Annotated in this window: 29 protein-coding genes (2 of these 29 running past the window's edge); 22 read left to right on the plus strand and 7 right to left on the minus strand. The window is 74.5% G+C overall.

Going from position 1 to position 57,671, the window contains the following annotated elements; all coding sequences use genetic code 11:
- From BFV98_RS00755 to BFV98_RS00780, 6 genes are all read left to right on the plus strand, one after another.
- Positions 1 to 18,450, plus strand: the 3' portion of a protein-coding gene (locus BFV98_RS00755) for an SDR family NAD(P)-dependent oxidoreductase (protein ID WP_071098702.1). The gene continues 1,845 nt to the left of window position 1, outside the view; only the last 18,450 of its 20,295 coding nucleotides appear in the window; its start codon lies off the left edge, out of view; the stop codon is at positions 18,448 to 18,450.
- Complete coding sequence (locus BFV98_RS00760) at positions 18,447 to 19,382, plus strand: LnmK family bifunctional acyltransferase/decarboxylase (RefSeq protein ID WP_030268226.1); 936 nt, start codon at positions 18,447 to 18,449, stop codon at positions 19,380 to 19,382. The genes BFV98_RS00755 and BFV98_RS00760 overlap by 4 nt, the downstream gene beginning before the upstream one ends.
- Positions 19,379 to 19,627, plus strand: a complete 249-nt coding sequence (locus BFV98_RS00765) for an acyl carrier protein (RefSeq protein WP_013287041.1) — start codon at positions 19,379 to 19,381, stop codon at positions 19,625 to 19,627. The genes BFV98_RS00760 and BFV98_RS00765 overlap by 4 nt, the downstream gene beginning before the upstream one ends.
- Entirely contained in the window at positions 19,624 to 20,859 is a 1,236-nt protein-coding gene (locus tag BFV98_RS00770; protein ID WP_071094400.1) for a hydroxymethylglutaryl-CoA synthase family protein, read from the plus strand. The genes BFV98_RS00765 and BFV98_RS00770 overlap by 4 nt, the downstream gene beginning before the upstream one ends.
- Positions 20,856 to 22,049 (plus strand): alpha/beta fold hydrolase, encoded by a 1,194-nt coding sequence (locus tag BFV98_RS00775; RefSeq protein WP_071094402.1) that lies wholly within the window; start codon positions 20,856 to 20,858, stop codon positions 22,047 to 22,049. The genes BFV98_RS00770 and BFV98_RS00775 overlap by 4 nt, the downstream gene beginning before the upstream one ends.
- Before the next feature lie 179 nt (positions 22,050 to 22,228).
- Positions 22,229 to 23,482 (plus strand): hypothetical protein, encoded by a 1,254-nt coding sequence (locus BFV98_RS00780; protein WP_071094404.1) that lies wholly within the window; start codon positions 22,229 to 22,231, stop codon positions 23,480 to 23,482.
- Between the two features lie 67 nt (positions 23,483 to 23,549).
- Here the strand turns inward: BFV98_RS00780 and BFV98_RS00785 are convergent, their stop codons facing one another.
- From BFV98_RS00785 to BFV98_RS00795, 3 genes are all read right to left on the minus strand, one after another.
- The gene (locus BFV98_RS00785; protein WP_071094406.1) at positions 23,550 to 24,350 is read right to left on the minus strand and encodes an ABC transporter permease; all 801 of its coding nucleotides are present in this window, start codon (positions 24,348 to 24,350) and stop codon (positions 23,550 to 23,552) included.
- Positions 24,347 to 25,333, minus strand: a complete 987-nt coding sequence (locus BFV98_RS00790; protein ID WP_071094409.1) for an ATP-binding cassette domain-containing protein — start codon at positions 25,331 to 25,333, stop codon at positions 24,347 to 24,349. The genes BFV98_RS00785 and BFV98_RS00790 overlap by 4 nt, the downstream gene beginning before the upstream one ends.
- Before the next feature lie 83 nt (positions 25,334 to 25,416).
- Positions 25,417 to 26,655: a cytochrome P450 gene (locus BFV98_RS00795; RefSeq protein ID WP_013287034.1), complete on the minus strand. Its 1,239-nt coding sequence runs from the start codon at positions 26,653 to 26,655 to the stop codon at positions 25,417 to 25,419.
- Between the two features lie 195 nt (positions 26,656 to 26,850).
- Here BFV98_RS00795 and bioA point away from each other — a divergent pair, with 195 nt between their 5' ends.
- A complete protein-coding gene (gene bioA / locus BFV98_RS00800; protein ID WP_013287033.1) occupies positions 26,851 to 28,212 on the plus strand; it encodes an adenosylmethionine--8-amino-7-oxononanoate transaminase in 1,362 nt (453 codons plus the stop codon).
- A gap of 74 nt (positions 28,213 to 28,286) precedes the next feature.
- On the opposite strand, the gene BFV98_RS00805 is transcribed toward bioA, so the two are convergent.
- Together BFV98_RS00805 and BFV98_RS00810 are read right to left on the minus strand one after the other, a co-directional pair.
- A complete protein-coding gene (locus BFV98_RS00805) occupies positions 28,287 to 29,027 on the minus strand; it encodes a thioesterase II family protein (protein WP_071094410.1) in 741 nt (246 codons plus the stop codon).
- Positions 29,024 to 35,572, minus strand: coding sequence for a non-ribosomal peptide synthetase (locus tag BFV98_RS00810; RefSeq protein WP_071094412.1), 6,549 nt, complete (start codon positions 35,570 to 35,572; stop codon positions 29,024 to 29,026). Before BFV98_RS00810 ends, BFV98_RS00805 begins: the two co-directional genes overlap by 4 nt.
- Before the next feature lie 111 nt (positions 35,573 to 35,683).
- Between BFV98_RS00810 and fabD the strand changes: the two genes are divergently transcribed.
- From fabD to BFV98_RS00865, 11 genes are all read left to right on the plus strand, one after another.
- Positions 35,684 to 37,933, plus strand: coding sequence for an ACP S-malonyltransferase (gene fabD / locus BFV98_RS00815; RefSeq protein WP_255367947.1), 2,250 nt, complete (start codon positions 35,684 to 35,686; stop codon positions 37,931 to 37,933).
- A gap of 45 nt (positions 37,934 to 37,978) precedes the next feature.
- A complete protein-coding gene (locus BFV98_RS00820) occupies positions 37,979 to 38,920 on the plus strand; it encodes a DUF6039 family protein (protein ID WP_013476308.1) in 942 nt (313 codons plus the stop codon).
- A gap of 3 nt (positions 38,921 to 38,923) precedes the next feature.
- Positions 38,924 to 40,798 carry a non-ribosomal peptide synthetase gene (locus tag BFV98_RS00825; protein WP_071094414.1) on the plus strand — a complete coding sequence of 625 codons (1,875 nt, stop codon included), beginning with the start codon at positions 38,924 to 38,926 and terminating at the stop codon, positions 40,796 to 40,798.
- Between the two features lies 1 nt (position 40,799).
- Positions 40,800 to 41,765, plus strand: coding sequence for a chlorinating enzyme (locus BFV98_RS00830; protein WP_071094416.1), 966 nt, complete (start codon positions 40,800 to 40,802; stop codon positions 41,763 to 41,765).
- On the plus strand, positions 41,762 to 41,992 hold the full coding sequence (locus tag BFV98_RS00835) for a phosphopantetheine-binding protein (RefSeq protein ID WP_013287026.1): 231 nt from the start codon (positions 41,762 to 41,764) through the stop codon (positions 41,990 to 41,992). The genes BFV98_RS00830 and BFV98_RS00835 overlap by 4 nt, the downstream gene beginning before the upstream one ends.
- Entirely contained in the window at positions 41,989 to 43,227 is a 1,239-nt protein-coding gene (locus BFV98_RS00840) for a beta-ketoacyl synthase N-terminal-like domain-containing protein (RefSeq protein WP_047890694.1), read from the plus strand. The genes BFV98_RS00835 and BFV98_RS00840 overlap by 4 nt, the downstream gene beginning before the upstream one ends.
- A 6-nt stretch (positions 43,228 to 43,233) precedes the next feature.
- Positions 43,234 to 44,418 carry an NAD(P)/FAD-dependent oxidoreductase gene (locus BFV98_RS00845; RefSeq protein ID WP_013287024.1) on the plus strand — a complete coding sequence of 395 codons (1,185 nt, stop codon included), beginning with the start codon at positions 43,234 to 43,236 and terminating at the stop codon, positions 44,416 to 44,418.
- Positions 44,419 to 44,522: 104 nt separating this feature from the next.
- A complete protein-coding gene (locus BFV98_RS00850) occupies positions 44,523 to 46,082 on the plus strand; it encodes an ABC transporter substrate-binding protein (RefSeq protein ID WP_013476312.1) in 1,560 nt (519 codons plus the stop codon).
- Positions 46,079 to 47,035, plus strand: coding sequence for an ABC transporter permease (locus BFV98_RS00855; protein ID WP_013287022.1), 957 nt, complete (start codon positions 46,079 to 46,081; stop codon positions 47,033 to 47,035). Before BFV98_RS00850 ends, BFV98_RS00855 begins: the two co-directional genes overlap by 4 nt.
- Positions 47,032 to 47,823, plus strand: coding sequence for an ABC transporter permease (locus tag BFV98_RS00860; RefSeq protein WP_013287021.1), 792 nt, complete (start codon positions 47,032 to 47,034; stop codon positions 47,821 to 47,823). The genes BFV98_RS00855 and BFV98_RS00860 overlap by 4 nt, the downstream gene beginning before the upstream one ends.
- Complete coding sequence (locus BFV98_RS00865) at positions 47,820 to 49,376, plus strand: ABC transporter ATP-binding protein (RefSeq protein ID WP_071094418.1); 1,557 nt, start codon at positions 47,820 to 47,822, stop codon at positions 49,374 to 49,376. Before BFV98_RS00860 ends, BFV98_RS00865 begins: the two co-directional genes overlap by 4 nt.
- A gap of 64 nt (positions 49,377 to 49,440) precedes the next feature.
- Here the strand turns inward: BFV98_RS00865 and BFV98_RS00870 are convergent, their stop codons facing one another.
- Together BFV98_RS00870 and BFV98_RS00875 are read right to left on the minus strand one after the other, a co-directional pair.
- Positions 49,441 to 49,851, minus strand: coding sequence for a DUF3224 domain-containing protein (locus BFV98_RS00870; RefSeq protein ID WP_013287019.1), 411 nt, complete (start codon positions 49,849 to 49,851; stop codon positions 49,441 to 49,443).
- 28 nt (positions 49,852 to 49,879) lie between these two features.
- Positions 49,880 to 50,245 (minus strand): VOC family protein, encoded by a 366-nt coding sequence (locus BFV98_RS00875; protein ID WP_013287018.1) that lies wholly within the window; start codon positions 50,243 to 50,245, stop codon positions 49,880 to 49,882.
- Between the two features lie 289 nt (positions 50,246 to 50,534).
- Here BFV98_RS00875 and BFV98_RS00880 point away from each other — a divergent pair, with 289 nt between their 5' ends.
- The 4 genes from BFV98_RS00880 to BFV98_RS00895 form a co-directional block, all read left to right on the plus strand.
- Positions 50,535 to 51,272, plus strand: a complete 738-nt coding sequence (locus BFV98_RS00880; protein WP_013287017.1) for a class I SAM-dependent methyltransferase — start codon at positions 50,535 to 50,537, stop codon at positions 51,270 to 51,272.
- Between the two features lie 12 nt (positions 51,273 to 51,284).
- Entirely contained in the window at positions 51,285 to 53,219 is a 1,935-nt protein-coding gene (locus BFV98_RS00885) for a KedN5 family methylcobalamin-dependent radical SAM C-methyltransferase (RefSeq protein WP_030268246.1), read from the plus strand.
- A gap of 64 nt (positions 53,220 to 53,283) precedes the next feature.
- Positions 53,284 to 56,382, plus strand: a complete 3,099-nt coding sequence (locus tag BFV98_RS00890) for a BTAD domain-containing putative transcriptional regulator (protein WP_255367948.1) — start codon at positions 53,284 to 53,286, stop codon at positions 56,380 to 56,382.
- 132 nt (positions 56,383 to 56,514) lie between these two features.
- Positions 56,515 to 57,671, plus strand: the 5' portion of a protein-coding gene (locus tag BFV98_RS00895; RefSeq protein WP_255367949.1) for a bifunctional 3-(3-hydroxy-phenyl)propionate/3-hydroxycinnamic acid hydroxylase. It continues 610 nt past the right edge of the window; only the first 1,157 of its 1,767 coding nucleotides appear in the window; it begins with the start codon at positions 56,515 to 56,517; the stop codon falls past the right edge of the window.

The raw sequence follows: 57,671 nt of genomic DNA on the forward strand, positions 1-57,671 counted from the left end.
CGTACCGCGCCCGCGGCGGCGCTCGTCGACCGGTGCCGCGCGGCGGGCGCCGAGGTGCACGTGGCCATCGCCGACGTCACCGACGCCGCCGCTGTGGACGCGGCGGTGACCGGTGTACGGGAGCGGTTCGGCCGGATCGACGGGGTCCTGCACTGCGCCGGCGTCACCCGGGACGGGCTGTTCTTCCGCGGCGATCCGGGCGACCTCGCCGCCGTCGCCGCCCCCAAACTCGACGGCCTGCGCCACGTCGACGCCGCCACCGCCGGTGACGCGCTCGACTTCCTGGTCGCCTTCTCCTCCGCTTCGGCCGACGTGGCCAACCCCGGTCAGGCCGCCTACGCGTACGCCAACGCGGGCCTGCGGCACGTCGAGCGGCGCGGTCGCGGCCGGACCGTCGTCATCGGCTGGCCGTACTGGGCCGAGGGCGGCATGCGCGCGCCCGCCGACGCCCTGCGCCGCTCGACCGAGCACACCGGCCAGGAGCCGATGCCCACCGACACCGCGCTGGGCGTCCTGCGCGACGTGCTGCGCGGTCCGTACGACGCGGTGCTGGTCCTGCACGGGCAGGCGGACCGGCTGCGGGAACTCGTGCCGGCCGCCGGTGCGGCTGCGGCCACCGCCGCCTCGCGCCCGGCCCTCGGAGCTGCCGCCGTCTCGCGCCCGGCTGCCGGGTCCGACGGCGGACCGGCTGTCGGTGAGCCGGCCGTGGGCGGGCCGGGCGACGACGCGGTCGCGGTGGTCGGCGTGGCCGGGCGTTACCCCGGCGCGGACGACCTGGACGCGTTCTGGCGCAACCTGGCCGGCGGCGTCGACGCGATCACCGAGGTGCCCGCCGGCCGCTGGGACCACGCGGCGCTGTTCGACCCGGAGAAGGGCACCCCCGGGCGTACGTACGGCCGGTGGGGCGGCTTCCTCGACGGCGTCGACCGCTTCGCGCCGACCTTCTTCGGGGTGTCCCGGCGCGACGCCGAGCGGATGGACCCCCAGGAACGGCTGTTCCTCACCACCTGCTGGCACGCCCTGGAGAACGCCGGACATCCGCCCGAGACCCTGCGCGGCGAGGTCGTCGGCGTCTACGCGGGCGTCATGTGGAACCACTACCAGCTCGTCGGCGGGGCCACCGACGGCGTCGCCCCGACCGCGATGCACTGCGCGATCGCCAACCGCGTCTCGCACACCTTCGACCTGACCGGGCCGAGCCTGGCCGTCGACACCGCCTGCTCGTCGTCGCTGATGGCCGTGCACCTCGCGGTCGAGAGCATCCGGCGGGGCGAGTGCACGCTCGCCCTGGCCGGCGGCGTGAACGTGACGGTGCACCCGCAGAAGTACCTCCAGCTCGCGCAGGGGCAGTGGTTGTCCACCGACGGCCGGTGCCGCGCGTTCGGCGCGGACGGCACCGGCTACGTGCCCGGCGAGGGGGTCGGCGCGGTGCTGCTCAAGCCGCTGTCGCGCGCGCTCGCCGACGGCGACCACGTGTACGGCGTCATCCGCGCGACGTCGGTGAACCACACCGGACGTACCGCCGGGGCGACAGTACCGAGCCCCGGCTCCCAGGCCGCGCTCGTCCGCGCCGCGCTGGACTCGGCCGGCTGGGCCCCCGCCACGCTGGGCTACGTCGAGGCCCACGGCACCGGCACCGCGCTCGGCGACCCGATCGAGGTCGAGGGCCTCCGGCAGGCGTTCGACGGTGCGGACCTGCCGGCCGGGGCGTGCGCGATCGGCTCGGTCAAGTCGAACATCGGGCACCTGGAGGGCGCCGCCGGGATAGCCGGCCTGACGAAGGTGCTGCTGCAACTGCGGCACCGCGCGCTCGTGCCGTCGCTGCACGCCGAGGAACTCAACCCGCACATCGACTTCGCCGCCGTGCCGCTGCGGGTCCAGCGCACGCTGGAGCCGTGGACTCCGCCGCCCGGCGTACCGCGGCGGGCCGGCGTCAGCGCGTTCGGCGCCGGGGGCACCAACGCGCACGTGCTGGTCGAGGAGTTCGCCCCCGCCGCCGCACCCGCGCCGGACGGGCCGGCGCTCGTGGTGCTCTCCGCGCCGACCGCCGAGACACTGCGGGCGTACGCGGGCGCGATGGCGGCCGGCCTGCCGGAGTCGACCGGCCCGACCGCGGCGGTGGCCGACCTTCTCGGCGTACCCGAGGAGGCGCTGGAACCGTCGGCGACCCTCGGCGATCTCGGGCTCGACCCGGCGCGGCTGGCGGACCTGGTCGGGGTGGAGGCGATCGGCCGGCTGAGCGTTGCGACGCGCCTCGACGAACTCGCCGCGGACCGGGGCGTCCGCGACATCGCCTACACGACGCAGGTGGGACGGGCGCCGCAGGCGGTCCGCATCGCCGTCGTGACGTCCGGCACCGACGCGCTGCGCAGCGCGCTGGAACGCTTCGCCCGCGGTGCGGACACCGGGGACGTGGTGACCACCGGCGCGCCCGCCACCGGCGATCCGGTGGCGGCCTTCCGGGCCGGTGACCTGCACGAGGTGGCCCGGCACTGGGTCGGCGGCGGCGCGGTCGACTGGTCCGCCTGCTACCCGGACGGGCATCCCCGCCGCGTACCGCTGCCGACCTGCCCGCTGCCGGAGGAGCCCTGCTGGATCGGCGGCTGGGACGCCGCTCGCGCCGGCTCCGCCGGCACGCTCCGCGCCGGGACCGGCGGTGGCGACGCCGTCGCGGTGGCCGCGAGCCCGCCACCGGCCGTCGACGGCGACGTGGTCGTGCCGGACGGGCCGGACCTGGAGTTCCGTGTCCTGGACCAGGGCGTCGCGCTGGTGTCGATGCGCGCGCCGATGTTCACCGACGGGCTGCTCGCGGCTTTGGGGGACACGTTCGCGGAGATCGAGCGGCGCGACGACGTACGTGCGGTGGTGATCACCGGCCACGGCTCGGTATTCAGCATGGGCGGCACTCCCGAGGCCCTGCGGGCGCTGGCCGAGGGCGAGGGCACGTTCACCGACGCCGCGCTCGTGTACGAGGGCATCCTGCGCTGCACCCGGCCGGTCGTCACCGCCGCCGCCGGGCACGCCTCCGGCGGGGGACTGGCGTTCGCCTGCTACGGCGACGTGGTCGTCCTCGGCGACACGTCGGTGTACAGCGCGAACTTCACCCGCTACGGCTTCACCCCGGGCATGGGCGCCACCTACATCCTGGAGCAACGCCTCGGCCCCGCCCTGGCCGCCGAGATGATGCTGACCGGACGGTCGATGACCGGCGCCGAGCTGAGCCGGCGCGGAGCCGGCGTGACCGTGCTGCCGCCGCAGGAAGTCGTTCCGGCCGCGCTGGACCTGGCCCGGTCCATGGCGGACAAGCCACCGGCGGTGATCCGGTCGCTCAAGAACGAACTCGCCGGCCGGATCCTCGACCGGCTGCCCGAGGTCATCGCCAGCGAGGTCCGAATGCACGGGAACGTCCTCGGCGCGGAGTCCGCCGCCCTGGTACGGGAGCACTTCACCAAGGTCGACGAGTTCCGTAGCCGGGCGACGCCGGCCGCGCAGCCGGAGCCCGGACCGGACGACGGCGCGGTGGGCGACGCGGTGACGGAGATCGTGGGCGCCCTGCTGTACCTGCGCCCGGACGAGGTGCTGCCGTCCCGCACCTTCGCCGACCTGGGACTGGACTCCATCGGCGCCGTCGAGCTGGTGCGGGACCTCAACCGCCGGTTCGGCACCGACCTGGACTCGGCAGCCGTGTACGACCACCCCACAGTGCCCGATCTCGCCCAGGCGGTGCTGCGCAACCTGGCCGAGTCCGCCTCCCTGCGCGCCCAGGCCACCGCGCCCCCGGAGCCGTCCGTCGTGGACGAACCGGTCCCGGCCAAGGTGCCCGGGCCCGCCGCACCCGCGCCCGCTGTCACCGAGGCCGCTACGCCGGCCGTCGCCGAGGTGGCCGCGCCCGCTGCGGCCGCTGTCACCGCGCCGGCTGTCGCCTCGCCGGCCGCCGCGGGCCCGCCGCCACTGGTCCTGACCGCGCCCGGCGCGGCGCCCGGGACTGCCCCGCCGTCCGGGGCCGCCCCCGCCACGGCCCCGGAGCCCCCGCCGCTGACGTTCGCCGTCCGCCCACCGCCCGCGTCGCCTTCCCACCGAGAGCCGGCACCGGCGGCGACACCGGCACCGGCGTCGTCATCCGCACCGGCCGGGACACCGGCCTCGGACGCGGCGTCGCCGGGCGCGGACCCGTCGACTGCGATCGCGGTGATCGGGATGGCCGGACGATTCCCGGGCGCCCCGGACCTCGACACGTTCTGGGACAACCTCGCCGCCGGCCGGTCCGCCATCCGGGAGGTGCCGTCCGACCGCTGGGACCTGACGGGACTCTACGACCCGGACCCGGCCGCACCCGGCCGCACCCGCAGCCGGTGGGCGGCGCTGCTGGACGACGTGGACGCGTTCGACGCCGGGCTGTTCCGCATCTCACCGCTCGAAGCCGAGGCGATGGACCCGCAGCAGCGGATCTTCCTGGAGCAGGCGTGGGCGGCACTGGAGAACGCCGGGTACGCCGGGCGGCCGATGCGGTGCGGCGTCTTCGTCGGCTGCGGCGCGGGCGACTATCCCCGGCTGCTGGAGCGGCACGGACGCAGCGACAGCAGCGAGGCGTTCCTCGGCGGGGCCAGCTCGATCCTGCCGGCCCGGATCGCGTACCTGCTCGACCTGACCGGGCCCACGATGGCGATCGACACCGCGTGCTCGTCGTCGTTGACGGCGGTGCACCTGGCCTGCGAGAGCCTGCGCTCGGGCGACTGCGACACGGCGCTGGCCGGCGGCGTCGCGGTGATGTGCACGCCGCAGATGCAGGTCTGGACCAGCCAGACGGGGATGCTGTCGCCGACCGGCCGGTGCCTGCCGTTCGACGCCGCCGCCGACGGCATCGTGCTCGGCGAGGGCGTCGGCGTGGTCGTCCTCAAGCGGCTGGACCGGGCGCTCGCCGACGGCGACCACGTCCACGGCGTCATCCTCGCCGGCGGCGTGAACGGCGACGGCCGTACCAACGGCATCACCGCGCCGAGCGCGGTCTCCCAGGTCCGTCTGCTGCGTGAGGTCCACGCCCGGGCGGGCGTCGAGGTCGGGTACGTCGAGACGCACGGCACCGGCACCGCGCTCGGCGACCCGATCGAGGTCAAGGCGCTGGCCCAGGTCGTCGGCCCGCACTGCCGGATCGGCTCGGTCAAGGCGAACATCGGTCACACCACGATGGCCGCCGGCGTGGCCGGCCTGATCAAGGTGCTGCTCAGCCTGCGGCACCGGCAGTTGCCACCGACCCCGCACGCCACCGAGGCGATCCCCGGGCTGCCGGTGGTGCGCGAACTCACCGGGTGGCACGACGACCGGCTGGTCGCCGGCGTCAGCTCGTTCGGCTTCAGCGGCACCAACTGCCATCTCGTGGTGGCCGAGGCGCCGGCCGCGACGGCGGGCACCGGCACCGGGCCGGTGGTGGTACCCGTCTCGGCCCGTACCGCGTCCGCGCTGCGCGACCTGACGGACCGGCTGGCCCGGCGCCTGCGTACCGAACCGGCCGACGTCCACGACGTCGCCGCGACCCTCGCGCGGGGCCGGGCGCACCTGGCGGTCCGGGCCGCGTTCGTCGCCGCCGACACCGCCGACCTGGTCCGGCAGCTCGCCGGCGGGCCGCCCGCGCCCGACGCGCCGGCCGACCTGGTCGCCCTCGCCGAGCGCTGGGTGGCCGGCGCGGACGTGGACTGGACGGCGATGCCGGCCGGGCGTCGCATCCCGCTGCCCACGTACCCCTTCGACCGCGACCGTTTTTGGACCGGCCGCGACCGGCGGGAGACGGCCCTCACCCCGGCCGACCCGCTGGTGGCCGACCACACGCTGCACGGCGTCCCGGTCCTGCCCGGCGCGGCGTTCCTGCACCAGGCCACCGCCGGCGGGACCGCCCGCGCCGCCGACGTGACCTGGCTGCGGCCCGTCGTGGTCACCGAGCCGGTGACGGCTGTCGTCACCCGGGACGACCGGATCACCCTCACCGTCGGGGGAACACCGCACGCCGTCGCCACCCGCCGCGCCCCCGACCCGGCACCGCCGGAGCGGGTGGACCTGCCGTCAGTCGAGGCCCGCTGCCCCGTCCGCCGTCCGGTCGACGACCTGTACGCGGGATTCGCCCGGGCCGGTCTGCGCTACGGGCCGTCCTTCCGGGTGCTGACGGAGCTGCGGCTGGGCGCCGGTGAGGCGCTCGGCATGCTCGCCACCGGCCCCGACAGCGACGTCCAGCTGCTCGACGGGGCGTTGCAGGCGGTCGCCGGGCTGGTCGATCCCGCCGACCGGATGCTCGTCCCGTTCGCCGTCGAGTCGGTCTTCGTCGCGGACCGGCTGCCGACGACCGCCCGCGTCCACGTGGTACGCCGGGACGGCGGACGGTTCGACGTGGTCCTCACCGACCTGACCGGTGACGTCCGGGCCCGGCTCGACGGTGTGACGCTGCGCCCCTACATGGCGTCCGGCGCCGCATCGGCCGAGAGCCGGCCGGTCGTGACGGCGCCGCCGGAGGACCTGCTGTACGTCCCGGCCTGGCGGCCGGCCGGTGCGCCCTCCGGCCAACCGCCTGCCGGGCGGGCCCTCGCCGTGCACGGCCCCGCCGACGCCGCGCTCGCCGCCGCCCTCGGCGCCGACGACACGCTGCCGCTCGGCGAGCTGCCCACCGGCCGGTACGACACGGTGTACGTGCTCGCCCGCACGGCCGACCCGGCCGCCCCGCCGCAGGACGACTCCGCGACGCCCGAGGCGTTCCGCCTGCTGCGCCGCCTGCTCGACCTGGGCGCGGACCGGGGACCGCTGACGCTCACATTCGTCGTGTCCGGGGTGGCCGGCCTGCCCGGCGAGCCGGTCCACCCGCACGCCGCCGGCCTGGCCGGGCTGGCGAGCGCGATCGCGGCCGAGTATCCGCAGTGGCGGGTCACCTGTGTCGACGCCGGTCCCGGCGACGTCACCCCGGCCGACGCGATCCGCCGCGAGGACGGCACCGACCGACTCGTCGCGCTGCGTGGTGACCGCCGCCTGGTCCGCCGACTGGAGCCGGTGGCCGGGCCGGCAGGCGTGGCGCCGCTGCGCGACGGCGGTGTCTACCTCGTCGTCGGCGGCACCGGCGGCATCGGGTTCGAAGTCAGCCGTCACCTCGCCCGGACCCGCCGTGCCCGGCTCGTGTGGCTCGGCCGGTCCCCGGAGGACGAGCGCATCCGGTCCCTGGTGGCGCAGATCGAGGCGCTGGGCGGACAGGCCGTCTACCTGCGTGCCGACGTCACCGACGCCGTCGCGGTCCGCCGCGCGGTGGCCGAGGCTCGACAGCGGTTCGGGCCCGTCGACGGCGCGTTCCACGCCGCGGTCGTGCTCCGTGACCGTGCCCTGTCCGCGATGGACGAGGCGGCGTTCACCGAGGTGCTGCGGCCGAAGGTCGCCGGTGTCGGTGTGCTCGCCGACGCGCTGGCCGGCGAGCCGCTGGACTTCCTCGCGCTGTTCTCCTCGGCGCTGTCGTTCGCTCCGGCCCCGGGGCAGGCCAACTACGCCGCCGCGAGCACGTTCGAGGACGCGTACGGGCTGGCGCTGCACCGCCGGGGACAACCGGTACGCGTGGTCAACTGGGGCTGGTGGGGCAGCGTCGGCGTGGTCGCCGACCCCGGGTACGCGGCCCGGTTCGCGACGCTGGGCATCGGCTCCATCGAGCCGGCCGAGGGCGTCGCGGCGCTGGAGCGGATCCTCGCCGGCCCGCACCCACAGGTGGCTGTCCTCAAGGGCACGAGGGACGGGCTCGCCGCACTCGGCGTCCACCCGTCGGCGCCCGCCGACGACGCCGTCACCGCGCTCGCGGCACCACCCTCGACGGACGGCACCGCCGCCGGGGACACCGACCCGTCGCTGGACCGGTCCAGCGCGGCCTTCCGTACCCTCGACGGGCTGGCCCGCGACCTGCTGCGCGACCGGCTCCGGGACCGTCAGGTGCCGGCCTCCGGGCCGCTGGCGGCCGCCGTCGCCGCGGCCGTGTCCGCGCCCCCGGCCGGCCTGTCCACCGCTGCCGTGCTCGCCCGGCACCCCGACCTCGCCCCGCACGTCGCGTTGCTGGCCCGGTGCGTCGACGCCCTGCCCGGCGTCCTGGACGGCCGGACCTCACCGACCGAGGTGCTCTTCCCCGGCGGCAGCACCGACCTGGTCGCCGCCGTCTACCAGGGGCAGCAGGCCGCGGACTTCTACCACCGCCTGGTGGCGGCGCAGGCCGCCGCTGCGCTCGGACGGACGGACGGCCGCCCGGGCCGGGTGCTGGAGATCGGCGCCGGCACCGGCGCGGGCTCGGCGTTCGTCCTCGACGCCTGCCCGGGCGTCCGGTACGACTTCACCGACCTGTCGACCGCGTTCCTCCGCGAGGCCGAGGACCGCTTCGGCGGACGCCATCCGGGCCTGCGGTTCGGCGTCCTCGACATCGAACGGGAACCGGCCGGGCAGGGCTTCGAGGCCGGCTCGTACGACGTCGTGCTCGCCACGAACGTGCTGCACGCCACCGCGGACGTGGTCCGCAGCCTGCGCCATGCCCGATCCCTGCTGCGCCCCGGCGGTGTGCTGCTGCTCAACGAGGTCACCCGCGCCTCCGACTTCCTCACCGCGACGTTCGGCCTCCTGCCGGGCTGGTGGCGGTTCACCGACGCCCGGCGGCGGCTGCCGCACTCCCCGCTGCTGTCGCCGGCCGGGTGGCGCGCGGCGCTCGCCGAGGCGGGCCTGACCGGCCGGATCCTCGGCATGCCCGGTGTCCCCGACGACGAGCAGGAGCAGTGCGTGCTCGTGGCGACGGCCGGTGCGGCGCCGGTGGACCGGGTGCCGGCCCGCGCCGCCCGGGACTACGTCCGCGCGGTCTTCGCGGAGGTCCTCAAGTACCGCCCCGACCAGCTCGACGACGACGTCACGTTCGACAACTTCGGCGTCGACTCGCTGGTCAGCCAGCACCTCGTACGCCGGTTCTCGGCCGACCTCGGCGACCTGCCGGCCACCCTGCTGTTCGAGCACCTGACGATCGAGCAGCTCGCCGACCACCTGGCCCGGGAACGGCCGGGCCCGCTCGCCGCCACGCTCGGCGTCGCGGCGGTGGACGCCGTGCCGGCGCCGGTCCACCCGGCGGAACCGGAGCGACCGGCCGTCCCTGCGTTCCCGGCCGCCCCGGTCACCTCGGTCACCTCGGCCTCCGCCGCCCGGGGCGACGCGGACGCGATAGCTGTCGTCGGCCTGTCCGGCCGCTATCCGGGCGCGCCGGACCTGGAGCGGTTCTGGCAGAACCTGGTCACCGGCACCACCTCGATCACGGAGGTGCCGCCGGAGCGGTGGGACTGGCGCGAGCACTTCGACCCGCGCCGCGGCCGGCCGGGGCACACGTACAGCCGGTGGGCCGGGTTCCTCACCGACGTCGACCGGTTCGACCCCGGCTTCTTCGGCATCCTGCCGAAGGACGCGGCCGCGATGGACCCGCAGGAGCGGCTGTTCCTGGAGACCGTCTGGCTGATGCTGGAGGACGCGGGCGCCCTCGGCGGAGCCCTGCCGCGCGACACCGGCGTCTTCGTCGGCACCATGTACGGCTCGTACGGCCGCATCGCCGCCGCGCAGGGCTGGCCGGAGGGCCGCTACACCGACGGGCACTCGGCGTACTGGTCGATCGCCAACCGGGTGTCGTACACGCTCGACCTGACCGGGCCGAGCTTCGCCGTCGACTCGGCCTGCTCCTCCTCGTTGACGGCGGTCCACCTGGCCTGTGAGAGCCTGCGCCGCGGGGAGTGCTCGGCGGCCGTCGCCGGTGGCGTCAACCTGGTCCTGCACCCGGCGCACCTGATCGCGCTGTCGTCGATGACCATGTTGTCGGCCGACGGCGCCTGCAAGGTGTTCGACGAGCGCGCCGACGGGTTCGTGCCCGGCGAGGGCGTCGGCGCGGTACTGCTCAAACCCCTGTCCGCGGCCCTGCGCGACGGCGACCGGATCTGGGGCGTCATCGAGGGCGGCTTCGTCAACGCGGGCGGCCGGACCGCCGGCTACACCGTCCCCAACCCCACCGCGCAGGCCGACCTGGTGGTCCGGGCGCTCGCCGCGGCCGGGGTGGCACCCGGCGACGTCGGCTATCTGGAGGCGCACGGCACCGGCACGGCTCTCGGCGACCCGATCGAGATCGCCGGTCTCGGCCGGGCGCTCGGTAACGCGCTGCCGGACGGCCGGCGGATCCCGGTCGGCTCGGTCAAGGCCAACATCGGTCACCTCGAAGGCGCCGCCGGTATCGCCGGCCTGACGAAGGTGCTGCTGCAACTCGCGCACGGCACGATCGCGCCCTGCGCGAACCTGTCCACTGTCAACTCCCGCATCGACCTGTCCGGGTCGTTCCTGCTGCCGACGAGCGCACAGCCGTGGACCGCGCCGCGGCGCGCCGGGGTCAGCTCGTTCGGGGCGGGCGGCGCGAACGCGCACCTCGTGGTCCGGGAGCATCCCGCGCCGCCGTCCGCGCCCGTCCAGCCGGGGCCGCACGTCGTGGTGCTGTCGGCGCGGACCCCGGAGCAGCTGCGGACGCTCACGGCCGACCTGGCCGACCTGGTCGAGCGGACGCGCCCGCGCCTCGACCAGCTCGCGTACAGCACCCAGGTCGGGCGGGCGGAGTTCGACAACCGGCTCGCCGTCGTCGTGTCCGACATCGACGAGCTGGTCCGCCGGCTGCGAGCCGGCGAGGTCATTACCGGAACCGCCGGCACCGATCCGCTGTTCGACGGCGACGGCGGCGCCGAGATCGCCGCCGACCTGCTGCGCCGCGGTCGGCTCGACCAGTCGGCGAAGCTGTGGGTACGCGGCGTCCCGGTCGACTGGGCGGGCCGCTGGCCGGTACGGCCGGGACGGGTGCCGCTGCCGCCGTACCCGTTCGACAGGCAGCGGCTGTGGCTGCCCGAGCCGACCGGTACCGCACGGCCGGCGCCGCCGTCCGTACCGGAGGGTGACCTGACCGCCGACGGCCGGGCCGCCGCGCTGCCGGGCCTGGCGGTGCCGGAGGCGACGGTGCCGGAGACCGCCGCGCCCGAGGCGGCGGTGCGGGAGACCGTCGTGCCCGAGGCGGCGGTGCCGCAGATCGTCGTGCCGGGGAGCGTCGTGCCGGACGTGGCGGTGCGGGAGACCGGCGTGTCCGAGAGCGACCCGTGCGTGTACCTGCGGCCGCAGTGGCGGGCCGAGCCGCCGCCGGAGGGTGGGCGGCCGCCGGCCCGCATCCGGGTGATCGGCGAGGGCCCGACGTTCGGCGGCCGCCACGACCAGGCCGACCCGGACGTGATCGTGGTGCACCTGCCGGCCCGTGCCGGCGGGCTCGCCGACGAGGTGCGCGAGAGCCTGCACACCGTCCTGCGGGCCGCCGTCGAGGTGCTCACCCCGGATCCGGCCGCGTCGCTGCGGATCGTCGTCGGCTGCCCGGACGAGCGGCCTGCCTACACCGCCGTGACGGCGGCGCTGCGCACGCTCGCGCTGGAGCACAGCGGCTTCTCCGGGGCGGTGGTCCGGGGTGGGGTGACCGCCGAGGCGGACCTGTGGCACGTCTCCGGGCCGCCGGAGCAGCGGGTCGACGACATCTGCTGGACCGGCGGCGTCCGTGAGGTACGCCGGATGGTGCCGTTCCGGCCCGGCCCGGCCGTCCGGCGCACCGGCGGCGTGTACGTCGTGGTCGGCGGCACCGGCGCCGTCGGCCGGCACCTCGCCGCACACCTCGCCGCGACCCGTACGCCCTCGGCGGTGGTGCTGGTCGGCCGGACCGCGCCGGCCGACGACGCCTTCGCGTTCGTCCGCGCGGACGTGACTGTCGAGTCCGACGTGCGCAGCGCCGTGGCCGAGATCCGCCGCCGCTACGGGCGCATCGACGGGGTGATTCACGCCGCGGGCGTGCACGACGACGCCCGCGCCCTGACGAAGCCGGCGACCGCCGTCGACGCGGTGCTGGCCCCGAAGGTGTTCGGCCTGCGGCACCTGGTGGACGCGCTCGGCACGGAACCGCTGGAGTTCCTCGCGCTGTGCTCGTCGATCGCCGGACGCACCGGCAACCTCGGGCAGGTCGACTACGCGTACGCCAACGCGTTCCTGGACGAGTTCGCCGCAGGCCGGCCCGGCACGGTGTCCGTCTGCTGGCCGCTGTGGGCCGACGGTGGGATGGCCGTCGACGACGCCACCCGCCGGTTGTTCGCGCGGCGCTGGGGGAGTGCCCCGCTGCCGACGGCCGACGCGGTACGGGCGTTCGACCGCGTCGTGTCGGGCACCGAGCCGGTGGTGGCGGTGCAGCGCCCGGTGGACGTCGCGCCGGAGGCCCCGGCCGGTGTTCCGGACCCGGAGCTGGACCTGGACGCGGAGCTGCGTGCGCTCGCCGCCGGGTTCCTGCTCGTCGAACCGGACGAGGTCGACCCGGACATCCAACTGCTCGACCTGGGCTTCGACTCCATCTCGCTGACCGGGCTGGTGAACGAGACGAACGAGCGCTTCGGCGTCGACCTGCTGCCCACAGTCCTCTACGAGCACCCCACGCTCGCCGCCTTCGGCGCGTACCTGCGCACCGTACTCCCGGCCCGGCCGGCCCCGGCCACCGTGGACGCCGGGCTCACGGCGGCCCGGCCCGCGGCGGAGGCCGCCGAGCCCTCGGCGGACCTGCCGGCCGACGCGGTCGCCGTGGTGGGAATGGCCGGGGTACTGCCCGGCTCGCCGGACCTCGACGCCTTCTGGCGGCACCTCGCCGCCGGCGACGACCTCGTCCGCGCGGTCCCGGCCGACCGCACCGACCTGCTCGGCGACCCGGCCACCGCCGGTGTCCGCGCCGGTTTCCTCGACGACGTACGCTCGTTCGACGCCGACCTGTTCGGCATCGCGCCGCGCGAGGCCGCGCTGATGGACCCGCAGCAGCGGTTGTTCCTCCAGACCGCCTGGCAGGCCGTCGCCGACGCGGGATACCGGCCGGAGGACCTCGCCGGCACCGACACCGGGATCTTCGTCGGCGTGTCCGCCTGCGACTACGACGACCTGCTCCGCGCGCACGACGTGCCGGTCGAGGCCCACACCGCCAGCGGCCTCGCCGACTGCATCCTGGCCAACCGGGTCTCCTACCTGCTGGACCTGCGCGGCCCCAGCGAGGCCGTCGACACCGCCTGCTCCAGCTCGCTCGTCGCGGTGCACCGCGCGGTACGGGCGTTGCTGGCCGGGGAGTGCGCCACGGCGCTCGCCGGTGGGGTGAACGTGCTGCTGAGCCCCGGCCTGTTCGTGGCGTTCCAGTCCTCGGGCATGCTCAGCGCCGACGGCCGGTGCAAGACGTTCGACGCCTCCGCCGACGGATACGGCCGCGGCGAGGGCTGCGGCGTCGTGCTGCTCAAACCGCTGCGCGCGGCGGTCGCCGACGGGGACCAGGTGATCGCCGTCATCCGGGGCAGCGCGGTGAACCACGCCGGCCGCGGGCCGTCGCTGACCGCCCCGAACCCGCAGGCGCAGGCGCAGGTCGTCAGCCGGGCGTACCGGGCCGGCGGCGTCGACCCGGCGAGCGTCAGCTACATCGAGGCCCACGGCACCGGCACCCGGCTCGGCGACCCGATCGAGATCGAAGGGCTGAAGAAGGCGTTCGAGGGCGTGGACGCCACGATCGCGGTCGGGACGGTGAAGACGAACATCGGCCACCTGGAGGCCGCGGCCGGCATCGCCGGGCTGCTCAAGGTGCTGCTGAGCCTGCGGCACGAACGGCTGCCGCGCACGCTGCACCAGCAGCGGCGCAACCCGTACCTGCGGCTGGACGGCACCCCGTTCACAGTGCTGGACCACGACGTGCCGTGGACCGGCGACCGGGTCGCCGGGGTCAGCTCGTTCGGTTTCGGCGGCACCAACGCCCACGTGGTCGTGCAGTCGCCGCCGCCGCTGCCGGCGTCCCCGGCGTCGGGCCCCTGGCGCCTGGTGCTGTCCGCGTCCGGTCCCGCGGCGCTGGCGGAGTACCGGCGCCGGGTCGCGGACCACCTCGCGGAGAGCACCGACATGGCCCGTGCCACGTACACGCTCCAGGTGGGACGGGAGGCCCTGGCCCACCGGTTCGCCGCGGTGGTCGCCGACGCCGCCGAGGCGGTGGCGGTGCTGCGCGGCGAGGCGCCGCCCCGCCTCGACGCGGAGACCGAGACCTGGCTGGCCGGCGGCGACGTCGACTGGGCGGCGACCTGGGACCACCGGCCGGCCCGGATCTCCGTCCCCGCCCCGCCGCTGGACGCCCGGCCTTTCTGGTTCGACGAGGGACCGGCCCGCGCCGCCGCACCCTCCCGGCCCGCCCCGGCCGAGCTGCCCGCCCCGCGTGTTCCGGCGGAGCCGCCCGCCCCGGTCCGGCGCACCGCCGCCGACCGGATCGTGCTGCGTGATCCGTCGGCGTTGCGCAGGAACGGCGCGGGCCGGCGCACGGCCGCCGACGCGGGAGCGGTGAACGGCGGACCCGCGTCGAACGGCGCGGCCCCGGTGGGCGTGCTCGCCCGCCCGGCCCGACCGGCCACCCACCCGGCCGGAGCCGGTTCCGCCGCTGCCGCGCCACCCGCTGCCGCGCCACCCGCTGCCGCGCTACCCGCTGCCGCGCCACCCGCCGCCGCGCTACCGGCCGCCCCCGAGCGGCCGAGCCCCGTCGAACCGCACGCCCCCGTCGACCAGCCGGGCCGCGCCGAACGGCCGGCCGCCGCCGTCGCCCAGGGGCCGGCGCCCGCGGAGGTGGCCGAGGCGGTACGGGACTGTGTGGCGCGGGTGCTCGGCGCCGACCGTACGGAGATCACCGCCGACCGGGCGTTCGCCGACCTCGGCCTCGACTCGATCTTCCGGATGGAGCTGGCCCGGCTGGTGGTGGCGACGTTCGACGTGGAGATCACCGCCGCCGACCTGTACGAGCACGACACGGTCGAGGCGGTGGCGGCGCTCGTGGCCGCCGGTACGCAGGCATCACGCCCGGTCACACCGGCCGGAGACGGCGTCGAGGAGATCGTGACCGGGGTGCTGGAGCGTGCCGTCGAGCCCGGCCGGACGTTCGCCGACAGCGGCCTCACCTCGTTCGACATGCTGCGGGTCGTCGGCGCCCTGGAACAGCGCTACGGCGCGCTGCCTAAGACCCTGCTGTTCGACCACCCCACGATGCCCGACCTCACCGCGTTCCTGGCCGGGCGGTCCGCCGGGACCGGCGTCCGGACCGAGACGGGCACCGGTCCACGGGCCACCGGCCGGACGATCGAGAGCGGCGCCGAGGTCGACGGCGAGCCGGTAGTCGTCCGCAAGCGGACCCTGCCCGGCCGCCCGGCGCTGCGTGACCTCCTGGCCGACCTCGACCGCCGCCACGCCAAGGAGGGCGGGCTGGCCGGACGGGACATCGCACCGTACGCGTTCGTCGACTCGGCGCGGGCCGGCTACGTCAACTTCTCGGTCCGCGGCGACGACGTGTTCGCCTGGAGCTTCGTCGGGCACCACGACCACTTCCACGACCTCGTCGCGGAGTGGATCGCGTGGGCACGGCGCAACGGCCTGCGGCCCAACTTCCTGTCCCTGGCCCACCTGACCGAGGTCGCCGGGGAACCGGTCACCGCGACCCCGTTCGGGGCGGTGCAGCGCCTGACGGACCTGGCCTCGTTCACCGTACGGGGCGGCCGGATGCAGCGCCTGCGCAGCCTCCTGCACCGGTTCGAGCGGGCCGGTGACTGCCGGATCGAGGAGTATCAGGCCGGCGCGTCGCCGGAGACCGACCGGCAGATCGTCGGTCTGATCGACTCCTGGGGTCGCCGCAAGCAGATGGTGAACCCGTACGTCGGCGTGGTCCGGGAGGAGATCGGCGGCGGCACGCTCGACCCCCGGCACCGGGTCTTCCTCACCCGTGTGGACGACGTTCTCGTCAACGCGGTCATCGTCACCCGGATCCCGTCCGAGCGGGGATACCTGCTCGATCTGGAGTTCTACGCCGACGAGATGCCCGCCGGTGGCCTGGAGTGGGCGATCGTCCGGATCATCGAGGTGACCGCCGCCGAGGGCTGCACGTCGTTCAGCTTCGGGGCGAGCTTCGGCGTCGCCATCACCGAGTCGCCGAACGCCGACCCGGCGGTGGCGGACGCGCTGGCGGAGCTGCACTCGGTGGGCGTCTTCGGGCCGGGCAACTTCCAGTTCAAGAACAAGTTCCGGCCCGAGAACACGCCGATCTACCTGTGCCAGCCGGCGACCGGCGACCGTACGTCGGTCACCGACATCATCCTGATGATCGCCAATCCAGACCTCGTGGACGGCGCCCCCGCCGATCCCGCGCCGCTGAACGCCGCACCGCCGCCGCACGCCATCGTGCCGCCGGACGCCGCCGTGCCGTCGCACAACGCCGCGCCGCCGGAGGACGCGGGCCCGCCGCCGGACCCGGCGCTGCGGCCGGGACGTACGGATCTGCTGGCCGCGCACGGGTACAACGCGCTCGCCCTGCCGACCGAGCTGGTCCCCTTCGACCTGCTCACCGACTCCTGGGCGGAGCGGGCGGACGGCTTCGTCGCCGCCCGGACGCGGCTGCTCGCCGAACGGTCCGGCCCGCCGGAGCTCACCGCGCACGACTGGCTGCCCATGCCCGAGGTGGTGCCGACCCGGTCCGGGCGGACGGCCGAGGAACTGCTGTGCCGCTGCCACCCCGGCCCGCGCGGCGTCGTGCTGCACGCGGCGGCCTTCCCGACCTGGCTGTCGACGCTCGCCGACCTCGGCTACGAACCGGTCGCCGTTGGGGTGGGCCGGCTCGACCCGGAGACGATCGAGGCGTTCGCGGCGGAGCTGACCCGCCGGCCCGCCGGGTCGGTGTCGTTCGTGGTGGCGGAGGCGGCCAACAACGCCGCCGGTGGCGTACCCGTCGAACCCGGCGCCCTCCGGGAGCTGCGCCGCGTCACCGCCGCGCACGGGGTGCCGCTCGTCCTGGACGCCAGCCGCGTCGTCGACAACGCCGTCGCGCTCGCCGGCCCCGGCGGGGATCCCTGGGCGGTGGTGCGGGACCTGCTCGCCGTCGCCGACACGGCGACGCTCAGCCTGTCCAAGGACTTCGGCGTCACAGCGGGCGGCCTGGTCGCCACCCGCGACCCGGAACTGGCGGCGCGGCTGCGCGAGCACGTGGCGCGGCGCGGCTCCGAGGTGGACCGGGCCACCCGGATGACGCTGCGGGCCGCCCTCGCGGACCGCCGGGGCGTCACGGAACTGGTCCGGCGGCGCGTCGCCGCGGTCGCGGTGCTCCGCGACGGCCTGCGGGCGGCCGGCCTGCCGGTCGTGGACGTCGACGGCGCCCACTGTGTCCTGCTCGACCTCGCCCGGATGCCCGGCCTGGCCGGTCAGGAGCACCCCACGATGTCCGGGCTGGCCTGGCTCTACGCCGGCGCCGGAGTCCGGGGCGGGCCGCACCTGGCGATCGGAGGGCCGCTCGCCGGCACCGTCCGGCTGGCAGTGCCGGTCGGCTTCGGGTCCGACGACGCCGAGGCGGTGGTGGCCGCCGTCGCCGCGCTCGCCGCCGCACCGGGAGAGATTCCCGAACTGGTCACCGGCGGGGTCCGCACGGCCGGGGAGGCGGCCCGGGCGGTCTACCAGCCCGCCGACCGGGTGCCCGAGGACGTCCGGCAGGCGCTGCGCGACCAGGCGCCGGCCGACGACAACGGCAGCGTGCTGCGGGAACACCAGCCGGCCGTACGCCGACGGGTGGTGCCGGTGGCCGGTGCCCAGGTGGAGGTCTTCACCGCCGGCGACGGCCCGCCGCTGCTGCTCGCGCACCCGTTCAACATCGGCGCGGGCGTCTTCGCGCGCCAGTTCGAGGCGCTGGCCGGGCGGTACCAGGTGATCAGCGTCCACCACCCCGGCGTCGGGGCGAGCACCGCCTCGGCCGACCTCACCCTGGACGGGATCGCCGCCCTCGAACTGCGGGTGCTGCGGGAGATCGGGGTCGACGGCCCGGTCCACGTCGCGGGCGCGTCGTTCGGCGGCCTGGTCGCGCTCACGTTCGCCCTGAATCATCCGGAGGACACGGCCTCGCTGATCCTGCTCGGCAGCTCCTACAAGATCGGCAACCGGGTCGGTGAGATCAATCGGCTGGCCGTCGTGGCCGCCCAGGACCTCGACCGCACGATCGAGGGGTCCGGCGCGGACCGGCTGCGGCACGAGCGGGCCGCCGTGGAGGCGCTGCTGCTGCGCTGCGAGAGCATGGACCCCCAGACCGGGCTGCGTTACCTCGACGTGTTCGCGGCCCGGCCGGACCTCCGCGACCGGCTGGGCGAGCTGGACCTGCCGGCGCTCGTGGTGCAGGGCCGGCACGACACAGTCATCCCGTCGGAGACGGCGCGGCTGCTGCACCAGGGCATCAGGGGCGCCCGCTACGAGGAGATCGCCGACGCCGGCCACTTCCCGTATCTGACCAGCCCTCGGGAGTGCAACCGGATCCTGACCGACTTCCTGCGCGGCGCCGGAGGGGAGGGGTCGTGACCGTCCTGACTCCCGAGCTGGAACTGCTCGGTCCCGACGCGACGACCCGTACGACTGTGGTGCGGCCCGGCATGTGCGGGCCGGGGTCGCTGTTCGTCGGCCAGGTCGGCGACTGGACCTGGGACACCGTCAGCGCGCTCTGCGACACCAACGTCTACACCGCCCGCGACGCCGACGGGATGCCGACCTACCTGGCGTTCCACTACATCCACCTGCGCGGCGGCGCGGACCTGCACGTGCGCGGCATGACCTTCGGCGACGTGCTGCGGGTGGACTCGCGGTCCTTCGCCTCCGGCAGCGAGTCGGTGCTGACGCTGCACGAGATCCGGCGCGGCGACCGGCCGGGACGCGTCGTCGACCCGGACGAGTTCTACGCCCACCCCGACCCGGGATGCCTGTACGCGCAGAACTTCAACCGCTGGGTGGTGCGCGGCCCGTCCGGCGGCAACGGCGACCTGCGCAGCGCGTCCCCACCGGGGTTCCGGCACGGGCACCTGCCCGTGCTGCCCGCGCGGCACTCGCCCCGGCGCGCGTACGCCGAACTGCGCGCCCTCGGCGCCGAGCCCGACCCGTCCGACCCGCTGGACCGGCTGGCGCTGGACTACCCGGTCGATCCGAGCCGCGACCTCAACGGGGTGGGGCTGCTCTACTTCGCGTCCTACTTCTCCATCGTGGACTGGGCGTCGCTGCGGCTGTGGCGGCACCGCGGCGGCACCGACGCCGGCTTCCTCCGGCGGATCGTGCTGGATCAGCGGATGAGCTACCTCGGCAACGCCGACGTGGGCGCGGTGCTGCGGGTGCGGGTGTCCCGGCGGCCGGGCGGCGACGTGCCCGGCGCCGACGAGACGGTCCGGGTGGTGCTCGCCGACCGCGACACCGGACGGCCGCTCGCGGTGGCCCTTTCGCAGACCCGGACGGAGGGAACGACGTGAGCCCCAGCGACGAAGCGGTCCGGCGGGTTGTCCACGAGGTGATCGCCGAGATCCTGCCGGCGGTCCCCGGCGACCGGATCCCGGGGGACGCGCACCTGCGCGACCTGGGCGCCGACTCGATCGACCGGGTCGAGATCATCCTGGCCCTCCGTGAGCGGCTCGGCGTCGACGAGCCCCTCGGCAGCTTCAGCGACCTGCCCGACATCGACCACCTGGTCGCGTACCTCTGCGAGGTGACGGCATGAACGTGGGCATCGAGGCCCTGAACGTGTACTGCGGGGTGGCCTCCGTCGCGGTGCCGGTCCTGTTCGAGGGGCGCGGTCTGGACGCGGCCCGCCTCGGCAACCTGATGATGACCGCGAAGTCGGTCGCGCTGCCGTTCGAGGATCCGGTCACGCATGCGGTGAACGCCGCCAAGCCGATCCTCGACGCGATGGACGAGGCCGACCGCGACCGGATCGAACTGCTGGTGACCTCCAGCGAGTCCGGCCTGGACCTGAGCAAGTCGATCGCCTCGTACGTGCACCGGCACCTCGGGCTGAGCCGCCGCTGCCGGATGCTGGAGGTGAAACAGGCCTGCTACGCCGCGACCGGGGCGCTCCAGCTCGCCTGCGGCTACCTCGCCGCCGGCCTGTCACCGGGCGCCAAGGCGCTGGTGATCGCGACGGACGTGTCACTGTTGAACGAGAACGCCTCGTACACCGAGCCGGCGATGGGTACCGGCGCCGCCGCGGTGCTGCTCGGCGACGACCCGCGGGTGCTCGACGTGGACCTCGGGGCGTTCGGGACGCACAGCTACGAGACGTTCGACTCGGCCCGGCCGGGCCCGACGTTCGACGTCGCCGACGCCGACCGCTCGCTGTTCGCCTACCTGGACTGCCTGACGAACGCCTACGCGCACTACGCGGAGAAGGTGGCGGACGTCGACTTCGCCACCACGTTCGCCGGGCTGGCCATGCACACGCCGTTCGCGGGCATCGTCCGCGCGGCGCACCGCAAGCTCGCCCGCGAGCACCGGCTGCCCGACGCCGACGCGGACTTCGCCCGCCGGGTCGCGCCCGGCCTGGAGTACCCGCGGCTGGTCGGCAACCTCTGCTCCGGCTCGGTCTACCTGGCCCTGGCCAGCCTGATCGACCACCTGCGGCCCGACGACCCGGTACGCGTCGGGATGTACTCGTACGGCTCGGGCTGCGCCGCCGAGTTCTACAGCGGCCTGGTCGACGGCCGGTCCACCGCCGAGGTCGGCCGGATGCGCATCGGCGAGCACCTCGCCGGCCGGTGCGAGCTGACGTTCGACGAGTACAAGCGGATCCTCGCCGACAACGCCGACTGCCTGGTGCCGGTGGCGGACAAGCGGATCGACCCGGGGCGGTACGCCGAGGTGCTGGACCGGGTGGCCGGTGCGCGCACGCTGCTCGCCTGCACCGGCGTCCGCGCCTACCACCGCAGCTACGAGTGGATCGGAGCGGGCGCGTGACGCCGGGGCGGGATCTGGCCGCCGCGCTGCTGGCGGCGGGTCCGCTGCTGCGGGTGCTGCCGCCACCGGTACGGGTGCGGTGCGCCGACCCGGCCACCGCGGCCGCGCTGGCCCGGCTGTGCGACCGGCTGGACGTGCCTGCGCCGGCGCCGGTGACCGACGCCGCCGGCCTCGGCCCCTTCGAGCGGGTGGTGAGCGACCTGCTGGACCTCGACGCGAACCCGGCACCGCCGCCGGCGGACGAGCCGCGCGTGGTCGCCGAGGCGCGCGAACAGGACTTCACCTGCCGCTTCCGGCGCACCGACGTGCGTACCGGCGACGGGGTGGTGCTGCCCACGTACGCCGTCGGCGACCCGGACCGGCCGCCGGTGCTGATGGTGTCCGCGTGCGGGATGCCCGCCCGGCTCGCCGAGGGCTGGGCCGGCCGGCTGTCCCGCGACTTCCACGTGCTCGTTCCCGAGACGCGGGGCCTGTTCGCGGACGTGGACGGGTTCTCCGCCGACACCGGCGTGGTGGCCCAGGCCGACGACCTCCTCGCGGTGCTGGACCGGTTCGGGCTGCGCCGCGCGCACCTGATCGGCCTGTGCGGCGGCGCGGTGCTCGCGGTCGTGGCGGCCGCGCGGGCGCCGGAGCGGGTGTCGTCGCTGAGCCTCTGGCACGGCGACTTCGACCTCGGCGACGAGAGCCCGAAGACTGACCACCAGCAGAACCTGCAGGCCCTGATGGCGATGGCCGCCCGCAGCCCGCAGCAGGCCGCGGCGGTGCACGCGGTGCTCACCAACACCATGCTCGGCGTCGCCCCGCCACGGCTGGCGCACCTGGTCACGTACCCGTACGCGACGCCGGAGCTGCTGCGCCGGTACTGCCGGCTCAACGGCGCGATCATGGGCACGGACCTGCGCCCGTACCTCGCCGGGCTGACCACGCGCACGCTCGTCGTCACCAGCGAGGACGACCACACGGCGCACCCCGCCGGGTCGCGGGCCGTGGCCGCCCGGATCGCCGGGTCCGTCCTGCACGTCGCCGAGCACGGCGACCACCTGTCGCTGTTCCACGCCGAGGAGAGCCTCGTCGACCTCGCCGCGCGATTCGTCGCCGGCGACGACGCCCTCGGCACACGATCTCCCGCCGAAGCCGGCCGGCGGGTGCCCCCCGTCCCGACGAGAGGTGGAGAGGAGGTGTTCCCATGACCAAGGAGACCGCGCCCAAGAAGTCGCTCCCGGTGCGCAAGCTGGAGTCCATCAAGGCCAGCACCGTCGCCCCGTGCGCGCCCGCGCTGAACTGAACCCGGTGACACGGGGGCGGGGGTCCGGCTGCCGGACCCCCGCCCCTGCGCCCAGTCCCGCACCGTCAGAGGAGAGGTCCCACAGTGACCGAGTTCGCCCTCGACGCACCGGTCCTGGTCCGGCCGTACACCGCCCGCAGAGACGGTGACTTCGCCGTGATCGGTGACGACAGTCGTCAGGTCTACCTGTCCATCCCGGCCGAGGGCCTCGACCTGCTGGAGTGGCTGCGCGACGGCGCCACAGTCGGTGAGGCCGTCCGCCGCTTCGAGGCGACGCACGAGGCGTCACCGGACGCCGACGCGTTCCTCCAGGCGCTGGCCGACGAGGGGTTCCTCGCCCCGGCCGGCGCGCACGACCCACCGGACGCCGAACCGGCCCGGCCGCCACGCCCCGGGCATCTGGCGTGGCTGTCCCCGCAGGCCGCGCGGCGCCTGCTGAGCCGGCCCGTGCTCGCCGTCTGCGGGGTGATCGTCGGAGTCGCGGTCGCGATGGCCGTCGACCGGCCGGGGCTGGTGCCCGGGCCGTCCAGCCTCATGTTCCACTCCCACTTCTGGGCCTACCTGCTGGTCGTCCTCGGCATCGCGGTGATCGGCGTGTGGCTGCACGAGCTGGCCCACGTCGTGGGGGCGCGCGCCGCCGGCACGTCGGCCCGCATGACTGTCGGCAACCAGATGTACGCCATCGTCGCGCAGACCGACCTGTCCGGGATGTGGATGGCGTCCAAGCGGGAACGTTTCGTCGCGGTGCTGGTCGGGCCGCTCGTCGACGTGATCGGCGCGGCACTGCTGTTCATCACGCTGTGGCTGAACGACGTCGGCGTCCTCGGCCTGCCGGAGCCGGTACGGCTGGTGGTGGCCGGCGTGCTGTTCACCTCGTTCATCCGGCTGCTCTGGCAGACGTTCCTGTTCCTGCGTACCGACTTCTACTACCTGATCACGACGGCGCTGGACACCCGGAGCCTGATGGCCGACACCGGCGCCTACCTGCGCAACCTCGTCCGGCGGGTGCTGCGCCGCCGGCTCATCGACCAGTCCGGGGTGGGGCGCGGCGAGATGCGCACCATCCGGATCTACGCGGTCGTCTGGGTGCTGGGCCGCGTCGTGGCCCTGGCCGTCCTGTTCACCGCGACGATCCCGCTGCTGTGGTTCTACCTGGTCCGGGTCGTCGGCTTCTTCCGCGGTGACGAGATGACCGGCCAGTTCACCTGGGCGGACGTCCTCGCGCTGGCGATGCTGTCGTTCCTGCTCGACGGCGGCGGCACCCTGATGTGGCTGCGGTCGCTGCGACGCTCCAGCCGGCTGCGCCGCCGCGCGCCGGACCGCGTCCTGGTGGAGTAGGCCCCCACGGACGACGACTCCGCCCGCACGCCGACGGCGCGGGCGGAGTCGTCGTCTGCGAGGCGCCTCAGCGCCCGGCGGACCTGCGGAACTGGGCGATCGCCAGGGGGATCGACAGGGCCAGCAGAGCGCCGATCCACAGCCCGGAGGCGGCGACCGGGTGTTGCAGCGGCCAGACGTCCGGCGCGGTGGACGGGTCGACGTTGCCGAACTGGACCCGGACCGCCTGGACGATCGCCGAGACCGGGTTCCATTCGGCGACCGGTTGCAGGACGCCCGGCATGGAGTCGATCGGCACGTAGGCGTTGGACAGGAAGCCCAGCGGGATGGCGATGGTGAAGCCGGTGCTGCTGACCGCCTCGGGCGCCCGGGACGCCAGCCCCACCACTGCCATCAGCCACGACAGCGCGTACGCGAACGCCAGCAGGATCAGAAACCCCAGCGCCGCCTCGGGCAGCGACGTGCGGCTGCGCCACCCGACGGCCAGGCCGAGCAGCGCGGTGACGGTGATGACCACCCCGCTGTTCACCAGGTCGCTCGTGGTGCGGCCGACGAGCACCGCGGACCGGGAGATGGGCATCGACATCAGCCGGTCGACGATGCCGTTGCGCAGGTCGGCGGCGATCGCGGTGCCGGTGTTGACGGCACCGAAGAGGACCGCCTGCACGAAGATGCCGCCGAGCAGGTACTCGCGGTACGGCACCCCCTGCGCGTCGATCGCGCCGCCGACGATGAAGCCGAACAGCAGCGTCATCATCGCCGGCGCGATGGCGGCGTTGAGCAGCATCTCGGGTACGCGCAGGATCATCCGCAGGTTGCGCTTCGCGACGACGACGCCCTCACCGAAGGCCAGTACGACGGCGTTCACTGCTTCTCCTCCACGGTCTCCTTGACGGGCTCGTCGCCTGTGCGCCGGCCGGGGCCGCCGGTGAGGGCGAGGAAGACGTCGTCCAGTGTCGCCGTGCGCAGCGCGGCGTCCCGGACCGGTATGCCGGCCTGGCGCAGCAGCCGCGCGCCGGCCAGGAGCGTGTCCACCCCGTCCCCGGCCGGCACGGAGATCCGGCCGGCTGTCTCGTCGACGCTGGCCGGACCGGTGCCGAGCGAGGTGAGTACCGTCTGCGCGGCGGTCAGGTCGGCGTCCGGCCCGACCGTGATCTCCAGGCTGGTGCCGGAGACCCGCCGCTTCAGCTCGTCCGGCGTGCCGCCGGCGACCACCCGGCCGTGGTCGATCACCACGATCTGGTCGGCCAGCCGGTCGGCCTCCTCGAGGTACTGCGTGGTCAGCAGCAGCGTCATGCCGCCGGAGACCAGCTCGCCGATGGTGTCCCAGAGCGCCGTCCGGCTCCGGGTGTCCAGGCCGGTGGTCGGCTCGTCCAGGAACAGCACCCGGGGGGTACGGATCAGCGCGGCGGCCAGGTCGAGGCGCCGCCGCATGCCACCGGAGTACTCCTTCGCCCGGCGTCCGGCGGCGTCCACGAGGTCGAAGCGTTGCAGCAGCTCGTCGGCCCGCTGCCGGCTCTGCCGGGCGCCCAGGTGCAGCAGCCGGCCCAGCATCTCCAGGTTCTCGAACCCGGAGAGGTTCTCGTCGACGGCGGCGTGCTGCCCGGACAGGCTGATCACCCGGCGTACCTCGGCGGCCTGGGTGACCACGTCGAACCCGGCCACCTCGGCCCGGCCGCCGGTCGGGGCGAGCAGTGTGGTGAGCAACCGGACGGCGGTGCTCTTGCCCGCGCCGTTCGGCCCGAGGATCCCGGTGATGGTGCCCTCCGGCACCACCAGGTCCAGGCCGTCCAGCGCGGTCACCTTGTCGAACTGTCTGCGTAGCCCGTCAGCGACGATGGCGTTCGCCACGTCGTCTCCTCCCTCTGCGGTTCGGTCGGATGCTCACCGGCCGGCCGGCCGAACCGCAGTGGGAGCCGGTCGCGCCGGCCCGGTCAGAACTCGACCGTGAGCGCGGTCAGCCCGCGCAGCGTGAGCCCGGGCCGCCAGGGCGTCTCGTCGAGGCTCTCCGCCGGGCGCAGGTCGGGCATCCGGGCGAGCAGCGTGGTGATGGCGACCTGCCCCTCGACGCGGGCCAGCGGCGCGCCCAGGCACATGTGGGCGCCCCGGCCGAAGGCGAGGTGCCGGTTGGCGGTCCGTTCGATGTCGAGCCGGTCCGGCTCCGGGTAGCGGCCGGGATCGCGGTCGGCGGCCGCGAGGACCCCGATGACCATCTCGCCGCGGCTGATCGGCACGCCGCCGATCTCGGTGTCCTCGGCGGCGAACCGCGGGAAGCTGATCTCGATCGGGCCGTGGTAGCGCAGCATCTCCTCGACGGCGCCCGGCGCCAGCTCGGGCTTGTCGCGCAGCAGCTGCAACTGCTCGGGGTTGCGGAACAGCGCCAGGACCATGTTGCCGATCAGGTGCTGCGTGGTGCCGAGACCGCCGACCACGAGCAGCGCCACCATCTTCAGCAGCTCGTCGTCGCTCATCCGCTCGCCGTCGGCCTCGGCCAGGGCCATCCCGGAGATCAGGTCGTCGCCGGGCTCGGCGCGCTTGCGCTGGATTAGCGCGTCCAGGTAGCGCACGAACTCCTCGATCTCCGCCATCACCTCGGCCGGGCTCATGCCCTGCGGCGCGGACTGCGCGGAGGTCGGATCCAGCGACAGCAGCAGCTCCGACCAGAGCCGGAACCGGTCCCGGTCGGCGCGGGGGATGCCGAGCATGTCGGACATGACGGTGAGCGGCAGCGGCACCGCGAAGTCCTCGACCAGGTCGAAGGTCCGTCCCTCGCGTTCGAGCAGCCCGTCGACCAGCTGGTCGGTGATCTGCTGGACGCCGGGGCGCAGCCGTTCGACGTACTGCGGCGTGAACGCCTGCTGCACCAGCCGGCGCTGCCGCGTGTGCTCGGGCGGGTCGACGCTGCCCATGCTGCCGCCGAGCAGCCGTACCACAGCCTCGGGCAGCGCCGGCGCCTCCATGCCCTCGGGCATCACTGTCGGACTGGTCTTGAACCGGTGGTAGTCGGTGAGGAAGCTGGTGCACTCGTCGTAGCCGGTGACCAGCCAGACGTCCTGGCCGGTGGGCATCCGGACCCGGGAGACCGGGTTGGTGTCGCGGAGGGCGGCGTAGGTGTCGTAGGCCGTCTCCCGTGCGGCTGGTGACATCAGGTCCGGTTGTTCGGAGGTCGTCACGTCGGCGTCCCCTCTCCAGCGTTCGGCCGCACCGGTCGGCGCCGGCTCCGGATGAGCATTTCCGGGCCATGGCGACACCTCTGCTCAGAGTTGAGCACCGGCCACCCTGCGCACTACTGCGCAGACGTCACCGGCCCTCTTCCGGTGGACTGCGTGCTGTTGTCCTGGTTCCCTTCGATGACGGAGCGCCGACGCATGGACCTCGAAACCACGGAGACCGAACGCCTGCGCACGCTGGACCAGCAGCGCGTGTGGCACCCGTACACCCCCACCGACGCCTACCTCAACGCCAAGCCCCTGGTGATCACCCACGGCGAGGGTGTCTACCTGGTGGACAGCGACGGCAACCGCTATCTCGACGCGGGCTCCTCGCTGGGCGTGAACATCCACGGCCACCAACGTCGGGAACTGAACGAGGCGCTGGCCGCGCAGGCGGCGAAGATCGCGCACACCACGCTCTACGGCATGACCCACCCGGGCGCGGCGGAACTCGCCGACCGGCTGGTCCGGCTCGCCCCGGAGGGCATCGACAAGGTGCTGTTCCTGGAGTCCGGCTCCAGCGCCGTGGAGACGGCGATGAAGATGGCGTACTCCTACTGGGTCTTCAAGGGATCGCCGCAGCGCAACAAGTTCGTGTCCATGGGCGGGGCCTTCCACGGCGACACCATCGGCGCGCTGTCGGTGGGCCAGATGACGATCCTGAAGAACTTCTACCAGCCGCTGCTGCGCGAGACCAGCTCGTTCGCCCAGCCGTACGCGTACCGCTGCGGGTTGTGCAACAACAACTGCAACCTTGCCTGCGCGGACACGCTGGAGGAGGTGCTGGAGCGTGAGGGCGACGAGGTCGCCGCCGTGCTCGTGGAGCCGCGCGTGCAGAACGTCAGCGGCATGATCGTGGCGCGCGACGGTCACCTGGCCCGGGTCGCCGAGATCGCCCGCCGGTACGGCGTCCTGCTCATCGCCGACGAGCTGGGTGTGGGCTTCGGCCGTACCGGTCCGATGTTCGCCTGCCAGGCCGACGGCGTGTCGCCCGACATCCTCTGCGTCGGCAAGGGCCTGACCGGTGGGTACATGCCGTTGACGGCGACGATGGCGTCGGCGGAGGTGTTCGACGCGTTCCGCGGTGACGGCAAGATGCTGCTGTCCGGGCACACGTTCTCCGGCAACCCGCTCGCCGTCGCCGTGGCGCTGGCGAGCCTGGACCTGTTCGAGAAGGACGACCTGATCCGGCACGGCCAGGCGCAGGCCGTGGTCCTGGCCGAGGAGCTGGACAAGTTCCGCAGCGTGGCGCACGTCGGCGACGTCCGGCAGTGCGGCCTGCTGGCCGCCGTCGAGCTGGTGGCCGACGTGGAGACGCGCGAGCCGTTCCCGATGGAGCTGGGCGTCGCGACGCGCATCACCGAGCGGTGCCGGGAACTCGGCATGATCATCCACTCGGCGCCGAGCGACACCATCGTGATCGTGCCGCCGCTGGTGATGACCGAGGAGGAGCTGCGCACGATGGCGCGGATCCTGCTCCAGGCGACGCAGGAGGTCGTGGCCTCACTGCCGGCCTGAGCGCGGAGAAACGGGAACGGGACGGGCGAGAGGCCCGTCCCGTTCCGTCGTCTCCGGACCGCCTCAGGACCGCGTCAGGACCGCACGGCGAGATCGGCCAGCAGCGCCTCGGCCAGCTCGGCGGGCGGGCCGGCCAGGTAGAAGTGCCCGCCGCTGAACACCCGCAGGCTGAAGCCGGCCGATGTGACGTCGGCCCAGGAACGCATCTCCACCACGTCGACCTCCGGGTCGGCGTCGCCGGTGAACGCCGACACGGGACAGTGCAGCGGCGGGCCGGGCAACTGCCGGTACGTCTCGTTGACCGCGAAGTCGGCGCGCAGCCCCGGCAGGAACAACGCCATCAGGTCGTGCCGGCGCAGCACCTCGTCCGGCGTGCCACCGAGCGCCGCGACCGCGGGCAGGAACTCGTCCGCGCCGAGCGTGTGCCGGTCCGGCCGGCGGGCGGGCAGGTGCGGCGCGCGTCGGCCGGAGACGAACAGCCGTGCCGGGCCGCCGCCCGGACCGGCGGACAGCCGCCGGGCGGTCTCGTAGGCGACCACCGCGCCCATGCTGTGGCCGAACAACGCGTACGGGCGGTCCGCGTGCGCGCTGATCGCGGCGGCCAGCGGGGGCACGAGGTGGTCGATGCTGGTGTACGGCGGCTCCCGCAGGCGGGACTCCCGGCCGGGCAGCACGACCGGGCAGACGCCCAGGTACGGCTCCAGCGCGGCGCGCCACGGCCGGAAGAACGAGCCGCCGCCCCCGGCGTGCGGGACGCAGTACAGCAGCATCGGGGCGTCCCGGTCGGCCGGGCCCTTGATCCACTGGTTGCTCATCGTTCCTCCTCGTCGGACCGCAGCACCACGTGCCCCACAGTGCCGGTGGCGCCGACCGCGGTGACGAGCGCGCGCAGCGGGACGCCGGTCCACGGCTCGGGCCGGCGCACGAACCGCACCGGCAGCGCGTCGAGGTCGACGAGCGGGTGGGGCGTCTCCGCCAGCAGGGTCGGTACGAGCCGGCGGTGCCGCAGCTGGAGGAGCACCTTGGTCAACTGCGCGAGCCCGGATGCGGCCTCCGCGTGGCCCAGGTTCGGCTTGAGGGTGCCGATCGGCACGCGTACCCCCTCGGGACCGGGCGCGGCGGCGGCCAGGAACCGGCCCACGGCCTCGATCTCGGCGGCGTCGGACAGGGCGGCGCCGGAGGCCGCGCACTCGACGTATCCGATGTCGGCGGGGGTGAGCCCGGCCCGGCTCACCGCCTCGGCGAGCGACCCGGCGAGGGTGGCCGCGTCGGGCGTGCCGAAGCGGCTCGTCGCGCCGCTGTGCCCCACCCAGGTGCTCTCCACCACGGCGTCGACGCGGTCGCGGTCCCGGCGCGCGTCGCCGAGCCGTCGCAGCAGCAGGGCGCCGGCGCCCTCGCCGGGCGACCAGCCGGCGGCGGTGGCGTCCAGTGCCGGGTGCGGCGTCTCGGCGACCAGGCCCAGCCCGCGCAGCACCGCCACGTGGTACGGGTGCGCCAGCAGGTTGACCGCGCCGACCACAGCGGCGTCGCAGTCGCCCCGGTCGAGGCTCTCGGCCGCCTGGCGCAGGGCGGTGAGCGCCGAGGAACAGGAGGTGTCCACGGCGACGCTCGGGCCGCGGAAGTCGAAGGTGTGGGAGATCCGGTTGGCGATCTCGGAGCCGGTGCCGGAGATCCGGGCCGGGTCGCCGTCGCGCCACCGGTCGGTGCCGGCGAGGCGGTGGTCGTGCCACATCACACCGACGAAGACACCGACCCGGCCGAGGGACGCCGGGGTGTGGCCGGCGTCCTCCAGGCACGCCCACACCACTTCGAGCAGTACGCGTACCTGCGGGTCGAGGACGGCGGCCTCGGCCGGCGCGATCCCGAAGGCCATGCTGTCGAACGTCTCCAGGCCGGACAGGTAGCCGCCGGCCGGTCCGGAGCCCCGCCCGGGCGGGGGCGGAGTGATCGCGCAGTGGCCGGCGTCGAGGTTGCGCCAGAGCGTCCCGACGTCGTCCGCGCCGGGGTAGCGGCCGGCCACCCCGACCACGGCGATCTCGCGCGGCCCGGCGACGGACGGCGGACCGGCGGCGGGGGTGCCGGGCGTCTCGGCCTCGTCGTCGGGCGTCACCGGACCGCACAGGAACGCCTGCTGGAACACGTGGCCGTCGTCCAGCCGCAACGCGGCGCGGACCGGCGCCTCGGCGACCGCGCCGACCGGGCACAGCCCCAGCCCGTGGTCGGCCTGGGCGCCCATCAGCACCTGGCCGAGGTAGCCGGCCTCCAGCGCGAGGTACCGGTCGGCGTCGTCGCCGTAGAGCGGGCGGATCGCCCGCGCCTGCCCGACGAGGAGGAGCTGGAACGCCGCCCGGTCGTACACCGGCCGGTTGTAGACGAAGTGCGCGGTGCGGTCCAGGGCTGATCCGTCGCCGATGCGGCGCAGCGTGTGTTCGTCGGGGTGGTGGTAGTAGACGCCGGCCGGCAGCCCGGTGACCCGGTCGCCGGGCACGTGGACGTAGACCTGCACGCCGTAGGTGTCGCCGGCCGACGGGTACAGCCGCCGCGTCCGGTCGCCGTCGGACAGTGGACGCAGCAGGCTCAGCAGGTTCGCCACAGTGGACAGCGGCACGGGCCGGTCGAGGAAGTCGCGGCGCGAGGCCCGTCGCCGGTACCGCCGTGGCGCGGGGTGTTCCCCGGGCAGCGGCACGGCCTCGCCGTCGTCGCGCAGGTCGAGCCGGGCCGCGGCGAAGGCGGACCGTTCGGTGGGGGAGAGCACGTCGACCGTCCGCGGAGGCGGCGCGACGGCCGGGGACGGGTCCGCGGGTACGGGCGCGGGCGTGCCGGGCGACAGGTGCGCGGCGATGCCGTCGATCGTCGGGTTCTCCAGCAGCGCCGCCACCGGCACCCGCGTGCCGAGACGCTCGTGCAGCCGGGCCGAGACCTGGACCATGGTGAACGACGTGGCACCCTGGTCCCACAGGTCGGCCGCCGGGTCGACGGCCTCGCCGAGCAGTTCGCCGAACAGTTCCGTGAGCACCTGACGGACACCGGGCTCGTGCGGAGCGTCCGCCGGTCCCGGTGGGTCCGGCGGCCCGACCGGCGGCCCGACCGGCGGCCCGACCGGCGGCCCGACCGGCGGCAGCGGCCACGGCAGCCGGGCGCGGTCCAGCTTGCCGTTGTCGGTGGCGGGGAACTGCTCCAGCACGGCCAGGTGGCTCGGCACCATGTAGTCGGGCAGCGTCTCGGCGGCGAAGGCCCGCAGGTCGCGGACGGCCGGTGCGGCGCCACCGGAGGACAGCAGGTACGCCACCAGCTTGTGTTCGCCGCCCTCCTCACGGGCCACCACCACCGCGTCCTTGACGCCCGGATGGCCGCGCAGCCGGTGCTCGATCTCGCCGAGTTCGACCCGGAACCCGCGGATCTTCACCTGGTGATCGGCCCGGCCCAGGAAGGTCAGGTTGCCGTCCGGCAGGAACGCCGCCCGGTCGCCCGTGCGGTACATCCGGTCGCCGGGCGGCCCGAACGGGCACGGCACGAACCGGTCCTCGGTGAGGTCCGGCCGGTTGTGGTAACCGGCACTGAGCACCTCCCCGGCGATGTAGAGGTCGCCCTCGACGCCGGGCCGGCACGGGCGCCGGTCGTCGTCCAGGACGTAGTAGCGGGCGTTGTCGATCGGCCGGCCGTAGGGGATGCTGCGCCACCCGGGCTCGACGGTCCCGACGCGGTACCAGTTCGACCACACGGTGGCCTCGGTCGCCCCGCCGAGGTTGACGATCTCGGCGGCGGTGAAACAGGCCCGCAGCTCGTCGGGCAGGGACAGCGGCGTGTGGTCACCGCTGAGGAACACCAGCCGCAGGTCGGTCGTGCCGGGCCGGCCGCGGTGCGCGGCGGTCAGCGGTACGACGTGCGCCAGGGTGGTCGGCGCGGAGTTCCAGAACGTGACCGGCTCCCGCAGCAGGACGTCCAGCAGCAGCGCCGGGTCCTTCTGCTGCTCGGAGTCGGCGACGTAGATCGAGGCGCCGTAGCCGAGCAGCCCGAGGATGTCGAACACGGACAGGTCGAAGCCGAGCGAGGTCACGCACAGCCCGGTGTCCTCCGGTCCGAAGCGGAACGTCCGGCGCGCCCAGTGCAGAAGGTTGTGCACGGCCCGGTGGGTGACCGCGACACCCTTGGGCCGGCCGGTGCTGCCGGAGGTGAAGATGACGTACGCGAGGTCGTCCTCGCCGGTGCACGGCTCCGGATCCGGCACCGCTGCGGAACCCACCCGGTCGGCGTGGACCACGGCGATCCCGTCCGGCCGTCCCGGCGCCGGCAGGTCCAGGTCGCTCGTCGTGACGAGCGCGACCGCGTCCGCGTCGGCGAGCATCAGCGCGGCGCGCGCCGGCGGCAGCGACGGCTCCACCGGCAGGTAGGCGCCACCGGCCTTGAGCACGCCGTGCACGGCGGCGACCATGAGCGGCCCCCGGGCGACGCTGATCCCGACCACGGACCCGGCGCCGACGCCCGCGGCGCGCAGCCGGACCGCGATCCGGTTCGCCACCGCGTTCAGCTCACCGAAGGACGTGGTCCCGCCGCGCCCGCGTACGGCCACCGCCTCGGGCCGGGTTCGGGCCTGGGCCTCGAACAGCAGGTGCACCGGCCCGGCGTGCGGGAACTCGACGACGGTGTCGTTCCACCCGTACACGACGTCGCTGAGGTCGGCCAGTTCGGCCAGCGCCGACCGGTACGCGTCGAAGATCCGGTCCAGGTCGTCGTCGCCGATCGCACCCTCGGTGGCGTCCCAGAACAGCCGCAGCGTGTCGTCGCCCTCGTCGATCGCGATGCAGTCCAGCGCCACGTCGGGCGTGCACGTCAGCCACGGGCCGGCTGTCACGCCGTCCGGCAGCGGCACGTCGCCGAGTTCGAGCAGCCCGGTGCACACGACCGGGTACCCGGCGCCGCCGTCGCGCATCCGCCGCAGCACCAGCCGCCGCAGCTCGGCCAGGCCGGAGGCGCCGTCCGCCGCCGCGTCGGCGGTGATCTGCCGGTCGTAGCGCCCGGCGAGGTCGAGCAGGCCCTCGCCCGGTTCGCCGGCGGCCAGCCAGCTCAGCGCGGTCAGTTCGGCGGGCCGGAACGGCTCGGACCGGGACGTCCAGCGCACCAGCGGCACCGCGAAGCGGTCGCGGTGGCAGGTGCCGATCGCTGTGGTGAGCGCGGCCATGAGCAGCGCGTCGAGGGCGAGGCCGCGTTCCCGGGCCAGCCGCCGGATCCGCGTCCAGCCCGGCACCCGGGCGGTACGCCGCCGCCGTGGCCCGGTGCGCGCCTCGATCGGCGGGCCGGGCGGAAGGTCGGCCAGGCGGTCCTGCCAGTACCGGCGGGCGTGCGGGTCCGGTGCCGCCTGCGGTGCGCGGGGCGGCCCGGCCACCGGCGTGCCCGGCTCGGCGTAGCGGCGCATCAGCTCGCGCAGCAGCAGGTGGATGCTGCGGCCGTCGGCCACCAGCAGGTCCAGCGCCACGTGCACGGTGGCCCCGCCTGCCTCGTCCACCTGGACGCGCAGCTCACCCTGGGGGAGCCGGCCGAGCGGGAAGGCCCGGCCCACCATGTCCCGCTGCACCGCGTCGGGCGACGGCACGCCGCCCGGTGCGTCCGGCCCGGTCACCGGGATGTGCCACCGGTCCGGCACGTCGTCGCAGGTGACCAGCCGTCCGTCCGGTGTGACGACGGTCCGCAGCGGCTCGTGCGCGGCGAGCAGACCCAGCCAGGCCGCCTCCAGCCGGGGCAGGTCGAGCCGGTCGACGGCGAAGGCGTGCACCACCTGGCAGCCGCTCCACGGGCCGGTGCCGCCCGTGGTCCGGGCCACGAAGTACGCCTGCTGGAGGTCGTTCAGGGGCCGGCCGGCGTCGTCGGGGACGGGCCGTAGCCAGCGCAGCGTGTTGACGAACCAGGCGAAGGTCGCGGCGACCACGCCCGGGCCGAAGGCGTCCTCCGCGACGTCCCACCGCACGCGCAGTTCGCCGTCGCGCTCGCCGATCTGCGCGTCGAGCGTGACGCCAGTGGTCTGGCTGACCGCGTACCGGCCGTCGGCGCCGGTCCCGCCCACGTCGAGCAGGCTGGTGAACACCACCGGCAGCTGCGCCGGGACCGGCAGCCGGCGGGACCGCAGCTCACGGAGCGCGGCCACACCGGGCACGTCGGCGTGCTCGAGGTCGCGGCGCAGCCGGTCGTGGACCGCCCGGGCGGCCTCGGCGAACGGCCGCCCGGTCGTCGCCTCGGCGACGAACACGGTGGTCGAGGTGAACGGCCCGGGCACACCCGCCGCCTCGGCGGGCAGCCAGAGCCGGCTGTTCGTGGTCAGCACGAGCGAGAACGCCGCGTCGGCGCCGGCCCGACGCAGTGCCTCGGTGAAGGCGGTGAGCACCACGGCGGTCGGCGAGACGCCGAGATCGCCCGCGTACGCGGTCACCGCGGCCCACTCGCGTCGCGTCAGCGCCGCCGTGTACGGCACCCGCACCGGGCCGGGCTCCACGCCGGAGGTGGGCAGGGCGGGTCCGGGCGGCAGGTCGCGCAGCGCGTCGGCCCAGTACTCCAGGCCGGCGCGGTACCCGTCGCCGTCGCGGTGGGCGGCGAGGGCCACGCCGAGATCTCGCAGGCCGGCGCCAGGGGCGGGCAGCTCGCGCCCGGGGTCGTCGTGGAGCGCCCGGAGCTGCCCGACGAGCAGCTCCAGCCCGGCGCCGTCGACGATCGCCGCGTCGACGCTGAGGTGCAGCACGCCGCCGCCGTCCGGGGCCCGGGACACCTCGACCGTCCACAACGGCTCGTCGGCCGGGCCGTAGGAGTGGTGGGAGAGGCGCCGGCGTACGTCCTCGGCGTCGTCGCCGACCGGCATGGTCCAGTCCGGCGGCCGCTCGGCCACCCGCTGGCGCCCGTCGGGGGTCAGCACGAGCCGCAGCGCCTCGTGGTGCCCGACGAGCCGCCCCCACGCCGCGCGCAGGCGGTCCACGTCCAGGTCGGGGAGGTCGTACTCGCGGTAGAGGTGGCAGCCGGGCAGACCGGTCGCCTTGGCCAGCAGGTACCCCTCCTGGAGCGGGGTGAGCGGGAACGGTTCGTGCCGCCGCCCGGGCTCGGGGCGTACGTCGGGACGCAGCCCTGCGCCGGCGGGCGCGGCGTGGGCGGCCAGCTCGGCCAGTTCCCGGGCGGTGGCGCAGCGGCGCAGCGCGTCGGTCGGCAGCTCGGTGCCGAACGCGGCGCCGACCTCCAGCAGCAGCCGCGCGGCGGCGAGGGAACCGAGTCCCAGGTCGCCCAGGGCCGTGTCGGCGTCCGCTGTGACCCCGGCCGGCAGCACGCCCGACAGGACGTCCAGGACGATCTCCACGCGGTCCGGGATGGCGGTCTGCTCGTTCATGCGCTCCCCGCTCCGAAGGCCGGCGTTCGCCGCAACCTAAGCGGCGCCGGACCGGACGTGCTGCTCAACTCTGGGCAGCACGTCCGTCCGGCGGGCCGGACAGTCCAAGTCGTGTCCTTACGACCGAAGTCCGCCTGGGTGTTCCCGGGGCAGGGCGCGCAGCGCCGGGGCATGGGCGGTGACCTGTTCGACCGCTTCCCGGACGAGTGCGCCGCCGCCGACCGGATCATCGGCGTACCGGTGACCCGGCTGTGCCGGGACGACGACCTGCTCGGCGACACCCGGTACGCCCAGCCGGCGCTGTTCGTCGTCGGCGCGCTGGCCTACCTGGCGGCACGCGACGAGGAGCCGCCGCCGGACTACCTCGCCGGGCACAGCCTCGGCGAGTACGCGGCGCTGTTCGCGGCCGGCTGCCTGGACTTCGAGGAGGCGCTGCGCCTGGTGTGCCGCCGCGGCGAGATCATGGCCCGGGCGGCCGGCGGCGGCATGCTCGCCGTCCTCGGTGAACGGCTGGACCGGCTGCCCGGGGTACTCGCCGACGCCGGTGTCGACGACGTGGACGTGGCCAACGACAACGCCGACGGCCAGGTGACGCTCTCCGGCCCGCGCGAGTCGCTGTCGGCGGCGGCGCGGGCGGTCACCGGCGCCGGTCTGGGCCGATGCGTCCCGCTTCCGGTGGCCGCCGCGTTCCACTCGCGGTACATGCGCGCCGCGGCGGGCGAGTTCGCCGATGTGCTGTCGCAGGTCCGCTTCGCGCCGCCGCAGGTGCCGGTGATCTCCAACGTGACCGCCCGGCCGCACGACCCGCTGCTGCTGCCCGACCTGCTCGCCGTGCAGCTGCGTCGCCCGGTGCGGTGGCGCGAGACCATGGCGTATCTGGTCGGCCGCGGCGTGCGCACGGTGCGCGAGCTGGGTCCGGGCCGTGTGCTGACGGACCTGTTCCGTCCGGTGCTCGCGGCGGCGCCGGCCGTGCCGGACGGCGGCGATCCGGGACCGGCGGCGCTCGGCTGTCAGCGGTTCCGCGCCGACTACGGCGTCACGTGGTCCTACCTCGCCGGCTCGATGTACCGCGGGATCAGCTCGGTGGCGATGGTCGCCCGCCTGGGCAAGGCGGGCCTGCTCGGCTTCTTCGGCGCGGGCGGCTTCGACCGCGACGAGGTCGAGGCGGTCCTGCGCTCGCTCACCGCGGATCCCGGTCCGGGCCGCTTCGGCATGAACCTGCTGGCGATGCCGGACAACCCGGCGCTGGAGTCGGCGCTGGCGGAGCTGTACGTCCGGCACGACGTCCGCTACGTCGAGGCGGCCGGGTACACCGGGGTCACCGCGGCCCTGGTGCGGTTCCGCTTCGCCGGCGCGCACCTGAGCGCCGACGGCACCCCGGTCGCCGTCCGGCACGTCGTGGCGAAAGTGTCCCGGCCCGAGGTCGCGGCCGCGTTCCTGGCCCCGCCGCCGCCGGCGATGCTCGCCGCTCTCGTGGCCGAGGGCGCGCTGTCCGCCGGGGAGGCAGCCGCGGCGGCGCGGCTGCCGGTGAGCGGCGACCTGTGCGCCGAGGCCGACTCGGCCGGGCACACCGACGCGCGGTCCCCGTTCAGCCTCGTGCCGGACCTCGCCCTGCTGCGCGACGCGGAGATGCTCCGGCACCGCTACCACGAACGGATCCGGGTCGGCGCCGCGGGCGGCCTGGGCACCCCGGAGGCGGTCGCCGCGGCGTTCGTGCTCGGCGCCGACTTCGTGGTCACCGGGTCGATCAACCAGGCCACGCCTGAGGCCGGGACGTCACCCGAGGTCAAGGACCTGCTGGCAGGCGCCGGGATCCAGGACACGGCGTACGCGCCGGCCGGTGACACGTTCGAGTTCGGCTCCCGCGTGCAGGTGCTGCGCCGCGGCACGATGTTCGCGGCGCGGGCCACCCAGCTGCTCCAGCTCTACCACCGCTACGACACCTGGGACGAGGTGCCCGCCGCGATCCGCGACGCCGTGGAACGGACCACCTTCCGCCGGCCGTTCGCGCAGGTGTGGCGGGAGACCGAGCGGCACTACCGGGACACCGGCCGGGCCGCGGAGGTGGAGCGCGCCGGCCCGCGACGGCGGATGGCACTGGCGTTCAAGTGGTACTTCGCCCACGCCACGGAGGTGGCGCTGCGCGGCGACACCACCGAACGGGCGAACTTCCAGGTCCACACCGGACCGGCGATGGGCGCCTTCAACCGGTACGTGCGCGGCACCGAACTGGCCGACTGGCGGCTGCGGCACGTCGACGTCATAGCCGAACTGCTGATGCGCGGGGCGGCCGACGTCCTGCGCCGGCACTGTCCGCCGGTGGCCATTAGTGAGCAGAGCCGCTGGTCCGATGCTGACTAGCGTGTCCGGGCGCCCACCGAACCAGCCGAAGCGAAGGAGTCTCCGATGACCACCACATCGAGTCCGCCGTTCGTGTTGCCGACCGCCCAGGCCCAGACCTCGATCGACCGGGCCGCGATCCTGCACTCGGGCAACGCCGGCGTGATCGTCGAACGGGTCGGTCAGTTGCGTGCCGAGTTCCGCTCCGAGGCCCGGCAGTTCGCCCGGGAGCTGTCGGAGTACCTCAACACCAACTACGCCGGCATCATCACGGTGTTCGTCTACGAGGAGACCTTCGGCACGAAGGACCGCCTCCACTGGCTGATGCACCTGAAGTCGCTGCACGCGTACGAGACGCTGATCGAGATGGGCAGCCGCGACGCCGGCTGGCGGGACATCATCATGCGCCAGCGCATCGACCCCGCGCGCGGCGGCGGCACGTGGGACCGGATGTTCCTCGACGGCGACCTGCACGAGACGGTGCTCATCCCGTCGGCCTTCGGCATGTACGGCACGTCGGACGAGACGCCGGACTCGGTGCGGACCACCGAGGGCGCCGCCACGTTCACCGTACCCACCGCGCAGCTCCAGACCGACGTGCCGGTCGAGGACCAGCTCAACTCCGCCACCTGCGGCATCCTCATGCACCGCACCGGCGAGCTGCGCTACGAGTTCCGGGCCGAGGGGCGCGCGTTCGCCCGCGCGCTGTGCGAGAGCTGGAACCGGGCGCTCGCCGGCCACGCCACCATCTACCTGTACGAGGAGGCGTTCGGCCGGTCCGACCGCATCCACCACTTCATCCACCTGAAGTCACTCAGCTCGTACTACACGCTGATGGGCGTCCGCGCGATGAGCGACCCGGCCACCCGCGAGGTGTTCACCCGCCAGTGGATCCCGGAGGAGAAGGGCGGCGGCGGCTGGGAACGGATGTTCGTCCAGTCCAGCCTGTCCGACCTGTCGCTCACGCCCCAGCACTGGGGCATGTACGCCACCAAGACGGAGCGGTGACCGATGCCCGTGACTGACTGCCTGCACACGATCTTCTCCCGGCGGGCGGCGGAACAGCCGCACCGGATCGCGGTGACCTGCGGCGACCACCGGCTGTCCTACAGCGAGCTGGACCGCCTGTCCGGTGAGCTGGCCGAGCGGCTGCGCGGGTACGGGGTCGGCCCCGGCGTCCACGTCGGGGTGTGCGTGGACCGCTCGGTCGACCTGGTCGTGTGCGTGCTGGCGGTGGTGAAGGCGGGCGGCGCCTACGTGCCGGTGGACGCCGAGCATCCGGCCGCGCGGGTAGCGGCCGTGCTGGCCGGCAGCCGGGTTCCGGTGACGGTGGCGGTGACCCGTACCGCCGACTCACTCGCAGAGTGGTCGGGTCCGGTGCTGTGGGCCGACGACAGCGAGGACGACGACGACACCGACGACGAGGACGGCGAGGGCACGGCCGTCGAGGCCGCGGCCGGTGCCGGCCCGGCGGACCGGGCCGTCGGCGCGGACGCGGTACGGGAGCCCGCCGGTGAGGCCGGGCCGGACGACCCCGCGTACGTCATCCACACGTCGGGCTCCACCGGGGCGCCGAAGGGCGTGGAGGTGTCGCACCGCAGCGTCGTGGCGCTGCTGGAGCACGGCGCGGAGCGCTTCGGCTTCGGCGGCGACGACACGTGGACGCTGTTCCACTCGATCGGCTTCGACTTCTCCGTCTGGGAGCTGTGGGGGGCGCTGCTGTCCGGCGGCCGGCTCGTCGTCGTACCGGGGAGCGTCGCCCGGACCCCGGCGCTGATGCTGGACCTGGTGCGGCGCGAACAGGTCACGGTGCTCAACCAGACCCCCTCGGCGTTCCGCCAGCTCGCCGCCGCCTACCTGGCCGACGAGGGCCCGGACGACCTGCGCCTGGTGGTGTTCGGCGGCGAGCGGCTCGACGTCGCGATGCTGGCGCCGTGGATCGCCCGGCGCGGCGACGACCGGCCGGAACTGGTCAACATGTACGGCATCACCGAGGTGACCGTGCACGCCACCGAACGCCGGATCGTCGCGGCGGACCTCGACCGGCCGTCGGTGAGCCCGATCGGCCGGCCCCTGCCCGGCGTACGGATCGAGCTGCGCGACGAGACCGGTGCGCCGGTGCCGGACGGCACGCCGGGGGAGCTGTACGTGGCGGGCGCCGGGCTGGCGCGGGGCTACCTGCACCAGCCGGAGCTGACCGCCGAACGCTTCGCCGAGTCCGGCGGTGAACGCTGGTACCGCTCCGGGGACCGGGCCGTGCGGACCGACGGCGACCTGGTCTACCTCGGCCGGGTCGACAGGCAGTTGAAGGTCCGCGGCTACCGGATCGAGCCGGGCGAGGTGGAGGCGGCGGTCCTGGCGCACCCCGGCGTCGGCACCGCGCTGGTGACCGCCCAGGACTTCGGCGATGGCGACGTACGCCTGGTCGCCTACGTCGCGCCCCCGCCCGGCGCGGACCCGTCCGCGCTCACCGAGGCGGACCTCGCCATGACCGTGGCGGACCTGCCCGGCTACCTGCGGCCGTCCCGCTTCCACGTGGTCGCCGACATCCCGCTCACCGTGCAGGGCAAAGCCGACGTGGCGGTCCTGGACCGCCTGGCCGAGCCGGCCGAGCCGGCCGAGCCGGCCGAGCCGGCCGGCGACGACGCGGTGTCCGGGGTGAAGGCCATCGCCGACGAGGTGCTGCGCCGCGACGTGCCGGTGGACGGCGACCTGTTCGACCTGGGCGCCACGTCGCTGGCCCTCACCCGGATCGTGGCCATGGTGAACGACCGGTTCGGCATCGCGCTGACCGGCGCCGAGATGGAGGAGCCCACGGTCGGGTGCCTCGCCGAGGTGGTGGACGCGTCCCGACGCCACCATTCCCTGCAACAGGTAGGAGGATGACATGGAGGACGACTACACGCTCACCGCCGAGGAGCTGGCCGACTTCCACCGCAACGGGTACTTCGGCCCGTTCCCGGTGTACGAGGTCGAGGAGATGCAGCGGCGGTGGCGGCGGGAACGGCTGCGCCTGCTGGACCGCTCGCACGCGGTCTACCAGGACGAGGCCGCGCTCTCCGGGAACACCAACATCTCCAACTACGACCGGCACCTGGACAACGAGTTCCTGGCCGACCACATCTGCCACCCGCGGATCGTCGACCGCGTCGTCAGCGTGCTCGGCCCGGACGTGCAGTGCTGGCGGTCGGAGTTCTTCCCCAAGTACCCGGGCGACGAGGGCACCGACTGGCACCAGGCCGACACGTTCGCCAACGCCTCCGGCAAGCCGCAGATCCTCTGGCCCGGCGACGCGAAGGACTTCGGCGGCACGATCACCGTCTGGACGGCCTTCACCGAGGCCAACGAGGAGACCGGGTGCCTCCAGTTCATCCCGGGCACCCACCGGACGATGTTCTACGACGAGACCAAGCGCATGCACTACGACCCGGCCTCCATCAACAGCACCGACAAGGACGGCGTACGCCGCGGGTTCTTCGGCTACGACTACCGCGAGCTGCAGATCGACCCGGACTGGAAGCCCGACGAGTCCAAGGCGGTGTCGATGGTGATGCGGCCCGGCGAGGCGATCATGTTCTGGTCGACGCTGATGCACGCGTCGCTGCCGCACGCGGGACGCACCGAGGAGATGCGGCTCGGCTTCGCCGGCCGGTACGTGCCGGTGTCGGTGGACGTCTACCCGGACACCGACGTCATCGAGGAGTACGGCGGCGCCGTGTCGCTGGACCGCTGGGGCTCGGTGCTCGTCGCGGGACACAACGGCAACCCGCACAACCGGATGGCGACCGAGACCACGCGCGGCCACCGGTTCACCCGGCGGGACCGCTCCGGGGCGCGGGTGTCACCGGCATGACCGTCTTCGAGGTCGTGAAGGCGAGCCTCGTCGAGGTCGTCCCGGACGTCGACCCGGCGAGCGTCACCGCCGGGCGCACGCTGAGCGACCTCGGCTGCACGAGCATCGACCGGGCCGAGGTCGTGACGCTGGCCATGGAGCGGCTCGGCATCGTGGTGCCGATCTCCGAGTTCCGCGACGTCAACGACCTCGACCGGATCGTCGAGCTGCTGCGGACGCACATGTGAGCACGGTCGCGGTGACCGGCACCGGGATCGTCTGCGCGATCGGTGCGGACGTCCCGTCGTTCACCACGGCGCTGCGGGCGGGCCGCAGCGGTGTCGTCGGCACCGCTGACGGCCTGGCCGCGCCGATCACCGGGTGGTCGTTCGACGACGCGGTGGCCGGCGTGCCCGAGCCGCTGCGCCGCCGGGCGGTCCGGGCCGCGGCGCGCGCGCCGCAGCCGGTGCGGGCCGCCGTCGCGGCGGCGCTCCAGGCGTGGACCGGGGCCGGCCTGCCCGGCGCCCGGATCCCCGGCGACCGGGTCGGGATCGTGGTGGCCGGGCACAACCTGACCGCGCGGTACACGCACGAGCTTTACCGGACCTGGCAGGAACGGCCGGCGTACCTGCCGGCGCGGTTCGCCCTGCACGTCCAGGACACCGACCACGTCGGGACGCTCAGCGAGGTGCTGTCCGCCACCGGCGAGGGTTTCACCGTCGGCGGGGCCTCGGCCAGCGGCAACGTCGGCATCGTGCACGCCGCCCGGCTGGTCGCCGCCGGCGCGGTGGACTGCTGCGTCCTGGTCGGCGCGGTCACCGAGCTGACACCGATGCACCACCGGGGTTTCGCGGTGCTCGGCGCGCTCGCCGAGCCGGGTGGCGACCCGGCCGCCGCCTGCCGGCCGTTCGACCACGACCGGCGCGGCTTCGTCCCCGGCGAGGCCGCCGCGGCGCTGGTGCTGGAACACCCGGCCGCCGCGGCCCGGCGCGGCGCGGCGGTCCTGGCGACGGTGGCCGGGTACGCCCTCGGCCTGGACGCCAACCGGCTCGCCGACCCCGACGCGGCCGGGCAGGCCCGCGTGATCCGGGCCGCCCTGGCCGCCGCGGGGCTGGCCCCGCACGAGGTGGACTACGTCAACGCCCACGCCACCGGCTCCCGGCTGGGCGACGAGACGGAACTCGCGGCGCTGCACGACGTGCTCGGCGCCGCCGCCGGCCGGCCGTGGGTGAACGCCACCAAGGCGCTGACCGGTCACTGCCTCGGCTCGGCCGGGGTGGTCGAGGCCGTCGCCACCGTCGCGCAGCTCACCGGCGGCTTCGTGCACCCCAACCCGAACCTGGCCCGACCGATCGATGCCCGGATCCGGTTCGCCGGCGCCGGGCCCGAGCCCGCCCGGCTGCGGTACGCGCTGTCCACCGGCTTCGGCTTCGGGGGCATCAACACGGCCGTGGTCCTCGCCCGTACCGCCGATGGAGGTTGAACGATCATGTACGACGTCGTCGTCGTCGGGGCCCGCTGCGCGGGCGCGCCGACCGCCATGCTCCTGGCCCGCCAGGGCCACCGGGTGCTGCTGCTGGACCGCAGCGCCTTCCCGGCCGACAAGCTCTCCACGCTGTACATCCAGCAGCCGGGCGTCGCGCGGCTGGCCCGCTGGGGTCTGCTGGACGCGCTTCGGGCCACCGGCTGCCCGCCGCTGGACCACGTCGTCTACGAGTTGGGTGACGTGCGCGTCGAGGGCTGCTGCAGCGGCATCGACGGCATCCGCGCGGCGTACGCGCCCCGCCGCTCGATCCTGGACCCGCTGCTGGCCGGCGCCGCTGTCGACGCCGGCGCCGAGTTCCGCGACGACTGCCGGGTCACCGGCCTGCTGTGGGAGGACGACCGGGTCGTCGGGGTGCGCACCGACCGCGGCGACGAGCGGGCCGCGCTGGTCGTCGGCGCCGACGGGATGCGCTCCACCGTCGCCGGGCTCACCGGCGCGCCCACGACGACGTCCCACCCGCCGCTGACCTGCGCGTACTACGCGTTCTGGGACGGGCCGAAGACACACTTCGAGATGTACGAGGGCGACACCGGCTGGGTGTCAGCGGTGCCGACGAACGACGGCGCGGTGCTCATCGCCGCCTACTACCCGCAGCAGCGCTTCGACGAGGTCCGGCACGACGCGCGCGCGGCCTACCTCGACAACGTGCGGACCAACGCGCCGCGGCTGTACGAGCAGATGGAGCGCGGCCGGCAGATCGGCGGCGTGCACGGCACGGGTGACCAGCAGAACTTCTTCCGCCGCGCGCACGGCCCGGGCTGGGCGCTCGTCGGCGACGCCGGCCACCACAAGGACTCGCTGACCGCCCGCGGCATCTCCGACGCGTTCATGCAGGCCGACCTGCTCGCCGAGTCGGTGGGCGAGCACCTGGCCGACCGGACACGGCTCGACGCCGCGCTGGCCGACTACGACCGGGAACGCGAGCAGCGGCTGATGGAGAACTACCAGGCGACCCTGCTGGTGGCCCAGGCCGAGGCCCGGGACAAGCGCCGCGCGCTGCTGCGCGCCGTCGGCAGCAGCCCCGAACTGACCACCCGCTACTTCGACGCGGTGGCCGGGATCGTGCCGCTGCGGGAGCTGTACACACCGGAACTGATGGCGCTGATGTCCGCCCCGACGGCCCCCTGACACCGCGCCCTATTGAGCAGACACCCGTGCCGGTGATCGGCGACCGTCAGATCCGCAGACGTCTTGCGATCCGACCTCACCGGCACGACCTTTGTGGAGGAACCATGTCGCCCACCCCTTACGACTCGCCCTTCAATCGCCGCGCGCTGCTCCGGATGGGGCTCGTCGCGGGCGCCGCGGTGGCCGGCGTGCCGCTGCTGTCGGCCTGCGGCGACGACGACGAGCAGCCGTCGCCGGCGGCGGCCGGCGGGGGGTCGCTGGCGGTGCTGAAGGTGGGCGCGCCGAACGCGGTCACCGACGCCGAAGCCGGCAACCCGCTGCTGACCAGCATCGGCGCGACCCTCATCGTCATGCGGCACGTGTACGACTCGCTGATGGTGCTCGACAACGGCGAGTACAAGTACCAGCTCGCCGAGTCGGTGCAGCCGAACGCCGACGGCAGCGTGTGGACGATCAACCTGCGCTCCGGGGTGACGTTCCACGACGGCAAGCCGGTCACCGCGGCCGACGTGGTGCACAGCATCCGTACGCTCGGCGCCAAGCCCAGCAACCGGGCCTCCGTCTACGCCAACGTCGACCTCGCCAAGGTGACAGCCGTCAACGACCGCACCGTCACCGTCCCGCTGCTGACCCCCCGCGGTGACTTCAAGGAAGCCGTCCTCGTCGTCTTCTCGCCGGTCTTCCCGGCCGGCATGACCGAGTTCAGCAAGCCGATCGGCTCGGGCCCGTACCGGCTGGCCGAGCGCAACGGCACCACGACCCGGCTGGTCGCCAACGAGCAGTACTGGGGTGGCAAGCCGAGCGTCGCCGAACTCCAGATCGTCGGCATCCTCGACGCCGGCGCCCGGCTGTCGGCGCTGAAGGCGGGACAGGTCGACTACGCCGTCAGCATCAGCTCCACCGGCGCGAAGACCGAGGCGGCGAACAGCGAGCTCACCGTCGTACGCGGTGGTCCGGCGAACGCCAACGCGCTGTCGTTCGCGATGAACCAGAAGCTCGCGCCGTTCGACGACGTCCGGGTCCGCCAGGCGGTCCGGCTCGCCGTGGACCGGCAGGCGCTCGTCGACAACGCGCTGCTCGGGCTCGGCTCGACGGCCGACGACGTGGTCGGCAAGAGCCTGCCCGGCTACGCCGACCTGCCGGCGCGCGCCCGTGACCTGGAGCAGGCGAAGCGGCTGTTCGCCGAGGCCGGGATCACGAAGCTGACGCTGCGGACCGGCGAGATCGTCCCCGGCATGCTCAACGCCAGCCGGCTGATGGCCCAGCAGCTCAAGGAGGCGGGCGTCGAGCTGACCCTCCAGGAGATCTCGCCCGACGCCTACTACGCCGACCTCATGACGCTGGCCACGCACCCGTTCCAGGCGTTCTACTACGTCAACCGGCCGGCCGCCGTGCACCTGTCGGCGGTGACCCACGGCAAGGCGCCGTTCAACGTCACCGGCACGTCGGCGGCCTACCAGGCGCGGCTGGCCAAGGCCCAGGCGACTGTCGACGACAACGCCCGCGCCGAGGCGTTCAAGGCGTTGCAGGAGGAGTTCTACAAGGAGGGCGGCGACCTGCTGTGGGGCTTCCAGGAGCAGCTGGACGCCGCCCGTAAGGGGATCAGCGGGGTCCGCACGATGCAGTCGGTCCAGCTGTTCGACCGGGCGACCGGGCCGGCGTGACCGCGCTCGGGTTCCTGGCCCGACGGCTGCTGGCGACGGTGGCCACGCTGTTCGCGGTGGCGGTGGTGCTCTTCGCCGGCTCGGAGGTGCTCCCGGGTGACGCCGCGTCGGCGTCACTCGGGCCCGACGCCACCATCGAGGAGGTCGCGCAGCGCCGGGCCGAACTCGGCGTCGACCGGCCCTGGCCGGTGCGGTTCGTCGAGTGGGGGACCGCGGCGCTGCGCCTCGACCTGGGCACCAGCACCTCGATGCACCGGCCGGTGGTGGACGTCGTGGCCGAGCCGCTGGCCGCCACCGGCCTCCTGGTCGGGCTCACCGCGGCGGTGACGGTGCCGCTGGCGATGGGACTGGGGCTGCTCACCGGGCTGCGGCCGGGCGGCCGGGTGGACCGGGCGGTGTCGGCCGTCGCGGTGGTGGCGGTGTCGATCCCGCAGTTCGTCACCGCCGGCCTGCTCGTGCTGGTCTTCGCCGACCTGTGGCCGCTGCTGCCGGCGATCTCGCTGCCGCCGCTGGGCGGCGGACCGCTGGACCGGCCGGAGATCCTGGTGCTGCCGGTGGTCGCGCTGACGCTGTTCGGCGCGGCGTGGGCGAGCCGGATCGTGCGGGCGACTGTCATCGACGCGGACGCGATGCCCCACGTCGAGGCGGCCCGGCTGGCCGGGCTGCCCGAGCGGGTGGTCGTGGCGCGGCACCTGCTGCCCGCGGCGGCGCCGCCGTGCGCGCAGACGTTCGCGTGGCTGCTGTCCGGGCTGTTCGGCGGCACCACGGTGGTCGAGGTGGTCTTCAACTACCCGGGCCTGTCGCAGACGCTCGTGGCGGCGGTCCGCAACCACGACACCGCCGTCCTGGAGGGGGTCGGGCTGCTCCTCGCCGCGATCATCCTCGTCTCGTTCATCGTGGCCGACCTGCTCGTCCTCGCGGTCGACCCCCGGCTGCGGGTGGCCGCCCGATGAGGGCCGCGCGGTGGCTGCTCGCCGGGACGGCCGTGGCCGTGGTGCTGTTGGTGCTGGGCGTGGCGCTGTTCGGCCCGTTGTTCGCCGGCGAGCCGGAGCGGATCGTCGGGTTGCCCTACAGCGCCCCGACGGCCGGCAGCCCGCTGGGCACCGACAGCGCCGGACGGGACGTGCTGGACCGGGTGCTGGCCGGTGGCCGGCCGCTGGTGGCCGTGCCGGTGGTGGCGACGATCCTGGCCACCGTGCTCGGCCTGGTGCTGGGCCTGGTCGGCGGCTACTTCGCCGGGATCACCGATGCCGTGGTGTCCCGGCTGGACTACCTGCTGCTGGGCCTGCCGCCGGTGCTGATCCTGCTGGTGCTGCTGCACGGCTGGGGGTACAGCGCCACCACGATGATCATCGTGGTGGTGCTGACCGGCACGCCGTTCGTCTCCCGGGTCACCAGGGCCGAGACGCTCCGCGCGGTCGAGGACGGGTACGTGGTGGCCGCCTACGCCGGCGGCGACTCGCACCTGTCGGTGATCGTCCGGGAGATCCTGCCGAACATCGTCCGGCCGGTGCTCGCCGACTTCGGCACCCGCCTCGCCATCGCGGTCACGCTGACGGCGGCGGCGGCGTTCCTCGGCTTCGGCTCCAGCGGCCCGAACTGGGGGGCCATGATCAGCCAGAACGTCGAGGGCATCCAGCTCACCCCGTGGGGCGTCGCGGTGCCGGCGATCCTGCTCGGTGTGCTCACCGTCGCCGCGAACCTCGGCATCGACCGGATCGTCGGGCGGGTGCTGCGATGATCGAGATCAGTGGGCTGCGGGTCGAGGACACCGCCGGCCGGGCCGTCCTGGAGAACCTGTCGCTGCGCGTCGCCGAGGGTGAGCGGGTCGCCGTCGTCGGCGAGTCCGGGGCGGGCAAGACGACACTGGCGATGGCCCTCGTCGGCGCGGTACGGCGCGGACTGCAGGTGGCCGGGGGCACGGTCGTGGTCGACGGGCACGACGTGCTGACGGCCTCCGGCGCCGAGGTACGCCGGGTCCGGCGGCGGGTACTGGCGTACCTTCCGCAGGACCCGCCGTCGGCGCTGAGCCCGACGCTGCGGGTCCGGGCGCAGATCCGGGAACTGGCCGCGGACCGGTCCGACGCGGCCGTGAGCCGAGGGCTGGTCGAGGTGGGCCTGCCGGGCGACCGGGCCTTCCTGCGCCGGTACCCGCACCAGCTCTCGGGCGGCCAGCAGCAACGCCTGGCGCTGGCCCGGCTGCTGGCCGGCGACCCGCGCGGCCTGGTGCTGGACGAGCCGACGACGGGCCTGGACGGGCTGGTGCGCAAGCAGGTGCTCGACCAGCTGGACCGGCTCTCCGCCGACCGCGGGCTGGCGGTCGTGTTCGTCACCCACGACCTCGCCGCGGCCGCCCGGATGACCGATCGCCTGATCGTGCTGCGGGGCGGCGTCGTGGTCGAGGAGGGACCGACAGCGCAGGTGCTCGCCCGCCCGGCCGCCGCGTACACCCGGGACCTGCTCGCCGCGGTGCCGGACCTGCCGGCCGAGATGCGCCGCCGCGCCGCCACGCCGGTGCGGGGCGCGGAGGTCCTGACCGTGTCCGGGCTGACCGTGCCGCGCGGGGGGCGGGTCGTCCTGGACGACGTATCCCTGCGGTTGCGCGCCGGCGAGGCGCTGGCCCTGCTCGGCACGTCGGGCTGCGGCAAGACGACGCTCGCCCGGGCCGTCGTCGGAACACTGCGCCCCAGCTCGGGCCGGGTGACGCTGTCCGGCGAGGTCCTGGAGCCGACGCTCGGGCGCCGGCCGGTGCACCAGCGACGCCGCATGCAGCTCATCCCGCAGGACTCCGGGGGGTCGCTGAACCCGCGGCGGCCGGTGGGCGCGGCGATCGGCCGGGTGGTCCGCCTGGCCGGTGGGATGACGGCCGAGGCGGTGGCGGCGGAGACCCGCCGGCTGATGGGGCTCGTCGGCCTGCCGGGGGAGCTGGCGTCGCGGCTGCCGCGGGAGCTGTCCGGCGGGCAGCGGCAACGCGTCGCGATCGCCCGCGCGCTCGCCGCCGGGGCCGACGTGCTCGTCTGCGATGAGATCACGTCGAACCTCGACGCCCAGGTGGCGGCCTCGGTCCTGGCCCTGCTCGACTCGCTGCGGCGGACCCTGGGCCTGGCGGTGCTCATCGTGACGCACGACCTCGGTGTGATCGCCCGCAACGCGGACCGGGTCGCCGTGCTCAGCGGCGGGCGGATCGTCGAGGAGGGGACCGTCGAGCAGGTGTTCGGCAACCCGCGCCACGAGGCGAGCAGGATGCTGCTGGACGCCGCGCGGCCCGTCACGGCGGTGGCGGACGTGCCGTGACAGCCCGAGGCGGAGGGCCGCTACCGGCTTCCCGGTAGCGGCCCTCCGCCTCGATCTCAGCGCGTCAGACGAGCTCGTCGAGGAGTTCGTAGTTCAGCGTGAAGGTGTGGCTGCCGTCCTCCAGCTTGCGCATGGTGGCGGTGCCCTGGATGCCGGCGAGCCCCTCGGTGCCGGTCCCCGGCACGATGTGCCACTCGGCGCCGCCCTCCTCGTCGCTCATCAACCCGACGGCCTGGTGCTGGAGCATGAAACTGCCCTTGGAACCGCCGATCGACACCTCGATCACTTCGTGACCGACGTATCCGGCGCCGCCCTTGCCATAGGCGAACAGGAACTGCGCGCGGCTGGTGCCCTCGAGTTCACCGGAATACGTCTTGGTGACCGAGGCCCGCGAGAATTTCATGCCGTCGGGGGTCTCCTGCCACTCGTCTTCGTCCCAGGAGTCGAGCGTAAATGAAGCAGTCGCGGTGCTCACCTTGTCTCATTCCTTCCGTGGTTCTCTTTCAGTCCCAGACCGAGGCGCAGAACGGGTGACCGGCCGGGTCGAGGAAGACCCGCCACTTCGCGTCGCCGGGCTGGTCGGCGGGCTTCGTCGCACCCAGGCGCAGCAACTCGGTCTCGGCCGTCTCGATGTCGTCGACGGCCAGGTCGAGGTGCAGTTGCTGGGGAACCGTCTGCCCGGGCCACTCCGGACGCCGGTAGTTCTCCACCCGCTGCAACGCCACGGCGACGCCGTCACCGTTGCTGAGGAACGCGCCGGACTCCGACTCGTGCACCGGCTCGAGGCCGGCCGCTTCCCGGTAGAAGGCCACCAGCGGGGCGATTTCGGAACAATCCAGTGTTACCGCCGCCAAGCGACCGACAGCCATTCATGTCTCCTGGAGATTTGTCGTCCGATCGAAAGCGTGGCCCGAGCCTAGCAATCCGCCGTCGTCCACGCCACGGTCGCCGGGTGTGTCGCGACCGGCCTGCTCATTAGACGGTTGCGAATGGACAGCAGGCCCCGAAGGTTCGGCAGCATACCGGCTGAACCGTCGGCGGCGCCACCGATACACCAATCGAGTTGCCCTCACTTCGTGCTCACAACAGCGCAGCGTCAGGCGCACTCGTCCGCCACGATTCGCCGGTACCCCAATCACCGGCGTGGAGGAGAACACGGTGGAAGGCTTCGAGATCTTCACCTACGGGGACGCCGTCGCCGACGTCTTCGACGGGACGGGATGGGCCGGCGACCCGGGTGACACCGAGGAGACGATCGAGTGGCTCGCCGAGAACGCCGGCGGCGGGCCCGTGCTCGAACTCGGCGTCGGCACCGGCCGGGTCGCCGTCCCGCTGGCCCGCAGGGGCATCGAGGTGCACGGCATCGACGCGTCGGAGGGGATGCTGACGCAGCTGCGCGACAAACCCGGCGGCGAACTGGTGCACGTGCACGTGCAGGACTTCACCGACTTCACGCTGCCGTACAAGTTCTCGCTGGCGTACGCGGTCTTCGACACGCTGCCGTTCATCACCGACCAGGAGGAGCAGATCCGCTGCTTCCAGAAGGTCGCCGACGTCCTGGAGCCGGGCGGGCGGTTCGTGATCCAGACGTCGATCCCCGACCCGGCGCGGTACGACCGCAACCAGCGCACCCAGACCGTACGGGTGGAGAAGGACCACGTCGTGATGACGTTCACCCGGCGCGAGCGGATCTCCCAGTGCTCGTCGATCCAGTTCGCGGTCCTGCGGCCCGACGGCATCCGGTTCTTCCCGATGCGCATCCGCACCGTCATGCCGTCGGAGATGGACCTGATGGCCCGCCTCGGCGGGCTCACCATGGAGTCGCGCTGGGGTCACTGGGACGGACGACCACTGCGCGACTCCGACGAGCGGCACATCACCGTCTACCGCAAGTAGAGCGGCGGATCGGTGGAGCACAGCCAGACGAGCGCCGGTGGTGCGGGCCGGCGCCTTCGGGTGGTCCTGGTGCAGCAGGGCGTCTGGGACATGCCGCTGGAGTCGCTGCCGCTCGCCTCGGCGTACCTCAAGGCGATGGTGTCCGGCGACGCCGAGCTGAACGACCAGGTGTCGGTGGAGATCTGCAACTTCCGGGGGCGGGTGACGCACGGGGAGATGGCCGCCCGGCTGTTCGCCGGCCCGCTGCCCGACGTGATCGGGTTCTCCGTCTTCGGCTGGAGCCAGCGCGCGTTCGGGGCACTCGCCGCCACCTACAAGCAGCTCAACCCGCAGGGGTGGGTCATCTTCGGCGGCACCCACGTCAGCGCGCAGGCCGACCGCGTGTTCCGGCTCTACCCGGAGATCGACGTGGTGGTCAACGGCGAGGGCGAGCTGACCTTCCTCGACCTGCTCCGCGCCCGGCTGGCCGGCGTGGCCCCCGACGCCCTCGGCGACGTGCAGGGCATCTCCTGGCACCGCGCCGACGGCAGCGTGGTCACCAACCCGGACCGGCCCCGGATCGAGGATCTCGACATCATCCCGTCGCCGTTCCTCACCGGAGCCGTCGAACTGCTCGACGCCGACGGCCGGTTCCGCTACGACGTCGCGCTGTTCGAGACCAACCGCGGCTGCCCGTACAAGTGCTCGTTCTGCTACTGGGGCGGCGCGGTCGGCCAGCGGGTACGCGCGTTCTCCCGGGAACGGCTGCGCGCCGAGCTGGAACTGTTCGCCCGGTGCGGCGTGCACACAGTGGTCGCCTGCGACGCCAACTTCGGCATGCTGCCGATCGACCTGGAACTCGTCGACGACCTCATCGACATCAAGCGGCGGCACGGCTTCCCGCTGGCCTTCGAGAGTTCGTGGGCCAAGAACAAGTCGAAGGTGTTCTACGAGATCGTGCGGCGGATGAAGGAGGCGGGGCTGCGCAGCTCCTTCACCCTGGCCCTCCAGTCGCTCAACCCGGACGCCCTGACCCTGATGCGCCGGCGGAACATGAAGGTCAACGACTGGCGTGACCTGGTGCGGTGGCTCAACCGGGAAGGGCTGGACTGCTACGCCGAGCTGATCTGGGGCGCGCCGGGCGACACCGTCGAGTCGTTCCTGGCCGGGTACGACGAACTCGCCCAGCACGTGTCCCGGATCGCCGTCTACCCGATCATGCTCTTGCCGAACACCGAGTACGCGGAGAACAAGGAGCTGTACGGCATCGTCGCGCTGCGCGGCGACAACGACGACTTCGAGTACGTGCTCGCCCACCGCACCATGACCTTCGCGGACAACGCGGTGATGCAGCGGTTCCTGTTCTGGGCCCGGGTGATGGCCGAGAACGCGGTCCTGCGTCACTGCTGGCTGCCGCTGCGGCGGCTCGCCGGGTGGGAGCAGTCCCGGGTCCTCAACAGCCTCGCCGACTGGGCGGACACCACCACGGCGCGGGAGGCGATCCCGTTGCGGGAGGCCGCGATGCGGGGTCACGGCGGCGGCGCGCCGGCGTACGCGGCCGCCATCGGCTACCTCTTCACCGAGGCGGACGGGCGGCGGGCGCTGGAGCTGTGGTGGCAGGAGGTGGTCTCGCGGCAGCTCGCGGCCGACGTCCGCCCGTTCCTCGACGAGGTGTACCGCTACGACCTGCTGACCCAGCCGGTCTGCGAGCCGGACGGACTCGCCGTCGTCGAGATCGGCGGCGTCGAGTACTTCCACCGCCCGGACGTGACCCTGGCCTACGACGTGCCGGGCGTCCTCGCGCGGATGCGCGCCGACGAGCCGGTCTCGCTGGAGCCGGAACCGATCCGCGTCGACATCTACTACCGCACCGGCGCCATGACCGCGGTCATGTCGACGAACCACGAGGAGATCCTGCACTTCATGGGGGAGGTGCGCAGAGCAGGCACCCCGCTCACAGTCCCCTGACCGATCGCCGGTGTCCGGAGTGGACCGGCGCTGCCATACTCGGCCCGATGGGGTCGTCGTCGAGGTGACTGTGCAGTTCCGGGTGCTGGGTCCGCCGGAGGTCGTCCGGCACGGGCGGGTGGTGCCCCTCGGCGGGCCGAAGCAGCAGGCGCTGCTGGCTCTGTTCCTGCTGCGGCCGAACCGGTTCGTCGCCGCCGACTGGCTGGTCGACGCGCTCTGGGACGCACGACCGCCGGCCAGCGCCCGGACGACGCTGCGCACGTACGTCGCCGGGCTGCGCCGGGCCGTGGAACCCCAACGGTCCCACCGCGAGCCGGCGCGCGTCCTGCGCAGCCACCCCGGGGGGTACGAGCTGCGGGTCGACGCCGACGCGGTGGACGCGATCCGGTTCGCCGGCCTGGTGGACCGGGCTGCGGACGCGCTCGCGGCCGGGCAGGCGGCGGCCGCCGAGCGGACGTACACCGAGGCGCTGGCGTTGTGGCGCGGCGAGCCGCTGGCGGGCGTGGCCGACCTGACCGCGGTGCGTCCGGAGGCGGCCCGGCTGGCCGAGCTGCGGCTGAGCGCCGAGGAGGGGCGGCTGACAGCCGCCGTCGCCGCGGGCCGGCACGCGACGCTGCTGCCGGAACTGCGCCGGTTCGTCTCGGCGCACCCGCTGCGCGAGGGCGCCCGGGCGCAGCTGATGCTGGCCCTGTACCGCTCGGGGCGGCAGACCGAGGCGCTCGCCGTCTTCGACGAGGGCCGCCGGATCCTGGCCGGCGAGTACGGGATCGACCCCGGCGAGCAGACCCGCGCGGTGCACCGGCTGATCCTGGAGCAGGCCGTACCGCCTGATCGGAGCAGTCCCGCGGACACCGGCGGCCCGGCGACCGCCGGGGCGGCGCCGGAGCGGGACGGCGGACCGCTCGTGGGCCGGGACGCGGAACTGGAACGGCTGCGGGGCACGCTGGACGCGGCCACGGGGCAGAGCGGGCGCGTGCTGACGCTGGTGGGGGAGGCCGGCATCGGCAAGACCAGCCTCGCCGCGGCACTCGGCGCCCGCGCCGCCGCGACCGGCGTCCCCGTGGTCTGGGGCCGCTGTCCGGACGTCGGGCAGGCGCCGCCGTTCTGGCTGTGGAGCCAGGTGGTACGCGCGCTGGTGGCGATGCCGCAGACCCGCGCCACCGGCTCGGCGAGCCGCCTGGACGGGTTCGCCGCCGGCGCGCCGAGCGGACCGGCCGACGGTCGCGGTCTCGACCCCACGGCCCGGTTCCAGGTGTACGAGGCGGTGTCGGAACTGGTGCACGCGGCGGCCCGGGAGCGCGGCCTGCTCGTCGTCCTCGACGACCTGCACGCCGCCGACCCGGACTCGCTGCTGTTGCTGCGGTTCCTCGCCACCGCCCTGCCCGCGTCCCGGGCGCTGGTGGTCGCCACGCTGCGGCCGTACGACGACGACCCGGCCCTGGTGGCGACAGTCGCCGAGCTGGCGCGCGGGGGCGGCTTCGGTCAGGTCCGGCTCGCCGGGCTGGACGCCGCGGCGGTCGCCGACCTGGTCCGGGGCCGCACCGGCGTGGCGCCGCCGGAGCCGGTGGTGACCCGGCTCGTCACCCGGACCGGCGGGAATCCGTTCTTCCTCACCGAGCTGCTGCGGTCCCGGACCGATCCGGGCGCCGCAGCGGAGCTGCCGCCGAGCATCCGGGACACCGTGCGGCTGCGGCTAGCCGGACTGCCCGGCCCCGCCCGGCGCTGCCTCGACCTGCTCAGCGTGGCCGGGCACGACCTGGACCTGGCGGTGCTGGCGGCGGCGCTGGACAGCACCGCCGAGACCGTCGCCGAGGACCTCGCCCCGGCCTATCCGGCCGCGCTGGTGGTCGAGACCGGACCGGGCGCGCTCGCGTTCCGCCACCCGCTGATCGCCGAGGTCACCTACGCCGAGCTGGTCCCGCCGCGCCGGGCCGCGCTGCACGCCCGGCTGGCCGCCGCGTACGAGCGGACGGCCGGCACCGCGCCGGCCGAGCTGGCCCACCACTACGGGGAGGCGGTCGGTCTGGGCCACGGCGAGGACCACCTGCGGTGGTCGCTGCGCGCCGCCGACGACGCCACCCGCCGGGTCGCCTACGAGGACGCGCTCAGCCACCTCGAACGCGCCGCGCTCCGGCTGGCCCCGGCCGCGCCGGTCTCGCCCGACGCGGCGGCCACCGAGCTGACCGTCCAGTTGCACCGCGCGTCCCTGCTCCAGATGACAGTGGGCGTCGGCAGCGACGCGGTCGACCGGGTCTGCGCCCGCGCCCGAGAGCTGCTGACGCTCGTCGGGCCGGACGCCGACATCCGCCACGCGCTCTGGGCGCTCGGCGAACTCGCCGCCAACCGGGCCGAGTTCGCGATCTGCGCCGACCTCGCCGGGCGGCTCGTACGGGCGCCCGACGACGGCAGCGGGCTGACCGCCGTCGCAGGTGAGTACCTGCTGGGCGCGGTCGCCTACTTCACCGGCCGGCAGGCCGAGAGCGAGCGGCGGCTCACCGCCGGGATCGAGCGGCTGCGTACCGTCGACCGGGCGCTGCTGCGCCGCGAGGTGGGCCGCCGTCCGGTGCTGGCCTGCCACAACTTCCGGGCGCTCGTGCGCTCGATGCGCGGCGACCCGGCCGGCGCGCGGGCCGACATCGCCGCCGCCGAGGCCCTCGCCGAGGACCTCGACGACCCGTACGGCCGGGCCAACGCGGCGCTCTACGCCGCCTGGCTGGCGATGCAGGAGCACGACGTCGCCGCGGCCGACGCGGCGGGGCGACGGTGCCGGGACATCGGCCGCGCCACCGGCCTGCCGCACATGACCGCGACCGGCGCGTACTTCCTGGAGTGGGCCGCCGCGCGCGGCGGCGACCACGGCCGGCTCGACGCGATGCGCGCCGCCGCCGAGGAGTTCTACCGTCCCGGACTGCGGTCCACCCGAACCATCACGCTCTGCGCGATGGCCGAGGCGTACCTGACCGGCGACCGTCCGGACACCGCGGCGACACTGGCCGAGGAGGCGCTGGCAGTGGCGGACCGGGTGGGCGAGCGCGTCTTCGTCGCGGAGTTGCACCGGATCCGCGGCGCGGCCCGGCGCGACCGCGCGGAGTGGGACCTCGGCGCGCGGATCGCCGCCGAACAGGGCGCCGGGCTGCTGCTGCCCCGGTTCGCCGTCTTCTGACCGGCGTGGAATCCCGCCTCCACGCCGCCTCCACACACTTTCCACAGCCGTTCCACGCCCGGCTGGTGCCCTGGTCGGTGTCGGGTAGGACGGCCGGAGCCGTCCGGGACCATGTTCCGAAGGGGCACCACCATGGGATCAGCTCAGCCGCCGGCTCACCAGGAGGTCCAGGAGGTCGAGGTCGCCGTCGTCGGCTGCGGGCCGGTGGGTGCGCTCACCGCCAACCTGCTCGGCGCCCGCGGGGTCACCACGCTGGTCGTGGAGCGCAGCGCCACGCCGCACGGTCAGCCGCGGGCCTTCTCCTGTGACGACGAGGCGCTGCGCATCTACCAGCAGGCCGGGCTGCTCGACGAGGTACGCGACGAGACGATCGCGCCGCCGCTGGTCGAGTACGTCAACGGCGCGGGCCGGGTCTTCGCCCGGATGAAGCTGTCCGAGACGGACTTCGGGTACGGGCACGCGCCGCTGCGCTTCTTCGACCAGCCGCGACTGGAACGGACGCTGCGCGCCGGGCTGGACCGCTTCCCGCACGTCCGGCTCGCGCTCGGCACCGAGTTGGTCGGCCTGACCCAGGACGAGGACGGCGTGACGGTGCTCCTGTCCGACGTGGTCACCGGGCAGCGGCGGGCGGTCCGCGCCCGGTACGTGCTCGGCTGCGACGGCGCCCGCAGCGCCACCCGCGCCGCCGTCCGGATCCCGCTGTCCGGGGCGAGCTACGCCGAGCCGTGGCTCGCGGTCTCCGGCGACGTGCCGCCCGACGCCGTGCGGGTGGCCGACACCACGTTCGTGTGCGACTGGCGGCGCCCGGCGTTCGTCTCTCCCGGCGCGGCCGGCAGCTACCGGATGGAGTTCATGCTGCGACCGGGCGAGACCGAGGACGAGGTGCAGCGGCCGGAGACCGTCGCCGCGCTCGTCTCGCCGTACGTCGACCCGGACCGGTTCGCCGTCACCCGGGCGGTCGTCTACACCTTCCACCACCTCGTCGCGCAGCGGTGGCGGGAGGGACGGGTGTTCCTGCTCGGCGACGCGGCCCACCAGATGCCCCCGTTCATGGGCCAGGGCCTGTGCAGCGGCCTGCGCGACGCGGCGAACCTGTCGTGGAAGCTGTCGCTGGTGCTGTCCGGCGCCGCCGATCCCGCGGTGCTCGACACGTACGAGACCGAGCGGCGTCCGCACACGGTGGAGATGGCACAGACGAGCGTCCGGCTGGGACGCGTCTTCCTGGCCCGCAACCGGATCTCCGCCTGGCTGCGTGACACCGCGCTGCGGGCGGTCCAGACGGTTCCCCG

Origin of the sequence: Micromonospora sp. WMMB235 (assembly GCF_001855515.1) — a bacterium.
GTDB lineage: Bacteria > Actinomycetota > Actinomycetes > Mycobacteriales > Micromonosporaceae > Micromonospora > Micromonospora aurantiaca.

Excerpts from the sequence above, each read along its gene's own strand:
- BFV98_RS00865 (WP_071094418.1), top strand. The coding sequence starts at position 47,820 with ATGATCGAGATCAGTGGGCTGCGGGTCGAGGACACCGCCGGCCGGGCC.
- BFV98_RS00810 (WP_071094412.1), bottom strand. The coding sequence starts at position 35,572 with ATGAACGAGCAGACCGCCATCCCGGACCGCGTGGAGATCGTCCTGGAC.
- BFV98_RS00830 (WP_071094416.1), top strand. The coding sequence starts at position 40,800 with ATGGAGGACGACTACACGCTCACCGCCGAGGAGCTGGCCGACTTCCAC.
- BFV98_RS00820 (WP_013476308.1), top strand. The coding sequence starts at position 37,979 with ATGACCACCACATCGAGTCCGCCGTTCGTGTTGCCGACCGCCCAGGCC.
- BFV98_RS00805 (WP_071094410.1), bottom strand. The coding sequence starts at position 29,027 with ATGAGCAACCAGTGGATCAAGGGCCCGGCCGACCGGGACGCCCCGATG.
- BFV98_RS00850 (WP_013476312.1), top strand. The coding sequence starts at position 44,523 with ATGTCGCCCACCCCTTACGACTCGCCCTTCAATCGCCGCGCGCTGCTC.
- BFV98_RS00875 (WP_013287018.1), bottom strand. The coding sequence starts at position 50,245 with ATGGCTGTCGGTCGCTTGGCGGCGGTAACACTGGATTGTTCCGAAATC.
- BFV98_RS00860 (WP_013287021.1), top strand. The coding sequence starts at position 47,032 with ATGAGGGCCGCGCGGTGGCTGCTCGCCGGGACGGCCGTGGCCGTGGTG.
- BFV98_RS00845 (WP_013287024.1), top strand. The coding sequence starts at position 43,234 with ATGTACGACGTCGTCGTCGTCGGGGCCCGCTGCGCGGGCGCGCCGACC.
- bioA (WP_013287033.1), top strand. The coding sequence starts at position 26,851 with ATGGACCTCGAAACCACGGAGACCGAACGCCTGCGCACGCTGGACCAG.
- BFV98_RS00825 (WP_071094414.1), top strand. The coding sequence starts at position 38,924 with ATGCCCGTGACTGACTGCCTGCACACGATCTTCTCCCGGCGGGCGGCG.
- BFV98_RS00770 (WP_071094400.1), top strand. The coding sequence starts at position 19,624 with ATGAACGTGGGCATCGAGGCCCTGAACGTGTACTGCGGGGTGGCCTCC.
- BFV98_RS00835 (WP_013287026.1), top strand. The coding sequence starts at position 41,762 with ATGACCGTCTTCGAGGTCGTGAAGGCGAGCCTCGTCGAGGTCGTCCCG.